General features: G+C 63.0%; 54 protein-coding genes and 1 tRNA gene (2 of these 55 cut by a window edge). 21 read left to right on the plus strand and 34 right to left on the minus strand.

Translation table 11 applies throughout. The features are described 5' to 3' along the window. From NEK97_RS01355 to NEK97_RS01390, 8 genes are all read right to left on the minus strand, one after another. Positions 1-48: the 5' portion of an oligosaccharide flippase family protein gene (locus NEK97_RS01355; protein ID WP_257368090.1), read on the minus strand. The gene continues 2,511 nt to the left of window position 1, outside the view; only the first 48 of its 2,559 coding nucleotides appear in the window; its start codon is at positions 46-48; its stop codon lies off the left edge, out of view. Continuing rightward, positions 45-1,235, minus strand: coding sequence for a glycosyltransferase family 4 protein (locus tag NEK97_RS01360; RefSeq protein ID WP_257368091.1), 1,191 nt, complete (start codon positions 1,233-1,235; stop codon positions 45-47). Before NEK97_RS01360 ends, NEK97_RS01355 begins: the two co-directional genes overlap by 4 nt. Further along, positions 1,232-1,894 carry an acetyltransferase gene (locus tag NEK97_RS01365; RefSeq protein WP_257368092.1) on the minus strand — a complete coding sequence of 221 codons (663 nt, stop codon included), beginning with the start codon at positions 1,892-1,894 and terminating at the stop codon, positions 1,232-1,234. The genes NEK97_RS01360 and NEK97_RS01365 overlap by 4 nt, the downstream gene beginning before the upstream one ends. Further along, a complete protein-coding gene (locus NEK97_RS01370; RefSeq protein ID WP_257368093.1) occupies positions 1,891-3,057 on the minus strand; it encodes a DegT/DnrJ/EryC1/StrS aminotransferase family protein in 1,167 nt (388 codons plus the stop codon). Before NEK97_RS01370 ends, NEK97_RS01365 begins: the two co-directional genes overlap by 4 nt. Beyond that, positions 3,054-4,073 (minus strand): NAD-dependent epimerase/dehydratase family protein, encoded by a 1,020-nt coding sequence (locus tag NEK97_RS01375; protein ID WP_257368094.1) that lies wholly within the window; start codon positions 4,071-4,073, stop codon positions 3,054-3,056. The genes NEK97_RS01370 and NEK97_RS01375 overlap by 4 nt, the downstream gene beginning before the upstream one ends. Beyond that, the gene (locus NEK97_RS01380) at positions 4,070-5,179 is read right to left on the minus strand and encodes a Gfo/Idh/MocA family protein (protein ID WP_257368095.1); all 1,110 of its coding nucleotides are present in this window, start codon (positions 5,177-5,179) and stop codon (positions 4,070-4,072) included. The genes NEK97_RS01375 and NEK97_RS01380 overlap by 4 nt, the downstream gene beginning before the upstream one ends. A 57-nt stretch (positions 5,180-5,236) precedes the next feature. After that, on the minus strand, positions 5,237-6,916 hold the full coding sequence (locus NEK97_RS01385) for a sugar transferase (RefSeq protein WP_257368096.1): 1,680 nt from the start codon (positions 6,914-6,916) through the stop codon (positions 5,237-5,239). 270 nt (positions 6,917-7,186) lie between these two features. Continuing rightward, positions 7,187-7,444, minus strand: a complete 258-nt coding sequence (locus tag NEK97_RS01390) for a hypothetical protein (protein ID WP_235521998.1) — start codon at positions 7,442-7,444, stop codon at positions 7,187-7,189. A 39-nt stretch (positions 7,445-7,483) separates the two neighbouring features. Here NEK97_RS01390 and NEK97_RS01395 point away from each other — a divergent pair, with 39 nt between their 5' ends. Then, the gene (locus tag NEK97_RS01395; RefSeq protein ID WP_017200923.1) at positions 7,484-7,717 is read left to right on the plus strand and encodes a DUF5703 family protein; all 234 of its coding nucleotides are present in this window, start codon (positions 7,484-7,486) and stop codon (positions 7,715-7,717) included. 19 nt (positions 7,718-7,736) lie between these two features. Here the strand turns inward: NEK97_RS01395 and NEK97_RS01400 are convergent, their stop codons facing one another. Together NEK97_RS01400 and NEK97_RS01405 are read right to left on the minus strand one after the other, a co-directional pair. Continuing rightward, a complete protein-coding gene (locus tag NEK97_RS01400) occupies positions 7,737-8,897 on the minus strand; it encodes an acyl-CoA dehydrogenase family protein (protein WP_257368097.1) in 1,161 nt (386 codons plus the stop codon). Positions 8,898-8,924: 27 nt separating this feature from the next. Then, positions 8,925-10,229 (minus strand): M20/M25/M40 family metallo-hydrolase, encoded by a 1,305-nt coding sequence (locus NEK97_RS01405; RefSeq protein ID WP_257368098.1) that lies wholly within the window; start codon positions 10,227-10,229, stop codon positions 8,925-8,927. 264 nt (positions 10,230-10,493) lie between these two features. Between NEK97_RS01405 and NEK97_RS01410 the strand changes: the two genes are divergently transcribed. Beyond that, a tRNA-Leu gene (locus NEK97_RS01410) sits at positions 10,494-10,579 on the plus strand. A gap of 116 nt (positions 10,580-10,695) precedes the next feature. Continuing rightward, positions 10,696-11,667, plus strand: coding sequence for an alpha/beta hydrolase (locus NEK97_RS01415; protein ID WP_257368099.1), 972 nt, complete (start codon positions 10,696-10,698; stop codon positions 11,665-11,667). An 86-nt stretch (positions 11,668-11,753) separates the two neighbouring features. On the opposite strand, the gene NEK97_RS01420 is transcribed toward NEK97_RS01415, so the two are convergent. The 3 genes from NEK97_RS01420 to NEK97_RS01430 are packed head-to-tail and all read right to left on the minus strand — an operon-like array spanning position 11,754 to position 15,378. Then, positions 11,754-12,680, minus strand: coding sequence for a MaoC/PaaZ C-terminal domain-containing protein (locus tag NEK97_RS01420; protein WP_257368100.1), 927 nt, complete (start codon positions 12,678-12,680; stop codon positions 11,754-11,756). Beyond that, complete coding sequence (locus tag NEK97_RS01425; RefSeq protein ID WP_257368101.1) at positions 12,677-14,017, minus strand: 3-oxoacyl-ACP reductase; 1,341 nt, start codon at positions 14,015-14,017, stop codon at positions 12,677-12,679. The genes NEK97_RS01420 and NEK97_RS01425 overlap by 4 nt, the downstream gene beginning before the upstream one ends. Before the next feature lie 8 nt (positions 14,018-14,025). Next, positions 14,026-15,378, minus strand: coding sequence for an acetyl-CoA C-acetyltransferase (locus tag NEK97_RS01430; protein WP_235521992.1), 1,353 nt, complete (start codon positions 15,376-15,378; stop codon positions 14,026-14,028). Here NEK97_RS01430 and NEK97_RS01435 point away from each other — a divergent pair. Then, entirely contained in the window at positions 15,377-16,141 is a 765-nt protein-coding gene (locus tag NEK97_RS01435; RefSeq protein WP_235521991.1) for a TetR/AcrR family transcriptional regulator, read from the plus strand. The two genes, NEK97_RS01430 and NEK97_RS01435, sit on opposite strands and share 2 nt — an antisense overlap. A 46-nt stretch (positions 16,142-16,187) precedes the next feature. After that, a complete protein-coding gene (locus NEK97_RS01440; RefSeq protein WP_257368102.1) occupies positions 16,188-18,290 on the plus strand; it encodes an acyl-CoA dehydrogenase in 2,103 nt (700 codons plus the stop codon). Positions 18,291-18,410: 120 nt separating this feature from the next. On the opposite strand, the gene glgA is transcribed toward NEK97_RS01440, so the two are convergent. Further along, positions 18,411-19,607 carry a glycogen synthase gene (glgA, locus tag NEK97_RS01445; protein WP_257368103.1) on the minus strand — a complete coding sequence of 399 codons (1,197 nt, stop codon included), beginning with the start codon at positions 19,605-19,607 and terminating at the stop codon, positions 18,411-18,413. Positions 19,608-19,700: 93 nt separating this feature from the next. Here glgA and glgC point away from each other — a divergent pair, with 93 nt between their 5' ends. Further along, positions 19,701-21,113, plus strand: coding sequence for a glucose-1-phosphate adenylyltransferase (gene glgC, locus NEK97_RS01450; protein ID WP_257368104.1), 1,413 nt, complete (start codon positions 19,701-19,703; stop codon positions 21,111-21,113). A 63-nt stretch (positions 21,114-21,176) separates the two neighbouring features. Further along, positions 21,177-22,628 (plus strand): SDR family NAD(P)-dependent oxidoreductase, encoded by a 1,452-nt coding sequence (locus tag NEK97_RS01455; RefSeq protein ID WP_257368105.1) that lies wholly within the window; start codon positions 21,177-21,179, stop codon positions 22,626-22,628. Positions 22,629-22,696: 68 nt separating this feature from the next. Here NEK97_RS01455 and NEK97_RS01460 read toward each other — a convergent pair whose 3' ends face one another. Genes NEK97_RS01460 through NEK97_RS01470 form a run of 3 tightly spaced genes read right to left on the minus strand, consistent with a single transcriptional unit; the run spans position 22,697 to position 26,086 of the window. After that, on the minus strand, positions 22,697-23,548 hold the full coding sequence (locus NEK97_RS01460) for a transglutaminase family protein (protein WP_257368106.1): 852 nt from the start codon (positions 23,546-23,548) through the stop codon (positions 22,697-22,699). Then, entirely contained in the window at positions 23,545-24,471 is a 927-nt protein-coding gene (locus NEK97_RS01465; RefSeq protein ID WP_144648266.1) for an alpha-E domain-containing protein, read from the minus strand. Before NEK97_RS01465 ends, NEK97_RS01460 begins: the two co-directional genes overlap by 4 nt. Before the next feature lie 58 nt (positions 24,472-24,529). Further along, complete coding sequence (locus tag NEK97_RS01470) at positions 24,530-26,086, minus strand: circularly permuted type 2 ATP-grasp protein (RefSeq protein ID WP_257368107.1); 1,557 nt, start codon at positions 26,084-26,086, stop codon at positions 24,530-24,532. Positions 26,087-26,198: 112 nt separating this feature from the next. On the opposite strand from NEK97_RS01470, the gene NEK97_RS01475 reads away from it, so the two are divergent. Next, on the plus strand, positions 26,199-27,245 hold the full coding sequence (locus tag NEK97_RS01475) for a YeiH family protein (protein ID WP_257368108.1): 1,047 nt from the start codon (positions 26,199-26,201) through the stop codon (positions 27,243-27,245). Positions 27,246-27,249: 4 nt separating this feature from the next. After that, a complete protein-coding gene (gene pepN, locus NEK97_RS01480; protein ID WP_257368109.1) occupies positions 27,250-29,856 on the plus strand; it encodes an aminopeptidase N in 2,607 nt (868 codons plus the stop codon). 19 nt (positions 29,857-29,875) lie between these two features. Here pepN and NEK97_RS01485 read toward each other — a convergent pair whose 3' ends face one another. From NEK97_RS01485 to NEK97_RS01505, 5 genes are all read right to left on the minus strand, one after another. Further along, positions 29,876-30,985: a lipoate--protein ligase family protein gene (locus tag NEK97_RS01485; RefSeq protein ID WP_374111496.1), complete on the minus strand. Its 1,110-nt coding sequence runs from the start codon at positions 30,983-30,985 to the stop codon at positions 29,876-29,878. Positions 30,986-31,061: 76 nt separating this feature from the next. Then, positions 31,062-31,319, minus strand: a complete 258-nt coding sequence (locus NEK97_RS01490) for a type B 50S ribosomal protein L31 (protein WP_066275740.1) — start codon at positions 31,317-31,319, stop codon at positions 31,062-31,064. A 141-nt stretch (positions 31,320-31,460) separates the two neighbouring features. Then, entirely contained in the window at positions 31,461-32,270 is an 810-nt protein-coding gene (locus tag NEK97_RS01495; protein WP_257368112.1) for an RNA methyltransferase, read from the minus strand. 6 nt (positions 32,271-32,276) lie between these two features. Further along, on the minus strand, positions 32,277-33,062 hold the full coding sequence (locus NEK97_RS01500; protein WP_235521980.1) for a sulfite exporter TauE/SafE family protein: 786 nt from the start codon (positions 33,060-33,062) through the stop codon (positions 32,277-32,279). A 17-nt stretch (positions 33,063-33,079) separates the two neighbouring features. Continuing rightward, the gene (locus NEK97_RS01505) at positions 33,080-33,865 is read right to left on the minus strand and encodes an ABC transporter ATP-binding protein (RefSeq protein ID WP_257368113.1); all 786 of its coding nucleotides are present in this window, start codon (positions 33,863-33,865) and stop codon (positions 33,080-33,082) included. Between the two features lie 111 nt (positions 33,866-33,976). On the opposite strand from NEK97_RS01505, the gene serB reads away from it, so the two are divergent. Next, positions 33,977-34,870 (plus strand): phosphoserine phosphatase SerB, encoded by an 894-nt coding sequence (serB, locus tag NEK97_RS01510; protein WP_257368114.1) that lies wholly within the window; start codon positions 33,977-33,979, stop codon positions 34,868-34,870. Between the two features lie 232 nt (positions 34,871-35,102). After that, positions 35,103-35,732 carry a hypothetical protein gene (locus NEK97_RS01515; protein WP_257368115.1) on the plus strand — a complete coding sequence of 210 codons (630 nt, stop codon included), beginning with the start codon at positions 35,103-35,105 and terminating at the stop codon, positions 35,730-35,732. A gap of 91 nt (positions 35,733-35,823) precedes the next feature. Here NEK97_RS01515 and NEK97_RS01520 read toward each other — a convergent pair whose 3' ends face one another. The 3 genes from NEK97_RS01520 to NEK97_RS01530 form a co-directional block, all read right to left on the minus strand. Next, entirely contained in the window at positions 35,824-37,371 is a 1,548-nt protein-coding gene (locus NEK97_RS01520) for an ATP-binding cassette domain-containing protein (protein WP_257368116.1), read from the minus strand. A gap of 239 nt (positions 37,372-37,610) precedes the next feature. Continuing rightward, positions 37,611-38,363 (minus strand): SDR family oxidoreductase, encoded by a 753-nt coding sequence (locus NEK97_RS01525; RefSeq protein WP_235521760.1) that lies wholly within the window; start codon positions 38,361-38,363, stop codon positions 37,611-37,613. 109 nt (positions 38,364-38,472) lie between these two features. After that, on the minus strand, positions 38,473-39,198 hold the full coding sequence (locus tag NEK97_RS01530) for a beta-ketoacyl-ACP reductase (RefSeq protein ID WP_257368117.1): 726 nt from the start codon (positions 39,196-39,198) through the stop codon (positions 38,473-38,475). A 151-nt stretch (positions 39,199-39,349) separates the two neighbouring features. On the opposite strand from NEK97_RS01530, the gene NEK97_RS01535 reads away from it, so the two are divergent. The 4 genes from NEK97_RS01535 to NEK97_RS01550 are packed head-to-tail and all read left to right on the plus strand — an operon-like array spanning position 39,350 to position 41,457. Further along, positions 39,350-39,850, plus strand: coding sequence for a DUF3099 domain-containing protein (locus NEK97_RS01535; RefSeq protein ID WP_257368118.1), 501 nt, complete (start codon positions 39,350-39,352; stop codon positions 39,848-39,850). After that, positions 39,847-40,122 carry a hypothetical protein gene (locus NEK97_RS01540; RefSeq protein ID WP_257368119.1) on the plus strand — a complete coding sequence of 92 codons (276 nt, stop codon included), beginning with the start codon at positions 39,847-39,849 and terminating at the stop codon, positions 40,120-40,122. The genes NEK97_RS01535 and NEK97_RS01540 overlap by 4 nt, the downstream gene beginning before the upstream one ends. Continuing rightward, positions 40,123-40,989 carry an SURF1 family protein gene (locus NEK97_RS01545; protein ID WP_257368120.1) on the plus strand — a complete coding sequence of 289 codons (867 nt, stop codon included), beginning with the start codon at positions 40,123-40,125 and terminating at the stop codon, positions 40,987-40,989. After that, positions 40,990-41,457, plus strand: a complete 468-nt coding sequence (locus NEK97_RS01550) for a YbaK/EbsC family protein (protein WP_257368121.1) — start codon at positions 40,990-40,992, stop codon at positions 41,455-41,457. 7 nt (positions 41,458-41,464) lie between these two features. Here NEK97_RS01550 and NEK97_RS01555 read toward each other — a convergent pair whose 3' ends face one another. Beyond that, complete coding sequence (locus tag NEK97_RS01555; protein WP_211712652.1) at positions 41,465-43,063, minus strand: ABC-F family ATP-binding cassette domain-containing protein; 1,599 nt, start codon at positions 43,061-43,063, stop codon at positions 41,465-41,467. Between the two features lie 293 nt (positions 43,064-43,356). On the opposite strand from NEK97_RS01555, the gene NEK97_RS01560 reads away from it, so the two are divergent. Genes NEK97_RS01560 through NEK97_RS01570 form a run of 3 tightly spaced genes read left to right on the plus strand, consistent with a single transcriptional unit; the run spans position 43,357 to position 45,377 of the window. Next, positions 43,357-43,977 (plus strand): biotin transporter BioY, encoded by a 621-nt coding sequence (locus tag NEK97_RS01560; protein ID WP_257368122.1) that lies wholly within the window; start codon positions 43,357-43,359, stop codon positions 43,975-43,977. Between the two features lie 18 nt (positions 43,978-43,995). Next, positions 43,996-44,745, plus strand: a complete 750-nt coding sequence (locus NEK97_RS01565) for an energy-coupling factor ABC transporter ATP-binding protein (RefSeq protein WP_257368123.1) — start codon at positions 43,996-43,998, stop codon at positions 44,743-44,745. Beyond that, positions 44,742-45,377: an energy-coupling factor transporter transmembrane protein EcfT gene (locus tag NEK97_RS01570; RefSeq protein WP_257368124.1), complete on the plus strand. Its 636-nt coding sequence runs from the start codon at positions 44,742-44,744 to the stop codon at positions 45,375-45,377. Before NEK97_RS01565 ends, NEK97_RS01570 begins: the two co-directional genes overlap by 4 nt. Here the strand turns inward: NEK97_RS01570 and NEK97_RS01575 are convergent. Together NEK97_RS01575 and NEK97_RS01580 are read right to left on the minus strand one after the other, a co-directional pair. Continuing rightward, positions 45,366-46,550, minus strand: coding sequence for a thiolase family protein (locus NEK97_RS01575; protein ID WP_257368431.1), 1,185 nt, complete (start codon positions 46,548-46,550; stop codon positions 45,366-45,368). The genes NEK97_RS01570 and NEK97_RS01575 overlap by 12 nt on opposite strands. Before the next feature lie 10 nt (positions 46,551-46,560). Then, positions 46,561-47,952, minus strand: a complete 1,392-nt coding sequence (locus tag NEK97_RS01580) for a class I adenylate-forming enzyme family protein (RefSeq protein ID WP_257368125.1) — start codon at positions 47,950-47,952, stop codon at positions 46,561-46,563. A 61-nt stretch (positions 47,953-48,013) separates the two neighbouring features. Between NEK97_RS01580 and NEK97_RS01585 the strand changes: the two genes are divergently transcribed. Then, positions 48,014-48,919 carry a neutral zinc metallopeptidase gene (locus tag NEK97_RS01585; RefSeq protein ID WP_257368126.1) on the plus strand — a complete coding sequence of 302 codons (906 nt, stop codon included), beginning with the start codon at positions 48,014-48,016 and terminating at the stop codon, positions 48,917-48,919. 85 nt (positions 48,920-49,004) lie between these two features. On the opposite strand, the gene NEK97_RS01590 is transcribed toward NEK97_RS01585, so the two are convergent. The 6 genes from NEK97_RS01590 to NEK97_RS01615 are packed head-to-tail and all read right to left on the minus strand — an operon-like array spanning position 49,005 to position 54,158. Beyond that, positions 49,005-49,337: a metal-sulfur cluster assembly factor gene (locus tag NEK97_RS01590; protein ID WP_018777579.1), complete on the minus strand. Its 333-nt coding sequence runs from the start codon at positions 49,335-49,337 to the stop codon at positions 49,005-49,007. A 13-nt stretch (positions 49,338-49,350) separates the two neighbouring features. Then, a complete protein-coding gene (gene sufC / locus NEK97_RS01595) occupies positions 49,351-50,136 on the minus strand; it encodes a Fe-S cluster assembly ATPase SufC (RefSeq protein ID WP_257368127.1) in 786 nt (261 codons plus the stop codon). 43 nt (positions 50,137-50,179) lie between these two features. Then, entirely contained in the window at positions 50,180-50,536 is a 357-nt protein-coding gene (locus NEK97_RS01600; protein ID WP_257368128.1) for a non-heme iron oxygenase ferredoxin subunit, read from the minus strand. 21 nt (positions 50,537-50,557) lie between these two features. Next, positions 50,558-51,871: a Fe-S cluster assembly protein SufD gene (gene sufD, locus NEK97_RS01605; protein WP_257368129.1), complete on the minus strand. Its 1,314-nt coding sequence runs from the start codon at positions 51,869-51,871 to the stop codon at positions 50,558-50,560. A gap of 2 nt (positions 51,872-51,873) precedes the next feature. Beyond that, entirely contained in the window at positions 51,874-53,337 is a 1,464-nt protein-coding gene (gene sufB, locus NEK97_RS01610) for a Fe-S cluster assembly protein SufB (protein ID WP_011774792.1), read from the minus strand. Then, positions 53,337-54,158, minus strand: a complete 822-nt coding sequence (locus NEK97_RS01615; RefSeq protein WP_257368130.1) for a metalloregulator ArsR/SmtB family transcription factor — start codon at positions 54,156-54,158, stop codon at positions 53,337-53,339. Before NEK97_RS01615 ends, sufB begins: the two co-directional genes overlap by 1 nt. Positions 54,159-54,268: 110 nt before the next feature. On the opposite strand from NEK97_RS01615, the gene NEK97_RS01620 reads away from it, so the two are divergent. Next, positions 54,269-55,234 (plus strand): ABC transporter ATP-binding protein, encoded by a 966-nt coding sequence (locus NEK97_RS01620; RefSeq protein WP_257368131.1) that lies wholly within the window; start codon positions 54,269-54,271, stop codon positions 55,232-55,234. After that, on the plus strand, positions 55,231-55,903 hold the 5' portion of the coding sequence (locus tag NEK97_RS01625; RefSeq protein WP_257368132.1) for an ABC transporter permease. It continues 92 nt past the right edge of the window; the window shows 673 of its 765 coding nt (coding positions 1-673); the start codon lies at positions 55,231-55,233; the stop codon falls past the right edge of the window. Before NEK97_RS01620 ends, NEK97_RS01625 begins: the two co-directional genes overlap by 4 nt.

Here is a 55,903-nt window from a genome sequence, read left to right on the forward strand (position 1 = left end):
CAGTCCGTGCCTGACCTGCTGTCCGAGATCCTGTTGCGTCTGCGTCACGTCACGGACCCCGCTGTTACTTTGGTCGGCGAAAAGGCTTGCCGTTTGATGGATGCCCGGAACTTGGCCACCTCGAGGCTTGTGCGCACATAGTCGCCGATGCGCCCGGCCTGCAGCCTGGGACGGCTTGCATGTTCGTAAACGTCAAGCAGCTGACGGGCCGCCATTTCCAAACTGAAGTTTTCCTGTACAAAGGTTCTCCCGAAGGCACCCAGCGAGGTCCGCAGGTCTTCGTCGGTCAAGAGCAAGGAAAGAATGTCCGCGAGCTCTTCCTGGTTCCCGTGTCCGTAAAAGCCGTCCTGCAGGAAACGCGCGGTGTTCCCTGGAGTGAACAGGCTCCAGAATCCGTGGGACCCCTGCACGACTACCGGTTTCCCAAAGGACATTCCACGCAGAGCCGAACTCCCCATGCCGAGGACTACGTCCGCGCCGTCGTAAATCATCCGGGGATCACTGACCAGCCCCTCGACCCGGATGACCCTCTTTCCGTGCCGCACATTGACTGCCGTGGCAGCCGACTGGACACCTTTGAGGCCAGGACCATCGCCGGCGACCAGAAGAACCGCAGGAAGGTCCTCTGCAATCCTGTCCATGACGCTTATGGCCTCAAGGACACCCTGCACTTTGCCAAGGTCAGTGGTGAGGCGGCCTACCACTGCTACCACCCGGATACCTTTCCCGATCCCCAGATGCAGCCGTGCCGGAGGCAATCCACGGGACTTGTTGAAGTCGGTGTCCACCGGCGGTTCCATGAGGTGCACCGAAGGCCTTGCCTTGGACTGCTCTTCGGCCAAGCATTTCGTCCCCACTATCAATGGAACACTCCTGGGCAGGAAGCCGGGTACGTCCATGGAGAGCACACTCATTACCAACGGGGTACCGAGTATCAGAGCCGGACCGAAGAAAGCGTCCAACGACGGAGCCCACTCGTAGCTGTGGACCATATCGATGCCCCGCTGATCCACAGCGCCGATAAGCCTGCGGACAGTACCCGGGTCCACACTCTGCCTCCTGACCGGAGCCTCGATAAAATCGAGTCCCAGTTCCGCCACCCGCTCCAGCAACACTCCAGGGGTCGCGAATACAACTACTTCATGGCCGAGATCACGGACTGCTGCTGCCAGCTCAATGGCGTTGATCTGGCTGCCTCCCATGCCCAACTCGTGGGGGTAAACGAGAACCCTCATTGGGCCCCCTCCAGCGCCGGAGAGTTGCCGCGCCTGATCACCCGGGCCGGGACACCGGCCCACGTCTCGTCATCGGGTACGTCGTTCAGGACCGCCGCGCCCATCCCGATGGTCGCTTTCGCGCCAATGGACCGGCGCTCGCGGACACTGGCGTTCATGCCAATGTAGGCGGCACGGCCGACGCGGACGTTACCCCCCAGTGAGACCCCGGAAGCGAAGGTCGCGAAATCGGCGATGATGTCGTCGTGGGTGAACGTGACCCCTGGCATGGCGACAACATGGTTGCCGATGGTGACGGAGGCCGTCATGCTGACGTGGGCCAGGAGGATGCTGCCGGTGCCGATCACGCACCCTTCGGGGACATTGACTGTGGGATCGATGGCGGTGGCGTAGCGGTTCTCTGCAAGCCCAAGGGCGCGCAACCGCATCACGACGCTCTCCCGGCCCGCCCCTGAACCGATGCAGACCAACAACAAGGCGTGTGGGAAGAGGAGCGCGTCCTTGATGGGACCGAGCACGTGGGCGCCATCGACCACGCGCCCGAGTTTGTCTTCGTCGTCGTCGAGGATGCCGATGACGTCGAACGGGCCGCTGCTGCGGACCATCGCCAGGACTTCGCGGGCGAGTCCGCTGGCTGCGATAAGGAGTAGCTCGGTCATCGTCCTTGTCCTGCCGCGCGGAGTACGGAATCGATGACGCGGACTTGGTCGTGGAGAGCCAATTGGTGGTACACCGGGAGGATCAGGGTGTGATCGGTCAGCCATTCCGTGGCCCGAAGTTCGGCTCCGCCTGTGTCCTTCCCGGCGTAGGCGGGCTGGCGGTGGGCCGCCATGATGCCGCGCCGCGCGGAGATGCCGTCTTCGGCGAGGCGGATCATCAGGGCATCCCTCCCCAACGGAAATGCAGCACCGATTTCCAGCCAGCAGGATTGGAAGTTGCTGGTGCCGTATCCGGGGTCGCTGACCAGCCGGAGGCCTTCGACGCCGGCAAACGCGTTCGCGTAGGTGGCGGCCAGTTCACGGCGCCGCTGGACAGCCTCGTGGAGGCGACCCAGTTGGACGAGTCCGACGGCGGCTTGAAGGTCTGTCATCCGGTAGTTGAAGCCGACTTCGAGGTACTCTTCCGCGGGAGCGAGGATGCTGGCGTGCCGGTCCGTGGCTGAAACGCTCATGGCGTGTTCCCGGAGGCGCCGTGCCCGGTCCGCGAAGTCCTGGCGCGGGGTGGAGAGCATTCCGCCTTCACCGGTGGTGAGGATCTTGCGGGGATGGAAGGACCAGGCGGCCACCTCGGCACCGGCGCCTACCGGACGGCTGCGGTAGCGGGAGCCGATGGCGCAGGCCGCGTCTTCGACCACGATGATGCCGCGGCCATCGCAGAGCGACCTGATGGGGTCCAAGTCAACTGGAACCCCGCCCTGGTCTACGGCGATGACGGCCTTGGTGGCCGGTGTGAGGGCCTGCTCGACCGTCTCTGCGGTCAGGCAGCCCGTCTGGATATCGACGTCGGCGAACACGGGACGCGCCCCCATGTAGGTGGGTGCGTTGGCGGTGGCAATGAAAGAGAAAGACGGGACCACCACATCGTCTCCCGGGCCGACGCCAGCTACGGCGAGCGCCAGGTGAAGGGCCGAGGTGCAGCTGGAGGTTGCCACCGCATGACGGGATTCCTGTTCCACTGCGAACGCTTCTTCGAACTGGCGGACCTTGGGGCCTTGCGCGACCCAACCCGAAGCGATCACTTCGGCCACGGCTTGGGCTTCCTCCTCGCCCAGCCAGGGTTTCATGACGTCGATGCGGCCCAAGCGTGTCCCGGAGATGGTCATCGCGCACCAACTGCCGGGGCTCCGGGCCCATCCACCAGCCTGGCCGCTGCAATCTCGTCGCGGAGGGGAAGCCACCAGGAGACCAACGAGCGCAGCCCGTCTTCCAGGCCGACCGCTGCTTCGAAGCCGAGGTCTTCCCGGGCAGCGGTGACGTCCGCCAGGCGCCGTGCAACCCCATTCACTGCGCGTTCCGGGCCGTGTTCAAGGTGCAGTGAGGATTCCATGACCGTCAGCAGGGTTTGAGCCAGTTCGGCCAGGCTGGTTTCGGTGCCGCTGGCTACGTTGTAGGCCCCTTCGCGCACGTCGCTGACGGCTGCCAGGACGTTGGCCCTGGCCACGTCCGCGGTGTGGATGAAGTCCATTGTTTGCTCTCCGCTGCCGAAGATCATGGGTGGCTTGCCATCGACGATCCGTTCCATCCAGCGCACCAGCACTTCGGTGTAGAGCCCGTGCACGTCCATGCGGGGCCCGTAGACGTTGAAGTAGCGCAGGATGACGTAGTCCAGGCCTGACATGGCGCCGAAGCTCCTGGCCATCCCCTCGTTGAAGGATTTTGCGGCTCCGTAGAAGGTGTCGTTGTTGTGGTGGTGGTGGCTTTCCTTGGTGGGGAATTGCTCGGCCATCCCGTAAACAGAGGCACTGGACGCCGAGATGAGCTTGTCCACTTTGTGTTCTACGGCTGCCTCGTACACGTTGAACGTGCCATCCACCAACACTTCGAGGGCGAGCCGGGGTTCTTCCGCGCATTGGGTGATGCGGATGGCCGCCTGGTGGAAGACCAGGTCCTTGCCGTGGGTGAGGTCGTGGACGAGATCCCTGTCCCGCAGGTCGCCTTCGACGAGTTGGACGCGTTCGGTGGCGAGTGCGCCGTCCAGATTGGCCCGGCGGCCCCGGACCAGGTTGTCCAGGACGTCCACATGCGCCGCACCGGCGTCGAGCAGTTGGTCCACCAGGGTGGATCCGATGGTTCCGGCGCCTCCGGTGACCAGCACGTTGGCGCCCAGTAGCTCCTTCATCGTGCGACCTGGAGATTTACCTCGTTGCCGGCTACCACTGTTGCCTGGCCATCGGTGCCCAGGCTCTGGGTCACGGCCTCAAGGACGGACAGGACCCGCAGCCCGGATTCGCCGCTGGTGCGGGGCCGGGTGTGGTTCCGGATGGAGGTGGCCAGTTCCGCTACTACTTGGCCGAGGGGTTCGCGTTCCTGCAGCGCCGGGGACCACGTGTCGCCCAAGCGGTAGGAGATCGCTGAGGCCTTCTTGTCGGCCGCTGATCTGGGTTGCTGGTCCAGGCTGACTCCGCGGTCGTAGACGCTGAGCCGTTGCTGCGGGTTCAGGTCGTCCCACACAAGGGTCCGCTTTGACCCTCCGATGATCATTTGGCGGATTTTGGTGGGACTGAGCCAGTTCACGTGGATGTGCACGATCGCATCGTTGGGCAGGCCGAAGGTCAGATGTCCCACGCAGTCCCGGCCGGTGCCGAGGGGATCCGCGCCGTGGGCCGAGATTTCCGTGGGATGCAGCCCGCCGGGGAGCACGAAGTCGAGGATTGAGAGGTCGTGGGGTGCCAGATCCCAGAAGACATTGACGTCCGGTTGGACGAGTCCAAGGTTGATGCGGACTGAGTCAACGTACAGGATGTCGCCCAGCACTCCGCTGGAGACCAGTTCCTGGATCTTAAGGACTGCCGGGGTGAAGCAGTAGGTGTGGTCGGCCATCAGGACCAGCCCGCGGGCGTTGGCTTCTTCCACCATCTCCAGTCCCTTCGCACGGCTGTCCGCGAGCGGCTTTTCCACGAGCACGTGCTTTCCTGCGCGCAGGGCCGTCATCACCACGCCGTGATGGGTGTGCGCCGGTGTGGCGATGGCGATCGCGTCCAGGTTGTAGGTGTCCAGCAGTTCGTCCAAAGACTCGACGACGGCCACCCCGCCCACGGTTCCGGCGAGCTTCAGTCCGCGCTCGATGTCCAGGTCGCAGATGGCAACCAGGTCCCAATCGGGGCTTGCTTTGAGGTTCCTTGCGAGGTTTGGACCCCAGTAGCCTGCCCCTACCACCGCCGCGCGAAGCTTCGGCCTGAGGTCATGTCCGTTCAATGGTCCTGCTGGAACAGTGCGTATGCTCATTTCCCACTCAACTTCTGTGCTGGTAGCCCGGTACTCGGTCTGTATTGCAGTTCGTCGCTAATAGGCGCCGGATGGCCGGGTCATCGCCCGGAAAGTTCGCCACATGATCATTAGGTCACCGGCCAGGGACCAGTTCTCCACGTAGTAGAGATCCAGCCGGACCGCTTCATCCCAGGGAAGGTCGGAACGTCCGTTGATTTGCCACAGGCCGGTAATGCCCGGTTTGATCAGCAGCCGCCGGTGCGTGTGTTGTTCGTAGGCGCTGACCTCGCGGGACAACGGTGGGCGGGGGCCAACGAGGCTCATATCGCCCATGAGGACATTCCAGAATTGGGGCAGTTCGTCGAGGGAGTATTTGCGCATCCATCGACCACATCGCGTGATCCGGGGGTCGCCCCGGATCTTGAACAGGACACCCGCACCTTCGTCCTGGCTTCCCAGGGCTTCCACTTGGGTTTCGGCATCTACCACCATGGAGCGGAACTTCAGCATCCTGAAGGTCGTCCCCTGCTTGCCGATCCGCTCTTGCCGGAAAAGGATCGGGCCTGGACTGTCAGCGTGAACTATCGCGGCCAACAGCATCAACACCGGTGCCAGGACGATCAGCGCGGCCGCTGAGATGACGATGTCCATCAGGCGTTTCAGTGTGTGCTTGCCGCCGGAGTAATGCGGGATATCGACATGCATCAGGGGAAGCCCCTCGACCGGCCGCCAGTGGATGCGCGGACCGGCGACGTTGGTGAGGGTTGCCGCGAGGACGAGTTCTGCGGCGTTCTCCTCCAATCGCCATCCGAGTTCCTGGATGAACTGGTTGCCACCGGGAACAGGGCCCGCCACAATGACTGCGTTCGCGCCTGTCTGCCGTACAGTGTGCGCGATCCCGTAGATTGATGCCAGGACCGGGACGCGCTGGTGGTCTACAGCCAGGACCGCTCCCCGCCGGGCACCCGGCAGGCAGGCGCCCACAATCTCGTAGACCGCCCCTGATCTCCTGTTGATTTGTTTGATCACGTACCGGACGTCCTGCGGCTCCCCGACTACCAGGGCGCGCGAGAGGCAGCGCCCCCGCGATTTTTCCTGGCTCAGCCACCGGCGGAACCCCCACCTGCTGCCTGTCAGCGATATCAGGCCAAGCGGCAGGGAAACCAGGACGAAGGAACTGACAGTTTCAAGGCGGAAGACTACAGCCACGATGGCAAGGAAACCGAAGACGCGGATGCTCGCTGAGAAGATCCGCTTGTATTCCTCCGGGCCCACGCCCAGGACTTTGGGATCCCGGGTCCTGTAGACCTCCAGTGCTGCCAGCCAAACGAAGCCCAGTATCCCGCCCAGCACCAGGTGGTTTGCCTGCGCCGGGGGGTTGGCGGTGAACGGCCATCCCGCCGTATCCACCAGGAACCCGACGGTGACGGCCGCCGCTACCAACATGGTGTCAGCCAGTCGGAGGCTGGTGGTCAGCCGGTGCGTCCATGTCAGGCGGTCCTTTGGCGGTGCGGCGACCCGGGAGCGCCGGTGGGTGACTGGCGGCACAAGGTCCAGGGTGACATCCGGCCTCGGCGCCGCCAGTCCCGCCTTTTCAGTCCGTTGTGCAGCAACGGACTTGTCAATCCAGGGAGACGCCGGCGGATTGACATCGGCAGTGGGAGGTTCCGTTGGAAAGACTGATCCCACGGTGGCATGGTTCGGACCCGTGGGTGCCGCTACCTTGCCCAGACGCAAGACTGGAACTTTCACCATGTCAGCCTTCTTCGCAGACCTGCCATTGCCTACATATCAGTGAAGCCTCGGCTGTCAGGGGGCGCACCAGTAGTCTGTACTCAAGTTTGCGCAGCATTACCCAATCCCCCTACGTGCAAGTACCTAGCCGGCACCGCTGGGACTACGTGTCCCGGGCCCTGCACACCGGGTAAAAAAGCCCGGAATCATGGGTCATCAACGGCAATGCCGGGACGGCAATGGGCACAAAAAACCGGCCACCCGAAGGCAGCCGGTGCAAAGCGGAGAGTCTTAGTCCTCTACTATTTCGAGGTCCTCATCGAGTGCCTCGTCGTCGTCCTCATCCTCGTCGTCGAAGACCTGAAGCGGAGTGACCTCGGAGAATGCCTCGTAAAGTGCGTCCTCGTAAACTTCGAAAGCGTCGGCAACCGCGAAGAACGCGGCCTCGACATTGGGGTCCCCCTCGCCCCTTCGGGCGGATGCGGCAACCAGATGCTCTTCCAAGGCGGCGGTCAGTGATTGAAGCGCGACACGCGGATCGATGCTCATGACTTCACGTTAGCCGGAAAAAGACGAAAATGGAGAGGGATGAGAGAACAATTTCCGGGCAGCTCCGTGGAGCGCCAACGAGACTATGCACGTCAGTACGAGTACCTCGTATTGACGGTGGGCCCTGACGATTCACTGCCTGAGGCCCGCCGCCGGCTGGCCGAGCATTCGGAGTATGGCAAATGGGAACTCGAACGCAGCGTCCTGTACCTGGGCGGTGGGCGCCGTTTCTGGTTGCGGCGAAAAGTGTATTCCGTCCAGCGCACCGTCTAGGCGCCACCGCCAGGCCACACTACTTCTCCAAGGGTCCAAGCCATGCGTTGGCGACAGTGTTGTGCGCGGATTCGTCGTTGGAGGGATGGAAGATGCCCGCCAGCACATCCCGGTACAGCCGTTCCATCTCAGAACCCCTGAAGTAGCTCGAACCGCCCGTTACCCGGATTGCCAGGTCCACCACGTGGCGCGCATTCTCGGTGGCCCTGGACTTGATGCCCACCAGCTTGGGGAACCACTGCACGCCGTGATCCACGAGGTTGTCGACGTCCCGGGCAACGGTGGCTATTTGAGGTTGGATCCCGTCCATGGCCAAGGCGGCATCTGCTACCTTCCAACGGATGTCGGGGTCCTGGGCGAGGCTGCGGCCGCCATTCTTGGCCGAAACACGGCGTTTGACGTTCTCCACGCCCAGGAAGAACGCACGCTCTGCCACGCCTGTGTACACGGCGGCGAGAAGCGTTTCAAAACAGGCGAAGATGGCGAAAATCAGCAGGTCCTGGTTAGGGCCCACCGGCAGTTTGCGGAAGATCCGGTCCGGAGGAACCACGGCACCATGCAGCAGGGTGGTGTTCGAGGCACTGGCCCGCATTCCCAACGTGTCCCAGTCGCTCAGCGTTTCGTGCCCGGGTTCGTCGCGGCGGATGAAGCCGAACACCAGCTCCCCTGCCCCGTCCCTGGCGGCGGCGTCCTTACCGAACGTCCCCAGGCGTGTCCAACCGCGGGAAAGGCTGGTGAAGATTTTCCTGCCCGTGAACCGGTAACCACCATCGGGCATCGCTTCGGCTACCGTGCCTGAATCGAAAAGCATGGAGTCGTTGCCCGCCTCCGAAATGCCGAACGCAAAGATCTCCCCCTGGCCGGCCTCCTTCAGCACGAAGTCCAAAGAATTGTCGCCCCTGGCCGCCATGACACGCGCGACGCCGGTCCATACCAGGTGCATGTTGACGGCCAGCGCCGTGGCCGGGGCCGCCGTGGCGAGACGTTGCTGCAAGGCCGCCACCGCTTCAAGACCAAGCCCCAGTCCGCCGTCGGCCTCCGGTACGAAAAGCTTGAGGTACCCGGCGTCGGCCAGCTCTTCAAGGTCCTCGTGGAAGAAGCGGTTATCACGGTCGTACCCTGCGGCACGGCCGCGCAGGCGCTCAAGCAGGACATCCGGCAGGATTTCTTCGGAATTCATCGACGTGCCTTCTTCCGGTGGTGGCGTCTAGTAGTTGCTCAGCAGCCTGTTCAGGACACGGGCGCCGAACTGGAGGGACTCGGCCGGAACCCGCTCATCCACCCCGTGGAACATGCCGGTGAAGTCGAGCTCATCGGGCAGCATCAACGGCGCGAATCCGTAGCCGGTGATGCCGATCTTGCTCAGCGACTTGTTATCGGTGCCGCCGGAAAGTGTGTATGGGAGGACCTTTGCCCCGGGGTCCTCCGAATGCAGGGCGTCGATCATGGAGTCCACCAGATTCCCGGCGAAGGGCACCTCAAGGGACACATCCTTGTTGACGTAACTGATCTCGATGCCGTCCCCCGCGAGCTCCTTGATCGTCTCGAAAACCAGTTCCTGCTGGCCAGGAAGAGTGCGGCAGTCAACGAAAGCTTCCGCCGACTCCGGGATGACGTTGTGCTTGTAGCCGGAACGAAGCAGCGTGGGATTCGAGGTGTTCTGCAGCGTCGCACCCACGAAACGGGCCACTGTGCCGAGCTCCTTCAGGAGGATGTCCGGGTTGTCGGCGTCGAACTCGACGCCGGTCAGTTCCGTCACGCCGTCCAGGAACTGGCGGGTGGTGGGGGTCAGTTCCACTGGCCATTTGTACTGCCCAATCCTCGTTACCGCAGCCGCCAGCCGGGTGACCGCGTTGTCGGTGTTGATTTGGGAGCCGTGGCCCGCACGTCCATGGGCCACCATCCGCAGCCAGGAGAGACCCTTTTCAGCGGTCTGGAGCAGGTAGGTCCGCTGCCCACCGATCGTGGCGGAGAAGCCACCCACCTCGGAGATGGCCTCCGTGGCGCCATCGAAAAGCTCGCGCCGGTGTTCCACGGCGTAGCGGGCACCGTACGTGCCGCCAGCTTCCTCATCGGCAAAAAAGGCGAAGATGATGTCCCGCTTGGGCTTGCGGCCGGTCCGGGCAAAATCGCGCATGACTGAGAGGATCATGGCGTCCATGTCCTTCATGTCCACAGCACCCCGACCCCAGACCAGCCCGTCCTTCAACTCCCCGCTGAAGGGATCAACGCTCCACTGGTCCTTCAGCGCAGGAACCACATCCAAGTGCCCATGCACCACCAAAGCGTCCGCCGAGGGGTCTTCTCCGGCAAGGCGGGTCACCACGTTGGCGCGGCCCGGGGCGGACTCGAAGATTTCAGCCTCAAGGCCCACCTCGGTGATGAGTCCGGCAGTGTATTCGGCCGCCGCGCGCTCCCCCGGGCCGGTGTCGTCGCCGAAGTTCGAGGAGTCAATGCGGATGAGCTCCTGGCAGATCCGGACTACTTCGTCTTCGGGGCGGATGACAGACATGGAAACTCTCCTTGCGTGGCTGGGCTGCAGGTTCCGGCGACGCGCTCTGCGGCTTCCGCAGCCCGTCCCGTGTCCCCTCAGCCTACTCACCAGCAGCGGTACGAGTCAGGAATTCGTTGCGCCATGGGTCGCCGAACAACCAAGGAAGGGGCCCTGGCCAGTCCCGATTTTTCCGTATCCCCAAACCGTGTTAGAGTTTTTCTCGCTGCTTCGGAGGAAAGCAAAGCACCGCAAGGTCCTTAATCACTTCTCTGAACACCACCTGCGCGGGTGGCGGAATGGCAGACGCGCTAGCTTGAGGTGCTAGTCCTCGAAAGGGGGTGGGGGTTCAAGTCCCCCTCCGCGCACCAACACAAGGCCTGGAATCCAAAGGATTCCGGGCCTTGTTTGTATTGTCGGGAGTTCGCCGGCCCATACAATGCGAGTTTGATCACACGTATCACTTCCCAGCTCACATAAGGAAACGATGGACAGCTCAGAAGTCATCCTCGGCGCCGAGTACACGGTACGGACGCTGGCACTCCAGCCCGATGACGAGGGTGAAGTAACATCTACCCTCCTGTCGCGGAAAGCCACGGTGCCGGCCGGGCGGGCGGTGCTGTACGTTCACGGCTTCGTGGACTACTTCTTCCAAGGGCACCTGGCTGATGAGTGGATCAAGGCCGGGTACGACTTCTATGCCCTCGACCTCCGAAAATACGGACGCTCGCTCCTGCCACACCAGACGCCCAACTACATCGAGTCACTCCAAAGCTACGACGAAGAGCTGGACGAGGCCGCGCGGATCATCAAGGACGAGGACGGACACGACGTACTGGTTGTCCTTGGCCACTCGACGGGCGGTTTGGTGACCAGCCTGTGGGCACATCGGAGGCGTTTCGATGGCATCGTGGACGCGTTGGTCCTCAATAGCCCGTGGTTCGACCTGAACAAGCCCTTCTTCCAGCGCACGGTGGGTACCGCCGTCGTCGAACGCCTTGCCAACTACCAGCCGAGACGCCAGGTGGGCGTGCTGGGTCAGCGGTACGGCCAGAGCCTGCACGTAACCACCGGGGGTGCCTGGGATTTCAACCTCGCCTGGAAGCCGCTCGAAGGCTTTCCGGTGCTGGCAGGCTGGCTTCGTGCGATCCGGCGCGGTCACGCCGAACTCGCCAAAGGGCTGGACATCCGCTGCCCGGTCCTGGTGTGCGCGTCGACGGCCAGCGCCGCAGAGACAGCACCGCTGGAGACCATCAGTTCCGCGGACATCGTCCTGGACGTGCGGCACATCGCTGACCGCAGTACACGGCTCGGCCGCCTGGTAACTTTGGCAAGGATCGACGGCGGCATCCACGACCTGGCGCTCTCGGCCGAACCGGCGAGGAGCCGGTTTTTCCAGGAAGTCTTCCGCTGGGCTGGCGCATATGTGCCGGAAAGTGCTGACAGCAAGAAGGACTAACCTAGGCCGCACGGACAGATGCACAACACAGGTACGAAAAAGGCGGCGGTCCCCCGAAGGTGACCGCCGCCGTCGTCCGCGTTGTCTTAGGCCAGCGCGGAGACTGTGCCTGTGAAGTGCCGACGCCCGCTTCGGGGATTCCACGCGACGTAGTCCGAGCGCTCCCAGCCACCGGACTCCGACTGGACCGTGCTGATGTCCAACGCGACCCGTGCCGGAAGGAACACCGGAGCCTCGAACGCCACCTCCCAGGCGAACGAATCCGCCTTCACCGCTCCAACGTCCGCCAACGCGCGGGAGGCCAGGTACATTCCGTGGGCAATGGAACCACGCAAGCCCAGCGCCTTGGCCGACAGGACGCTCAAGTGGATCGGATTGAAATCGCCGGAAACCGTGGCGTAGCTCCGCCCGGTATCGAGGCCAAGTTGCCAGAGCGCCGTAGGGTTGGGCGGAGAGAAATCCCCGGTCCCCGCGGCGCCGTTCGGGGCCCCCGGCTTGTCGATGCCAGGAAGGAAGGTGCCCTTGGCGAGATAGGTGGAGACGCCGCGCCAGAGCAATTCACCGGTTGAATGTGAACGGACCTCGGCCACAATGTCCACCTGGGTCCCTGCCCTGTGCCCGGACAGGTTCTCCGCCCAGGAAAGGATGTCCAGGGACTCGGAGAATTCGATGGGAACCCTTTGATCCACCTTGTTTTTCAGGTGGATCATCCCCAGGAGGGGCAAGGGAAAATCGTCCCGGTTCATGACGCTCATGGAGATGGGAAACGCCAAGGCATGCACGTACCCGGCGGGCAGGGTGTCGCTGGCGGTCTCGCCGACCAGGTGCTGGTAGGCGGTGAGGTTTCCGACGTCGGCATGGACGTTCCGCACCTCATGGCTGACGGCCGGTAATTGCCCTGTCCCGCCCGCCGCACCAAGGACCCGGCGCCGTGCTGCCGTGGCAGCCGCATTCACGTACAGCTTGGACAGCGACGGAAGTTCGCCAAGAAGTACCGGCTGCAGCGTGCTCATGCTCCCACCAGTTGTTGGCCGCACACCCGCAGCACCCCTCCGGTTATTCCGCCGGCAGCGTCGCTGGCCAGGAACGCGATGGCCTCGGCGACGTCCTGGGGCTGGCCGCCCTGCTTGAGGGAGTTGAGCCTGCGGGCCGCCTCGCGGATGGCGAACGGCATCTTGGCTGTCATCTCCGTTTCGATGAAGCCCGGGGCAACCGCGTTGATGGTGCCACCGAATGGTTCCATGTGGTCGGCAGTGGAACGCACCATGCCGATCACCCCGCCCTTTGACGCTCCGTAGTTTGTCTGTCCCCGGTTGCCGGCGATGCCGCTGGTGGAGGCAACCGAAACTATGCGGGGAGAGTCTTTGAAGTGTTCGGAAGCGAGCAAAGCTTCGTTGATCCGCAGCTGGGCCGCGATGTTCACCGCGATGACTGAGCGCCAACGCCCCTCATCCATATTCGCCAGGAGCCTGTCCCGGGTGATGCCGGCGTTGTGGACCACGATGTCGAGGCGTCCGTGGCGTTCCACTGCGTGCTCGATGATGCGGTGCCCGGCGTCGTCGCGGCTGATATCCAACTGCAGGGCGGTCCCGCGGACATCGTTGGCGACCTTCGCCAGATGGTCACCCGCGGCCGGAATGTCGACGACGACTACCGTAGCCCCGTCACGGTGAAGGGTCCGGGCAATAGCTGCCCCGATGCCACGCGCCGCGCCGGTCACCACGGCGACCTTTCCGGCCAGTGGCTTCTCCGGATCGCCCGGCAGGATGCCCTTGGTGGAGCTGACCGTCAGGAACTGTCCGTCAACATAGGCAGAACGTCCCGACAGGAAGAAGCGCAGGGCTCCCAGTGCCGAGGGACTGGTGGTTGCAAGGTCGTCGGCCAGGAGAATGCCATTGGCCGTTGCCCCTGCCCGAAGCTCCTTGGCCAAGGAGCGCAAAAAGCCATCAATGCCCTGCCGCGCGGCGGCGGAGGCCGGAGACTGGGCGGAGTCCGCAGTGCGCGAGATGGTGACTACCCTGGCGTTGACGGCGAGGTCACGCAATGAGGCCCCGGCTGTGAGGACGGGTTTTGCCAGGTCGTCGGGGTGCTGCACGGCATCCAGGACCAGTACGATCGCGCCGAGTTTTTCCTTGGGCAGGGCGTTCCGCCGGACATCCAGGCCCCACCCCAGCAGGGTTGTGGCGATGTCGTCGGCGCCCGGGCTGTCCCCGCTGACGAGGACAGGGCCGGTGACCAGCGGTGCACCGGCGCTGTAACGCCGAAGTTCCACCGGCTGGGGAAGGCCGAGCCTTTTGGCGAGGTCCTTGCCGAGCCCTTGGCTCACCAATTGTGTGTATTTATCTGCCAAGACTCCCCCTAAGCTGCTTCCAGTATGGCGACGACGCCCTGCCCGCCGGCGGCGCACACGGAGATCAGGCCCCGCGCGGGCCGCCCGTTGACGGTGCCCTTCTCATGCAGCATCTTGGCAAGCGATGCCACGATCCTCCCACCCGTTGCGGCGAAAGGGTGTCCTGCCGCGAGCGACGATCCGTTGACGTTGAGCTTTGCGCGGTCCACCTTGCCCAGTGCACCGTCCAGGCCCAGGCGGGTGCGGCCGAATTCCTCGTCTTCCCATGCGGCCAGCGTGCTCAGGACGGTTCCGGCAAAGGCTTCATGGATCTCGAAGAAGTCGATGTCCTCAAAGGTCAGTCCATGGCGGGCCAGCAGGCGCGGGACAGCGAATACGGGAGCCATCAGCAGGCCGTCCTTGCCGTGGACGAAGTCGACGGCGGCCGCCTCACCATCCAGGACCGTGGCCAGCTTCGGCAGGCCGTGGGTATCGGCCCATTCCGTGCTTGCCAGCAGGACGGTGGAGGCGCCGTCAGTCAATGGGGTGGAGTTGCCGGCCGTCATTGTTGCCTCGGCGCCAAGGTTCCTGCCGAAGACCGGCTTCAGTGTGGACAGCTTCTCCAGCGTGGTATCGGGGCGGAGGTTGGAGTCGCGGTTGAGTCCGCGGTAGGGAGTGATGAGGTCATCGAAGAAGCCCCGCTCGTAGGCGGCTGCCAGGTTGCGGTGGCTGTTGAAAGCCAGTTCATCCTGGGCCTCACGGGTGATCTTCCACTGTGCGGTGGTGAGGGCCTGGTGCTCCCCCATGGAGAGGCCTGTCCGCGGTTCGCCGGTGTTCGGGGCATCGGGTGCCAGATCCTTGGGCCTGATGCGGCTGAGGATCTTCACTTTCTGCACCGGGGTCTTGGCGCGGTTCAGGTCCAGGAGTATCTCGCGGAGGCCCTCGCTCACTGCGATGGGCGCATCCGAGGCTGAATCAACGCCGCCGGCGATCGCCGAGTCGATCTGGCCCAGCTTGATCTTGTTGGCCAGCCCCAGGACTGTCTCCAGTCCGGTCGCGCAGGCCTGCTGAAGGTCGTAGGCCGGTGTCTCGGGTGAAAGGGCCGAGCCGAGGACGGCTTCGCGGGTGAGGTTGAAGTCCCTTGAGTGCTTGAGCACCGCTCCGGCCGCGACTTCGCCGATGCGTTCGTCCTGCAGGCCAAACCGGGCAATGAGCCCCTCAAGTGAGGCGGTCAGCATGTCCTGGTTGGAGGATTTGGCGTAGGCGCCGCCGGTCCGGGCGAAGGGGATGCGGTTGCCGCCGACAATAACGGCGGCGCGGTTCGCCGTGGGCCTAGCGGTGTGTTCCCGGGAAGCGTTCGGGTTCAGATCTGATGCAGCCATGCTGGTCTCCTTCGATCAATGCGGGTTACTGATACCCAGCGTACCTGATACGCTGGGTATCGTGAACAACAGCCACGATGAATCCGCCGTCTCAACAGCGACCCCGCAAGCCGGTGCCGTTGGGGTGGTTGACGGCCGGGCCGCCCGCTGGCAGTCGCACCGGGAAGAACGCCGGCGGGAACTCATCAAGGCGGCCCGCAAGGCCGTGCATAAGCTGGGCAGCGACTCCTCCATGGAGGACATCGCAAGCGCAGCGGGCACATCGAAGTCGGTTTTCTACCGCTATTTCGGTGACAAGGCAGGGCTGCAGCAGGCCATGGGTGAGGTAGTCCTCGGACAAATGCAACGCCGCATGCAGGAAGCAGCCCAACAGGCCCAAACGCCCCGGGAAGGTTTGCTGGCCATGGTGTCCGCTTATCTTCAAATGGCCGAATCAAGTCCCAATGTCTACGCCTTTATTACCCGGCTCTCGCCAGGCGAGGCATCCGCCCAGGACGCCATCGCGGCATCCGGTGCGCTGGGCAATTTTTTCGAACAGATCACCGGGATGATCGCCACGCCCATGCGTGAATACCTCGGCGACCACCATGAGTCGGTGATCGTCTATTGGCCCACGGCCGCAATCGGGCTGGTCAGGAATGCCGGCGAGATGTGGTTGGGAAGCCCCGCGGACAGCGCAAAACCCGATCAGGCGACCATGGCAGGGCAGATTACCGATTGGCTGTGCCTGGGCATCGCTCCGGCCCTCAAGACCACCACCTGACACCAGCAATGACTCATCAGTTGTCGGAACCAAAGAAGGAAGCAACATGACTGAAGTAGTGGACAAGGCCTCATCGGCCCAGAAATCCTCCGGCCGCGACGACGCAGCCACCGCTGCCACTGAACCCGTCGTGGATGTGGCTGCGCTCGGGGAGCAACTCCTCGGCAAATGGGCCCACATCCGCCACGAGGCCCGCAAAGTTGCAGGCAACCCGGCCGTGCAAAAGATCGAAGGGTTGCACCACACCGAGCACCGCGCCCGTGTCTTCGAGCAGTTGAAATTCCTGGTGGACAACAACACGGTCCACCGCGCCTTCCCGACCCGCCTGGGCGGTTCCGACGATCACGGCGGCAACATCGCAGGCTTCGAGGAGATCGTCACCGCAGATCCCTCCCTGCAGATCAAAGCCGGTGTGCAGTGGGGCCTATTCGGCTCCGCCGTGATGCACCTGGGCACCGCTGAACACCAGGACAAGTGGCTCCCCGGCATCATGAGCCTGGAGATACCCGGCTGCTTTGCGATGACAGAAACAGGGCATGGCTCAGATGTGGCCAGCATTGCCACCACCGCCACGTATGACGAAGCCAGCCAGGAATTCGTCATCAACACGCCCTTCCGTGCTGCCTGGAAGGACTACATCGGCAACGCTGCCACTGACGGCCTTGCCGCCGTCGTATTCGCGCAGCTGATTACCAAGAATGTCACTCACGGCGTCCACGCCTTCTACGTCGAACTCCGCGACCCCGCCACCAAGGAATTCCTGCCCGGCATCGGCGGCGAGGACGACGGCATCAAGGGTGGCCTGAACGGCATCGACAACGGCCGGCTGCACTTCACCAATGTCCGTATCCCCCGGACCAACCTGCTGAACCGGTATGGCGACGTGGCTGCGGACGGCACCTACACCTCCACCATCGAGAGCCCGGGGCGCCGCTTCTTCACCATGTTGGGAACCCTGGTCCAGGGGCGGGTTTCTCTGGACGGCGCCGCGGTTGCGGCGAGCAAGCTCGCGCTCAAGACGGCCATCCAGTACGCCACCGAACGCCGGCAGTTCAATGCCTCGTCCGCCATGGATGAGGAAGTGCTATTGGATTACCAGCGGCACCAGCGGCGCCTGTTCACCAGGCTGGCCACGACCTACGCAGCCAGCTTCGCGCACGAACAGCTGCTGCAGAAATTCGACGACGTCTTCTCGGGCGCGCACGACACTGACGCCGACCGGCAGGACCTGGAAACGCTCGCTGCCGCGCTCAAGCCGCTCAGCACCTGGCATGCCCTGGATACGCTGCAGGAATGCCGCGAAGCATGCGGCGGTGCCGGCTTCCTGATCGAGAACCGCTTCGCCTCTCTGCGTGCGGACCTGGACGTGTATGTGACGTTCGAGGGCGACAACACCGTCCTGCTGCAGCTGGTGGCAAAGCGATTGCTGGCCGATTACGCCAAGGAATTCCGCAGCGCCGACTTCGGCGTCCTTGCCCGCTACGTCGTGGATCAGGCCGCCGGGGTGGCCTTGCACAGGACGGGCCTGCGGCAGGTTGCACAGTTCGTTGCCGACACCGGCTCGGTCCAAAAAGCGGCTCTCGCGCTGCGGGACGAAGAAGGCCAGCGGACCTTGCTCGCTGACCGGGTCCAGTCCATGGTCGCTGAGGTGGGTGCGGCACTCAAGGGTGCCAACAAGCTTCCCCAGCACCAGGCCGCAGCATTGTTCAACCAGCACCAACACGAACTCATCGAAGCTGCACAGGCCCACGCGGAACTCCTGCAGTGGGAGGCTTTCACCGAGGCACTCCCCCACGTTGCCGATAAGGGAACCAAGCGTGTCCTGACCTGGCTGCGTGATCTGTTCGGCTTGTCGCTGATCGAGAAGCACCTCTCCTGGTACCTCATGAACGGCAGGTTGTCCATGCAGCGTGGCCGGACCGTGGGCACCTACATCAACCGCCTGCTGGTCAAGATCCGGCCGCACGCACTGGACCTCGTCGATGCCTTTGGATACGGCCCGGAACACCTGCGCGCTGCCATCGCGACCGGGGCTGAAGCCACCCGGCAGGACCAGGCCCGCGAACATTTCCGTGGGCAGCGCGCCAGTGGCACCGCTCCTGCCGACGAGAAAGCCCTGCTTGCCTTGAAGGCCGCCAAGTCCCGTTAGCAGTACTCCGCTGACAGGCGGTGAACAGTTGCGGAACCTTTGTTAACGCCCGACGGCGCCGTCCCCACCGAAGTGGGGCGGCGCCGTCGTACTTTGTTTTTGCTTGTCGGAAGCTGCGCGTCAGCGCAGGACCGAGCGGTACACCTCAAGGGTCGTTTCGGTGATGGACTCCCAGGAGAAGTGCTCCTCCGCCCTGCGCCGTCCCGCAATACCCATTTCACGGGCACGGGCCGGGTCAGCGACCACCTGGTTCAAGGCTGCAGCGAAATCGCTGACGAACTTTTCCGGATCCAGCGGAGTGCCGGTGCCGTCGGTGACCTGTTCCAGCTGGACCAGCAGGCCGGTTTCCCCGTGCTGGACCACCTCGGGGATGCCGCCGGTTGCGCTGGCCACCACGGCTGCGCCGCAGGCCATGGCCTCAAGGTTCACGATGCCCAGGGGCTCGTAGATCGACGGGCATGCGAAGGCGGTGGCATGGCTGAGGACCTGGATCAGTTCCCGCCGCGGGAGCATCCGCTCAATCAGGACCACGCCTTCGCGTTTGGTCTGCAGTTCCTCGATGAGGCGGGCAGTTTCCGCAGCCAGCTCCGGGGTGTCCGCGGCGCCGAGGCACAGCACCAGCTGGACATCGTCCGGCAAGCTCGAAGCCGCGCGAAGCAGGTAGGGAACGCCCTTCTGGCGCGTGTTGCGCCCCACGAACACCACGCTCGGCTTGGCGGGATCGATCCCCAACGCCCGGATCGCGTCGTCCTCTTCATCACGCTCCCACAGCGAGACGTCGATGCCGTTGTGGACCACGCGGACCTTGTCCGGATCCACGCTGGGGTAGCTGCGGAGGATGTCCTGGCGCATGCCGTCGGATACGGCGATGATGGCAGCGGCAGCCTCATAAGCGGTCTTTTCCACCCAAGAGGACAGGGCATAGCCGCCTCCAAGCTGTTCAGCCTTCCATGGGCGCAGGGGCTCAAGGCTGTGGGCGCTGAGGACATGCGGAATGCCGTGCAGCAGCGAAGCGAGGTGGCCGGCCATGTTGGCGTACCAGGTGTGCGAGTGGACGAGGTCCGCTCCCGCAATGTCCGGAACGATCCTCAGGTCCACGCCCAGCGTTTGGATTGCGGCGTTGGCATCGCCGAGGTCTTCGGGCGTGGCGTATGACGCCACAGTAGCCCCGTGGTAGTCGGCATCACGGGGCGCACCGAACGCCCGGACGTGAAGGTCGACGTGCTTTGCCAGCACCCGGCTGAGCTCGGCAACGTGGACACCGGCACCGCCATAAATTTCCGGAGGGAATTCTTTAGTCACAATGTCTATTCGCACGCTAACCAACGTAGTCGTTCCGGCGTATGTGTTCTAGTGTGAAAGAGTCCGGAAAATCGGACTTTTGGGGGCTACGAAGACGTACGGGGAGCAGTGACCATGGCGTTGAAGAAAGTTTTGGCAATTGTATTGGCTGGCGGCGAGGGTAACCGACTCATGCCGCTGACGGCGGACCGGGCCAAGCCCGCGGTTCCGTTTGCCGGCGGCTACCGGCTCATCGACTTTGCATTATCCAATCTCGTTAACTCGGGATACTTGAAAATAGTTGTGCTGACGCAATACAAGTCGCATAGCCTTGACCGCCACATCTCTGAAACCTGGCGCATGTCCACGCAGTTGGGCCGTTACGTGGCGTCGGTTCCGGCGCAGCAGCGCGTGGGCAAGAGCTGGTTCCTTGGCAGTGCAAACGCCATCTACCAATCGCTGAACCTCATCCATGACGACGCCCCGGACATCGTGGTAGTGGTCGGCGCCGATCACGTGTACCGCATGGACTTCTCGCAGATGGTGGAGCAGCACATCGCCAGCGGTGCCAAGGCCACCGTGGCCGCAGTCCGCCAGCCGCTGAACATGGCCAACCAGTTCGGCGTGATCGAGGTAGACCAGAACGATCCCCAGAAGATTGCCGCCTTTGTGGAGAAGCCTGCCAGCACCCCCGGGCTCGCAGCCGACCCCACGCAGTTCCTTGCCTCCATGGGCAACTACGTCTTCGACGCCGATGCGTTGGTTGAGGCACTGCACGTTGACGCGGAACGGCTCGACACCAAGCACGACATGGGTGGCGACATCATCCCCTATTTCGTCGACCAAGGCGAAGCCGGCGTGTACGACTTCACGCTCAATGACATCCCCGGCGCTACGGACCGGGATCGTACTTACTGGCGGGACGTGGGGACCATCGACTCGTTCTACGACGCACACATGGACCTCATCTCCCCCGTCCCTGTCTTCAACCTCTACAACTCCGAATGGCCCATCTACACCCGCCAAAGCATTTCCCCGCCGGCAAAGTTTGTTCGCGGCGAAAACAACACGGTGGGCACTGCCCTCGATTCCATCGTGGCCAGCGGCGTGGTGATTTCCGGAGGCATCGTTGAAGGATCCGTCCTTTCCAACGATGCGTACGTGGCGGCTGGGAGCCGTGTCCAGGACTCCGTCCTCATGGACAAGGTCCGTGTGGGTGAAGGCGCCGTGATCAAGCGCGCCATCCTGGATAAAAACGTCAAGGTCCCCGCGGGGGCTGCCATCGGCTTGGACCCGGAGCTGGACAGGGCACGTGGATACAAGGTCACGGAGTCCGGAATCACTGTCCTCGCGAAGGGCCAGGTGGTCCCGGAGCCAGGCGAAGCCGAGCTCGCTCTGTCAGCCCAGCATCGCCGCAGCCTTCCGGAAGCGGTCAAGGCAGCCACACACCACGATCCCGACATCCGTGACTCCGCCGAAAAGGTAGCCGCTGGAATCCAGGCCCGCGTGGCGGACGCCGCATCCCAGGGCGCCGCGCACTAACCCGCAGTCCACTGACAGAACCCGAGGCAGGCCGGAGGCTCCCAAGGCTGTAAAATCAGGTCAATGAGCTCCACCGATCTGACGCCTGAAGAGATCCAGGCCTGCCTCAAGGTTCTGACAACGATCCACGTCTATGACGAAGAGCACCCGGACTATGTTGCCGTCCGGCGTGCCACCGGCAAGATGTTCAAGGCCGTCAAGCGCCACCGCCGCGTCACCAAACGCGACTCCATCGCCGAGGCCGACCGTGCTGTTATTGCCCTGACAGCAACAGCAGCCCCGGACCGGATTGATGACGAGACCCGCGGCAACAAGCTTGCCCCGTCGGCCACAGGCGAGATCGCCGGGCACCTGATCCGTTCCCGCCCCTGCTACATCTGCAAAACGCATTACACCCAGGTGGATGCTTTCTACCACCAGTTGTGTCCGGAATGCGCGGCCTTCAGCCACAGCAAGCGTGATGCCCGCACCGACCTCACTGGCCGGAGGGCGTTGTTGACCGGCGGACGCGCCAAGATTGGCATGTACATTGCCCTGCGCCTGCTCCGGGACGGCGCCCACACCACCATCACCACCCGTTTCCCCAAGGACGCCGCCCGTCGTTTTGCCGCGATGGAAGACAGCTCGGAATGGCTGCACCGCCTAAGTATCGTTGGCATCGACCTTCGCGACCCGGCCCAGGTCATGGCGCTCACGGATTCGCTCAACGAGGCCGGACCGTTGGACATCATCATCAACAATGCAGCCCAGACTGTGCGGCGCTCAGGCAATGCCTACAAACCGCTGGTGGATGCCGAAGACGAACCGTTGCCTGCCGCCCTGGAAGCGGCCAACGGCGGACCCGAGCTGGTGACGTTCGGCCATGCGCATGACAAGCACCCCTTGGCTCTGGCCAGCAGCGTCACCGAACACCCGGTGCTGGCTGGTGATGCGATCACGTCCTTGGCGCTCTCGACGGGTTCTGCGTCCCTGGAGCGTATCGAATCGGGGACAGCCATTGATGCCGGCGGACTGGTCCCGGACCTGGCCTCGATCAACAGCTGGACCCAGGTGGTGGACGAAGTGGATCCCCTGGAGATGCTCGAGGTCCAGCTGTGCAATGTCACCGCACCCTTCCTGCTGGTCAGCCGGCTGCGTGGGGCGATGAAGCGTTCCACGGCACATCGCAAGTACATCGTGAACGTCTCAGCGATGGAAGGGCAGTTCTCGCGCGCCTACAAGGGCCCCGGGCACCCCCACACCAACATGGCCAAGGCTGCGTTGAATATGATGACCCGGACCAGCGCCCAGGAGATGCTGGACTCCGACGGCATCCTCATGACCGCCGTGGACACGGGCTGGATCACCGATGAACGTCCGCACTACACCAAGGTCAGGCTGATGGAAGAAGGTTTCCATGCTCCCTTGGACTTGGTGGACGGTGCCGCGCGCGTCTACGACCCCATCGTGATGGGCGAGAAGGGCGAGGACCAGTACGGCGTGTTTCTCAAGGACTACAAGCCGTCCCCCTGGTAGAAAATTATATTGAGTACAGCCAAGGCCCTTAAGAGTTCTTCTTAAGGGCCTTGGCTATATAGGGGCTTCTACGCGAGACGGGTGATCTCCACCGAAACGGAGAGCCCAGAGCCTCCGCCGCCGGAAAGGATTCCCTTCAGCGGAGGAACGTCTCGGTAGTCGCGGCCCCTCGCGACAGTGACGTGATAGTCGCCGGCCGGTTTGTGGTTGGTGGGGTCCCAGCTGCGCCATTCGCCGTCCCACCATTCCAACCAGGCGTGCGACTGTCCGGCTACTGTTTCCCCGATGTCAGCCGATGACCGCGGGTGGATGTAACCGGACACGTAGCGGGCCGGGATGCCGCTGCAGCGCAGGGCTCCAATGGCAAGGTGGGCCAGGTCCTGGCACACACCCTGACGCTGCGACCACGCCTGCTCGGCATTCGTCGTCACGCCGGTGGTGCCCTTCATGTAGGTCATCTCGCCGGCCATCCACTCGAACACCGCCAACGCCGCCTCATGGGGGTTCTTTCCTTCGACAATGCCGGGAACAATGTCGAGTACCTCTTCACCGGGGCCGCTCAACCGCGACTGGGGCAGCCAGTCGCTGAATTCGTCCTGGATCTTGTCCGAGGCGATGACGTCCCAACCAACAATGTCGTCTTCCGTTGCCACGCGCTCACTGCGGTGGACCTCCACCGTGGCCGTTGCAAGCACTTCCAGGCTTTCGTGCGGCATCTGCATATCGAAGGCCGTGACCCGGGTGCCCCAATAGTCGCGGTAGGTGCTCACGGAAGCCTGGTTCGGTGAGACCTTCAGGGACGCTTCCAGGACCACCTGCTGTCCGTCCGTCAACGGGGTCATCCGGGCCTCGTTGTAGGACAGGGTCACGCGGCGGTTGTACTTGTAGGCCGTCTTGTGGACGATGCTCAGCCGGGTCATGAAACTTCTCCCACCCAGGCGTGTTCATCAGCCTGATTGAAGTACTTACGGGAAATGGCATCAGAAGCCTGTGTCACGGCCTTCTGCACACGTTCCATGTGCTCGGGCAGTTCAGACATGAGGTCATCGGTGCGGTGGAACTCAAGGAAGGTCCGGGCCTGGCCCACGATCCGCCGGGCGTCGTTGATGAAACCAACGCGCTGCGCCGAGGGGTCCAGCTTGGCAAGGCACTCATCGGCGTCGCGCAACGCGTACACGATCGAGCGGGGAAACAAGCGGTCCAGGAGCAGGAATTCGGCTGCATGCTGGTCGCCGAAGGCTGCCCGGCGGGTGCGGATGAAGGATTCGTAGGCACCGGCACAGCGCAGCATGTTGACCCAGGACATACCAGCCGACTGGACATCACGGGTGGACAGCATGCGGGCGGTCATGTCGGCCCGCTCAAGGGAGCGCCCCAGGACCATGAACAGCCAGCTTTCGTCGTGGCTGACGGTCGTATCAGCCAGTCCTCGTACCATCGCGGTCCGTTCAAGCACCCAGTTGCAGAAACGGTATGTCCCAACGACGTCCTTGCGGTGCTGGTTGAGGCCGTAGTACGTCGTGTTGAGGCTTTCCCACAGGGATTGCGAGACGGTCTCCCGGGCACGCCGCGCGTTTTCCCGGGCTGCCCCGAGGGAACCGGCGATCGAGGAGGCGCTCTGCTTGTCGTAGGCCAGGGCATGGAGCAGTTCAGGCAGGCCGAAGTCCTCGCTCTGGGGTTTGGCGCCCATGACGGCGAGCAGTTCCCGCGCCACGCTGCGCTGCTCCTCGAGGGGAAGGTGGTTCAGGCGCTCCAGGTGCACGTCAAGGATCCGGGCAGTACCGTCGGCGCGTTCTACGTAGCGTCCGATCCAAAAGAGTGACTCAGCAATACGGCTCAGCATGGAACTGTGCCTCCTTCACGTGGTGCCTGTCGTAGTTCAAGTAGTTGGTGGAGGGGTTTCACTGCTGTTGCTCCGTCTGCCGGTCGCGCCAGTTGCTTTCGACAGGCCACACAGAAACCTGCTCACGCACGGTCACGGACTGGCGCGGGATGAACTCGGCAGGCAACTCCGGTGAATTGGCCAGCACCCAGGTGTCCTTGGAACCACCGCCTTGGCTGGAGTTCACAATCAGGGACCCTTCCTTCAGCGCAACCCGGGTCAGGCCACCGGGCAGGACCCAGACGTCGTCGCCGTCGTTCACGGCAAACGGACGCAGGTCCACGTGGCGGGGACCGAACTTGTCGCCCGAAAGGGTCGGCACCGTGGAGAGCTGCAGGACAGGCTGGGCGATCCACCCGCGGGGATCGGCGATCACGCGCTTGCGCAAGGCATCCAGTTCGTCCTTGGAGGCGTCCGGGCCAATAACAAGTCCCTTGCCGCCCGAGCCGTCAACCGGCTTGACCACCAGTTCATCGAGGCGGTCCAGAACATGCTCCCTGGCTTCCTTTTCCTCGAGTCGGAAAGTGTCGACGTTGGCGATGATCGGCTCTTCGTGGAGGTAGTACCGGATCAGGTCAGGCACGTAACTGTACACGAGCTTGTCATCGGCTACGCCGTTGCCTACTGCGTTGGCGATGGTGACTCCGCCCGCACGGGCAGCGTTGACCAAACCGGGGCAACCCAGCATGGAATCGGAGCGGAACTGGAGGGGATCGAGGAAGTCGTCATCAATGCGCTTGTAGATCACGTCCACACGCTGTTCACCCGCGGTGGTCCGCATGTAGACACGGTTGCCACGGCAGATGAGGTCGCGCCCTTCCACCAGTTCCACGCCCATCAGGCCGGCGAGGAGGGTGTGCTCAAAGTAGGCGCTGTTGAAGACACCCGGAGTCAGGACAACAACCGTCGGATCGTCGACACCGGCCGGTGCTGTTTTGCGCAGGGCCGAAAGCAGCCGCCGGGGGTATTCCTCCACGGGCCTGATGTGCTGCTGGCCGAACGCTTCAGGTAGGCCCTTTGCCATGGCCCGGCGGTTTTCCAGGACGTAGCTTACGCCCGACGGGACACGGACGTTGTCCTCCAGCACGCGGAAAGTTCCGGCAGCATCGCGGACGACGTCGATACCCGAGACGTGCACACGGACCCCGCCGGACGGTTCAAAGCCGTGGACCGCCCGGTGGAAGTGCGCGCTGGTGGTGACGAGCTGCCGTGGGATCACGCCATCGGCCACCACCGCCATGCGTCCATAAACGTCGTTGAGGAACGCTTCGAGGGCCTTGACGCGCTGGGCGACACCGCGCTCCAGGACGTCCCATTCGTCGGCCGGGATGACGCGGGGAACAATGTCGAGCGGGAAGGGCCGCTCCTCCCCCGCATAGTCGAAGGTCACTCCGCGGTCCAGGAAGGTGCGGGCCATGGAGTCCGCCCTGGCGGTGACATCCGCCAGGGAAAGCTCGCGCAAGGCACCGGAAACCTGACCGTAGGATTTTCTGGCTACGTGGCCCGGGGCAAACATCTCGTCGTAGGCGCCACTGCGGGCGGCGGCCTCGGAGTAATCCTGGAATAGGTCAGACATGGGAATTAGACAATCACCTTTTCGAGTCGAGCGCATTTCGCGTTGATTGTGTCGCTGTTTCCGGGAACCCCCCGGTTCGCCTTTCCGTGCCCCCATCCGGCAGGGTTGAGGCATGCCCTTCAAGAGTCCCGCTTCCCAGCTGTCCCGGTTGGGGCCGGGATTGGTCCTGTGCTTCGCCGCAACGGGCCTTGCCTTCACCATCCACGCGGTCTTGCCAGCTGTTCCAGCAATGACTCTCGCTGTTGCCTTGGGCTTGCTCTCAGCAAATATACCGGGCACCTCTGTCCTCACTGCAGGGCGCGCCCGCCCGGGCCTGGACTTCGCCGGAAAGCACCTCATGCGGGCCGGAATCGTGCTGCTGGGCCTCAAGGTCAGCATTCAGGATGTGCTGGGACTGGGCTGGTTGTCCCTGGTCCTCATAGCCGGTGTGGTGCTGGTCAGCTTTGTGGGCACCTATGGGTTGGCCCGCTTACTGCGGCTGCCTGGCGAGACCGCCCTGCTGATCGCCACGGGTTTCTCCATCTGCGGCGCCTCGGCTATCGGCGCGATGGCTGCTGTGCGGCGCATCAGGCATCAGGACACTGTGCTCCCGGTGGCGCTCGTAACGCTATGCGGCACCCTTGCCATTGGCGTGTTGCCCCTCCTCATGCACCCCCTGAACCTGAACCCGGAACAGTTTGGGGCATGGACCGGCGCTTCCGTGCACGATGTGGGCCAGGTGGTGGCCACGGCGCAAACTGCGGGGACGGCGGCCCTGGCGATCGCCGTCGTCGTGAAATTGACACGGGTAGTCCTGCTGGCTCCGGTAGTGGCGGCGGCGGGACTGCATCAGCGCGTCGACCATGTGCGGAAGCGGGTCAATGGTGCCGGCCAGGATGACGGGACCGACGGCAAGTTCCCGCCTATCGTTCCGCTTTTTGTGCTCGGCTTCCTTGCCATGGTCGCTGTGCGATCCGTGGGCTGGGCTACCCCGGCGGTCCTGGAAGGAGCCGCCCTGGTCCAGGACATCCTGCTCGCATCGGCGCTTTTCGGACTGGGATCCGCCGTGCGTGTCCGCACGCTGATCCACACGGGTGGACGCGCGGTGATGGTGGCCCTGGGCTCTTGGCTGCTCATCGCATCGCTGGGCCTGGTTGCTGCCTGGATCATGATTAGATAGCCGTGTGTCGAATCACAATCTGTCGCGCGACGAAGCCGCAACCCGCTCAGCCCTGATCACCACCCACAGCTACGACGTCATCCTCGATGTCCGCGACGCGGCAGATCCCGCAGTCGCCGGCTATCCGAGCACCAGCACCATCACGTTCTCCGCCGAGCCCGGCTCTGCGACGTTCCTGGACTTCATCAGCGGCGGCGTGCAGTCGGTGGTGCTGAACGGCCAGGCCCTGGACGTCGATGCGGTGGTGGACCGGGACCGGGTCATCCTCGAAAACCTCGCTGCGGACAACCAGGTGACGGTGGCCGGAACGGCACTCTACAGCCGATCCGGGGAAGGCATGCACCGCTTCGTTGATCCCGCCGACGGGCAGTGCTACCTCTACACCCAGTACGAACCGGCAGACAGTCGACGCGTCTTCGCCAACTTCGAACAGCCCGACCTCAAAGCCGAGTTCACCTTCCACGTGATCGCACCTGCTGGCTGGGAGGTCGCGTCCAACGGCGTTGAAGCCGCGCGCACAACCTTGGCGGATGACCCCAAAGCGGCCCAATGGGACTTCGAAACCACCAAGCGGATGTCCACATACATCACCACGGTGCTGGCCGGGCCGTACTTCAAAGCGACGGACCACTGGGGAGCAACGCTCGACGGCGACACCCGGCTTGAGGTGCCGCTGGCACTTTACTGCCGCGCCTCATTGGCAGACGCTTTCGACGCCGACGAGCTGTTCCGCTTGACCAAGAACGGGCTGGAGTTCTTCAACGCCCTCTTCGACTATCCCTACCCCTGGGGCAAGTACGATCAGGCATTCGTGCCCGAATACAACCTCGGGGCCATGGAAAATCCCGGACTGGTCACCTTCACGGAAAAGTATGTCTACGCCTCGCGGGCCACCGACGCCCAGTACCAGGGACGCGCCAACACCCTGATGCACGAGATGGCCCACATGTGGTTCGGTGACCTCGTCACCATGAACTGGTGGGACGACCTCTGGCTCAAGGAGTCGTTCGCTGACTACATGGGAACCCTTGGCGTGGATCGTGCCACTGACTGGGAATCCGCATGGGTGAACTTCGCCAGCAAACGCAAGGCTTGGGCGTATCTGCAGGACCAGCTGCCCACCACCCATCCGATCGTCGCCGACATTCCGGACCTTGAGGCGGCCAAGCAGAACTTCGACGGCATCACCTACGCCAAGGGCGCTTCGGTCCTGAAACAGTTGGTTGCCTACGTCGGTTTTGACGCCTTCATCGCCGGATCACGCCAGTATTTCCGCGACCACGCCTACGGCAACACCTCCCTGAAGGACCTGCTGGAAGCGCTAAGTGCCTCCTCTGGCCGGGACCTGTCCGGTTGGGCGCGCCAATGGCTGCAGACTTCCGGAATCTCCACCATTTCAGCCGGGATTGTCGAAGACGACGGGACGCTGGGCGCGGTGACGCTCCAACAGGACGCCATCGACCCCATCACAGGGCACCAGGAACTCCGCCCCCACCGCATGCGGCTTGGCTTGTATGACCCCAACGCAGACGGTGCCCTTGTTAGGACCGAAAGTATCGAAATTGATGTGGACGGTCCCAGCACCCTGGTGGCCGAGCTGAACGGCAAGCCCCGGCCTGCCCTGCTGTTGGTCAACGATGACGACCTGAGCTATGCAAAGATCAGGCTCGATCCCGGATCCGAACACACGGTGAGGTCTTCGCTGGACAAGATCCAGGACCCCATGGCCCGGGCACTGTGCTGGACGGCGCTTTGGGATTCGGCCCGCGACGGCGTCACCCCTGCAGCCCGGTATGTCGCCGCGGTGGAACAGTTCGCTCCGGCCGAAACCGGCATTGGAGTCCTGCTCAATGTCCTGGGCAACGCCTCCACCGCCATTGAGCGATTCGTGCCTGCTAAGACGCGGGACGGTGTCCGCAAGGACTTCCTGGCCGTTGCTGCCGCACAGTTGAAGGCTGCCCCAGCGGGGTCGGACCAGCAACTCGCCTGGGCCAGGACACTCGCGGATGTCTCGCGGCATGGCGACTCTGAGCTCTCCCTGCTGCGCAGCATCCTTGACGGCAGCGTTGTCATTGACGGACTCGCAGTCGACGCAGAACTGCGCTGGAGCCTGTGGCAGGCCCTGGCAGCCCACGGACAGGCGTCGCAAGCTGAGCTCGACCGGGAACTGGAAGCGGACAAGACGGCCTCAGGACGTGAGGGCCACGCTCTTGCCTCGGCGGCCCGCCCAGACCCTTCGGTGAAGGCCGCGGCATGGGATTCGGCGGTCCTGGGTACCGGACTCTCCAATGAAATCCTGAGCGCGACCATTGCAGGCTTCGCCACGGCCCCGGCTGCCCTGTTGCAACCCTACGTGGAACCGTATTTCGATTGCCTTGAAAAGGTGTGGGCAGAGCGAAGCATTGAAATTGCCGGAAGGATTGTCCGCGGACTGTTCCCGGCCGCCCAGGACCTTGGCGACGGCATGGAACCTGCCCGGCACCCGGTGGTGCTCCGCACCGACGAATGGCTGGCCGAACATGGTGACGCTCCGCGTGCGTTGCGGCGCATCATTATCGAGCAGCGCAGCCACCTGTTGCGTGCCCTGACTGCGCAGGCCGCCAAGGGCTAGGACGGCGGAATAGAACCCGTCAGGGAACCCGGTTCAGCCATACGTCCGTGCCGAACTTCGCGTCAACCCGTTTTCGGGCTTCATCGAGCTCCGCTTCACTGAGCCGGGACTCGACTGCGCCATAGCGCTCGGTAAAGACTTCCTGCATGGCCTTGAGGATGGCGGACCGGGCCAGGCCGGTCTGCCGACGCAAGGGATCCACGCGCTTCTTGGCACTCCGGGTTCCCTTGTCGGACAACTTCTCCTTGCCGATGCGCAGAACCTCCACCATCTTGTCGGCGTCGATGTCGTAGCTCATGGTGACGTGATGGAGCATGCCCCCGTTGGCAAGCCGCTTCTGTGCTGCTCCGCCGATTTTGCCCTGCTCCGTTGCAATGTCGTTGAGCGGGACATAGAAAGCGTTGATGCCGAGCTTCTCCAACGCGGCCATGACCCAGGAGTCAAGGAAGGCATAGGAGTCCGCGAAACTGATGCCGTCCACCAGTGTCTGCGGCAGGTACAGCGAATACGTGATGCAGTTTCCTGCCTCCATGAACATCGCTCCCCCGCCGCTGATCCTGCGCACCACGGTGATGCCGTGCCGGGACACGCCGTCGGGGTCCACTTCGTTACGCACTGACTGAAAGCTGCCAATCACCACGGAGGGCTCTTCCCAGTCCCAGAACCGCAGCGTCGGGTTCCGCAGCCCGGCACCGACCTCCTCAGTGAGGACTTCGTCCAGGGCCACGTTGACCTCGGTTGGCAGGACCGTCGGTGGGATGACTTCCCATTGGTGGTCTGACCAGCCGGTGGCCTTGGACAAGGCCCGCCGGACTGTTATGGCCACGGCTTCTGCGGAGAAGCCGAACAGTACGGCACCTTCAGGCAAGCCCGCGGTTACGGCCGCGGCAATGTCCGCTGCCGTTGACGTGCCCGGCAGTCCTGTCAGTGCTTTGTTGATGTCCTGCAGGGCCTCGTCGGGCTCCAAAAAGAAGTCTCCGCTCAGGGAGACATTGGCGAAGTGGCCGTTCGCCACCTCAAGGTCAACCACCACCAGTTTTCCGCCGGGAACCTTATATTCGCCGTGAAGGCGGGTGTCGTCGTCGTGGTTCAGAGTTTCAGGCGTGGGCTGGGAAGTCATGCTGTCCATCTTGCCGGAAAACGCAAAAGCCCGCATTGCCGGAATTCCGGCAGTGCGGGCTTTTGAAAAGACTCGGGGGAAGTGGTTACTTCTTGCCGCCGAAGCCCTTGAAGCGAGCGTTGAAGCGCTCGACGCGGCCAGCGGAGTCCATGATGCGCTGCTTGCCCGTGTAGAACGGGTGGGACTCCGAAGAGATTTCGACGTCGATAACCGGGTAGGTGTTTCCGTCTTCCCACTCGATGGTCTTCGAGGAAGACACGGTGGACTTGGTCAGGAACTTGGTACCGGAGGCCAGGTCGTTGAAGACAACAGCTTCGTACTTCGGGTGGATATCAGACTTCATAATGGGACCTTTTGTTCACGCAGCTGGATTTTGCCAGCTGCCAGGTATGAATGGAGGTGGTCCGTTACTGGACAGTGAATATTCCAGCGGCCGGGCCAACAACCAATCATAGCGGAAACGGCCTTGCCATACGAACCGGCGTCAGTCCCGCGGCCGGAGTTCCCAGAACGCCACCGCCGAGGCAGCGGCTACGTTAAGTGAATCCACGCCGGCGCGCATCGGGATTTTGACGGCGAGGTCGACGGCGGCCAGCGTGTCCTCGCTCATGCCTGCGCCTTCAGTGCCCAAGACCAAGGCGAGCTTCGGAATCTGCCGTGCGGCCAGGTCGTCCAGGTCAACCGCATTGTCCGTCAGCTCCATGGCGGCCACCGTGAAGCCCTGCTCCTTCAGCCGGGACAGGTCATCCGGCCAGCTTTCCAGGCGCGCCCACGGGACCTGGAAGACCGTGCCCATGCTCACGCGGACGCTGCGCCTGTACAGCGGGTCACCGCAACGTGGCGAGACCAGGACTGCGTCGACGCCCAGCGCTGCCGCCGACCGGAAGATTGCGCCCACGTTGGTGTGGTCCACTATGTCCTCCAGCACGGCCACCCGCTGGGCTTTCGCGAGGAGTTCTTCCAAGGGAACAGGCGCTGGCCGGTGCATGGCTGCCATCGCTCCGCGGTGGAGGTGGAACCCGGTGATCTGTTCCAGCAGGTCGGCCTTGCCAATGAAAACCGGAACGTCGGGGTATTGCCGGAAAACGTCGTCGAGGTCCGCCAGCCACTTTTCGGCGAGGAAGAAAGAACGGGGCTGGTGTCCCGCAGCCAGCGCCCGGCGGAGAACCCGGGAGGATTCGGCGATGTACATGCCCTCCTCCGGCTCGCGGAGTTTGCGAAGGTGGACGTCGGTGAGGGTGGTGTAGTCCGTGACGCGTGGATCATCGGCGGACTCGAGGTAGTGAAAGGTCACAGGGGATTATTTCAGCAGGTTGGCGATCATGAAGCCCAGTGCAACGAGGCCGAGCGCGAAAATGACGGCCCGAAGGACTTTCGGCGAGAGCTTCCGCCCCACTTTCGAACCGATGAGGCCACCGATGGTGGAACTCACGGCGATGATCAGGACAAAGAACCATTCGATCCGGTCGAAGGCGAAAATCAGGTAGGAAACGGCGGCAACCATGTTGACGCCGAGCACCAGGATGTTCTTCATGGCATTCGCGTTCTGCATGGTTCCCGAGAGGAAGACCCCCAGGATTCCCACCAGGAGAATCCCCTGGGCTGCGACGAAGTAGCCACCATAAACACCGGCAAGATACACGAGGACCACCAGCAGGATGCCGTGGCTTCGATCGCGGATCGCATGCTCGGGGTTTTGTTCCCTGCTGCGCACCCAGGCCTGCAGCTTGGGCTGGAAGACCACCATCAGCAGGGCCACCACCAGCAGCACCGGGGCAACATAGTGGAACACCTTCTCCGGCAGGTGCAGGAGCAGCCAGGCCCCGGTGATACCGCCCAGCAACGAGGCCGGCAACAGTTTCATCAACTGCCTGCCGCGACCGGCAAGCTCGCGCCGGTAGCCCCATGCACCGGCGGCGTTGCCCGCTACCAGGCCCATGGCATTGCTCATGGAGGCAACCACCGGCGTCACACCAATGGCAATAAGTACAGGGAAGGTCACCAGCGTGCCGGAGCCGACCACCGCATTGATGGTTCCGGCCCACAGGCCCGCGAAAAAGACCAGGATGTCGTTAAGGATTTCCATTGTGGTTTCGGGGCTGCCTATCGGCGGGCGACGGCCGTGTAGCGGCCGGCGTTTTCGGTAACGTTCAGGGGCAGGCCGAAGGTATTGCTCAGGTGTTCGTCGGTCAGCACTTCCTTGATGGGACCCGCGGCCACGACACCGCCTTCGCGCAGGAGCATGGCGTGGGTGAAGCCCGGGGGCACTTCTTCAAGGTGGTGGGTCACCAGGACCATGGCAGGGGCGTCCTCGTCGCTGGCGAGCTCGCCTAGCTTGTGGACGAGTTCTTCGCGGCCCCCCACATCCAGGCCGGCTGCAGGTTCGTCGAGGAGAAGCAGTTCAGGATCGGTCATGAGTGCCCGGGCAATCTGGACGCGCTTGCGCTCCCCTTCGGACAGGGTGGCAAAGGTGCGGTTAAGCAGCGGGCCCATTCCCCAGTCGTTGAGCAGGCGGAAAGCACGACGTTCGTCGTCGCGTTCGTAGCCTTCCCGCCAGCGGCCGGTTACGCCATAGGCTGCCGTGACCACCACATTGAGCACGTTCTCGTGTTCCGGGATTTGGGTCGCAAGTGCTGCCGACGACAGTCCGATCCTGGGACGCAGTTCAAAGACGTCGACGCGTCCAAGAACTTCGTCGAGAATCCCTGCCTGGCCGCTGCTGGGGTGCAGTCGCGCTGCGGCAATCTGGAGGAGGGTCGTCTTGCCGGCGCCGTTGGGGCCCAGGATGACCCAGCGTTCGCCTTCGTTGACCTGCCAGTCAACCTTGTCCAGCAGGGTCTTTTTGCCTCGGACAACGCTGACGGAAGCCAATTCCAGAACATCACTCATAGCAGTAGACACTAGGACAAAAATCCACATGACTGATAACCGGTTGCGGCGCATGCCCGGTGACATGAAATGAATTCGGGCGGGTGCGGCGCCCTCAGTAGGATTGGGGCCATGACTTCGAACTTGGCTGCGGTCAGCTATGGCGTGAACTTGACCGCCGAATCCCTGGAAAATATCCGCCTTGCCCTGGCTGGCGCCGGCGTCACAGTGTCGTCCGAATCACACTCCGCAGATGAGCGCTTCGCCGTTCACACAGTGGAACTCACGCCTCTGGAGGATGCGGCCTCGGACCTCGCCGGCGTGCGACGCAAGGTAGCTGAGGTGGCAGGCCCTGGAGTTGATACGGCCATTGTTCCCCAGGGGCTGCGGCAGGCAGCGCGGAAGCTGCTCATCATGGATGTCGACTCAACTTTGATCCAACAGGAAGTCATCGAGCTTTTGGCCGCCCATGCAGGTAAACGGGAGGAAGTCGCTGCTGTCACAGAGGCAGCCATGCGGGGCGAGCTCGACTTCGCACAGAGCCTCCACGCGCGGGTTGCAGTGCTCGCCGGGCTGCCTGCCGCCGTCGTCGATTCCGTCCGGGAAGAAGTTCGCCTCAGCCTCGGTGCGGCTGAACTGGTTGCGGCGTTCAAGGCCGCCGGCCACACCGTGGCCGTTGTGTCAGGTGGGTTCAACCAGATCCTTGAACCGATTGCGGGCGGGCTGGGCCTGGATTACTGGATCGCCAACGAGCTGGAAATTGTCGACGGCGCGTTGACCGGCAAGGTACTCGGCGCGGTTATTGACCGCGCTGCCAAGGAGAAATACCTGCGCGAATGGGCCGCTGCGGAGGGCATCAGCCTGGAGCACACCATTGCGGTGGGTGATGGCGCCAACGACCTGGACATGCTGGGTGCAGCCGGGATCGGCATTGCCTTCAATGCCAAACCGGCCGTTCGCGCCGTGGCGGACGCCGCCATCAACATGCCGTATCTGGACGCAGTCCGGCACATCGCCAACGTCTAGGTCGCCGGAGTCTTCCCTGGCTACTGCCCTATTTGCCATGAGATTGAAAGCGCATAAGTGTAGACGCCTTGCATTTCATGACGGTGAATTCGCACTAATTTATTCGATTGTCACCCGATCGCATTAAATGTCCAAGGGAATATGCTGTGCCCAATTCCGTGTGTGAGGATGGAAACTTCAAAAGGACATCCGTTATGCAATAACGGTCCGGGATGAAGGAAGTGCAGGGCAGGTGGTGGACCGTTCGGGACGCACATGGAAGTGGTGGAAGCGTAATGACGGTCTGGACGCCAGCGAATTGACGTCCTTTGCCGCAGAAGAAAGTCCGACACCACTTCATGAATTCCTCGGGGTCGAACCTCAAGGGGACGAACTGCCGGCAGCGGAGGTGTTCGAGCCTGGATCTTCCAGCGGAACGCCTCTATACCAGGAGACCCGAACCATGTACTTCACGGATTCCGGCCATGACGAAACAGAACAGGAAGAATCCATTATGAGCTCACTTGATGACGCCATGAAGCAACTGCTGTCCATAGAGGGCGCTACAGGGGCAGCCATCGTTGACTACTCCAGCGGGATGGCCCTGGCGCAGGGCGGAAACCCCGGCTTCGACCTCGGGGTGGCCGCGGCCGGCAACTCCAACGTGGTCAGTTCAAAACTGCGAACCATGGCGGATCTGAAGCTGGACAGCAACATCGAAGACATCCTCATCACCCTGGGCACCCAGTACCACCTGATCAACGTCCTGAACTCTGAAGGCTCCAAAGGCCTTTTCGTGTATTTGGTGCTTGATCGCACGTACGCGAACCTGGCCCTGGCACGCCACAAACTCAGCAGCATCTCCAAGGGCGTCAGTATCTAGCGCCTGCGTTTTGAACGGGAGAGGACGGCCGCGTACACCGCGACCGTCCTTTTTCGCCATCAGTAACCTATTCCGGATAACCGGCTGCGGATCAGGTCATGACCCGCCGCGCGTCTCTGGTCCCCGACTCGAACTTCACGCCCAGCATGTGGTGGACCAGGACGTCCTCGTTCGTGTTGGCATTGGCCTCAATGGTGACCAGCTCGCCATCGCGCATCACCCCGATCCGGTGGCACCAGCCAACCAACTCCGACAAATCCGACGACAACAGAATGATCGCGACCCCGAGCTCGCTGAGTTCGCTCAGCATCTCGTAGACGACTTCCTTGGCGCCAATGTCGATGCCGCGGCTGGGGTGGCTGAGAATCAGCACATCGCAGCCGGCACTCATCCATTTGGCCAGCTGCACCTTTTGCCGGTCACCTCCGGAAAGAGTGTCCAAGGCACCGTGGATGTTGGTGGTGTTGATGCGCATGCGTCGAACCACCTCAACCACGCTCCTCAACGTGGCGATCTCCTCCTCCAGGTCCCCGCTCGGGCTGCCGCTGCTCTGAAGGCCTTCCGTTATGCTGGCATCGGTCGGCGCCGATTCGGCCGTATCTGAGAGGTAACCGATCTTTAGCCTCGCTGCGTCGTGGATCCCGCGGATCTCCACGCGCTCACCCCGGATGCGGATCTCGCCGGAGGTGCTTGGATGTACGCCTGCCAATGCCTCGACCAGCTGATAGACGCCGGAGCGATGTGTTCCCACAAGGCCGAAAAACTCTCCCTTGGAGACTTCAAAGGAGACTCCCCGCACGGCGTCATCGACGCTAAGGTCGACCACGCGCAAGGCCTCCCCCGTGTCTGATCGCCCGGTGGGCCTGACGTTGCCCTCCAACTCGTGATTGAGGAGCAGGAACGCCAGTTCGTCTACGTTGGTCTGGCTGGCTTCCAGGACTTTATGGACCCTGCCATCCCTGAGCACGGCGATGCGGTGGGCGATGGAACGGACCTCATCCAGGCGATGGGTGATGTAGATAATTGCGCGGCCTTGCCTGGTCAGCATGCGCAGGACCTGATGAAGGACGGCAACATCGTGGTCCGGAAGTGACGCGGCAACCTCGTCCATGATGACCAACTGGGCTTCTTCGGCAACCATCCTGAGAACTTCCACAAGAGCCTGCTCGGCGCGGATCAGGGTGCCCACCTTGGCGTCCGGATCCATCGTGACGCCGATGTCCCGGATGAGTTCGGCGGCCCGGCCACGGAGTTCTTCATGGCGCTTGCCGGCCTGGAATGTTCCTCGAAAGATTGCCTTGGCGATGGTCAATTCAGGGTCCAGCCGGAAGTTCTGCGGGATGAGCCCGACGCCGCACGCTCGCGCTTCCTCTGCGGACTCGGGCCGATACTTCTCGCCCGCCAGCATGATGTGGCCGGCCTGGTGTTGATGGGTCCCTGCGAGGACGCCCATGAGCGTTGTTTTTCCGGCACCGTTGGTTCCGATCATGCCGAGAATTTCGCCGCGATTCAGCGAAAGGCTGACCCCTCTGAGGATTTGGCGCTGTTCATAGGACGCATGAATATCATCCGCATGCAGTAGTAAGTCCAAAGAAACTCCTGTATGAGCCGCACCGTGTGAGTCCAGCGGCTTTGGCATGGGTACCGCTAATGAGTGACGAGCCTCGAAGGAGGCGCTTTTCAGAGTCAATCAGACGCCCGGAACAAATGCAAAAGGAAAAGTGCGAAACAGATTTTTGAAATTCGTGACGCGGTTATTGGTGATATTTATCTAATTGTCATCGAGCATTGTTCCACCCCGAAATGCAGCCGGAGACTTAAAGCGGAACGGCCCGGGACGCTGTCCCGGGCCGTTCCGTATGAGGCGATCTACTGCTGCTACTCGCCTGACTTGTTGAAGTAGTCAGAGCCGCCAACGTATTCGGTGTGTCCCGATTCCACGTCTGCGGTAACCATTTTGGCAACCTCCGCTGCAAACTCCTGAACGGAGTAGAGCTTTCCGGCTTCGGCGCGGCGGGCTTCAATGGCACCTGGATTTGAACGGTCCAGGAGGGTGGCAGTCACTGTTCCTTCGATCATGTCACCAGAAACGACCACCAAGGAGATCCCCTTGTCGGCCAGATTCGGCAGGAGGGCGCGCAGTGCGTCCTCGCCGGCACGCTTGCTCTTGGCAACGGGCTCGTATTCGGGCATCGTGGGCACGGTTTCCACGAAGTGGGCCTGGTGGCTGGTTACGAAGACAACCCGCGAGCCCTCCGGCATCAGCGGCACAGCGGCATTGAGCATGTTGACCTGGGCGTCGCGGTTCAACTTGAGCGCGTAGCCTTCCTCCATGCCCGACTCCATGCCGCCCGAAGCATTGAGCACCAGGATATCCAAGGAGCCGAATTCCTCCATCGCGGTGCTGGCCAGGGCGTGTACGCCTTCGTCCGTGGTGAGGTCCGCTCCCACAGCCGCAGCCCGGCCGCCTGCCGCCTGGATGTCAGCTACAACCTTGTTGGCGCGGGGCGCCTTTTGGCGGTAGTTGACGACGACGGCGGCACCCTCGCCAGCGAGGATCTTGGCAACTTCCGCTCCGATTCCACGGGAAGACCCCGTGACGATCGCGGTCTTGTTATCCAGCATTCCCATTCGTGCTCCTTTTGTTCACTTCATCCAAAATCCGTGGGCTCGGTTTCCATCTTGCCAGTGGCACGGACCAAACCCTTTGTCGCCCCCGGACAAAAAACTGCCGTCGTGGCTAGTGGCCCATTCCCAGTCCGCCGTCCACCGGGATGACAGCACCTGAGATGTAGGCGGCTTCGTCGCTGGCTACCCAGCGAACGACGTCGGCTACTTCGGATGCCTCCGCGAAGCGACCGGCCGGAACGTTGGCCAGATACGATTTCTGTGTTTCTTCGGGCAGTTCGGCAGTCATGTCCGTGTTGATGAAGCCCGGAGCCACTACGTTCGCCGTGATCCCGCGGCTGCCGAGTTCACGGGTCAGCGACCGCGCGATGCCCACCATGCCGGCTTTGGAGGCGGAGTAGTTGATCTGGCCAGGTGCACCGTAGAGCCCGGACACCGACGAAATAAGGACCACGCGGCCTTTCCGCAGCCGGATCATGCCCTTGGACGCCCTCTTGATGACGCGGAATGCGCCAGTGAGGTTTGTGTCCAGGACCGACGTGAAGTCCTCCTCGCTCATGCGGAGCAGAAGGGTGTCCTTGGTGATCCCGGCATTCGCCACCAGGACCTCCACGGGACCGTGGGCTTCCTCGACGATCTTGAATGCAGCATCGATCGACGCCTCATCGGTCACATCGGCTTTGACGCCCAGGATTCCCTCAGGCAGTTCTGTTTCACTGCGGTAGGTGACGGCGACCTTGTCACCGTTGGCGAGGAACGATTCCGCGATGGCCAGGCCGATGCCGCGGTTGCCGCCGGTGATGAGGACGCTGCGGGGGGCCGATACTGCTTCAGACATACATGTGCTCCAGGTTCCGCGGCATTCGGTGCCGCTGCGACAGGGATTTTCCTTTGTTGATCTTATCCGCCGTACGCAGCAACCGGCGGGCAACAAGGGCCGTCCGCGGTTTGGGTGGCTACCGGCTTGGTGAGAGAATTGGAAGAGGCCTTTGGAGCGTGATGATTCAACTGTGACCCCAGGAAGCAGTCCCCTGCAGCAAGTGCCCGGAGATCCGGACGCTGTTTCCGGCGACCCCGAAGTCCACAGCATCACCGATGCGGCAGCTGCCCATTCCGAGGACATGCGCCAGCGCATGGCCAAGTATGCGATCGCCATGGGAATCCGCATGGTCTGCATCATCCTGATCTTTGTGGTGGACGGCTGGTTTAAGATCATCGCCATTGCAGGTGCTGTCTTCCTTCCTTGGATTGCCGTCGTCATCGCCAATGGCAGCGACAAGGCCGAGGTCCACAGCGAGTCCCTCCTGGATTACGTGGCGGTGCCGGAAATCGAAAGGCCATACCAAGCTGCGGACGATGGATCCGCAGACACGCCAACGGTGCTCCAAGGCGAGCTGGTGGATGATGATCCGCCGTCCCGCAGTGCCGAACACACCAGTGGCGAAGCAAGCGAGGCCGGGAAACCCGGCGATGAACAGGCGACTTCATGAATATCTTTAGCCTCGGCGGACCTGGTCTGTCTGACCAGGAATCCCGACAGGCCCAGGGACCGGCGACATGCTCGAGGAAGGGATGCCGTGCCGGTGCTGAGTGGCAGCTTCTGTGGAACAACCCACGCATCCATACTCCGGAGCGGCGGAAAGTGTGGCTCTCCTGCGGGGAACACCGGGAGTGGCTGGAAGACTACCTTCAGACCCGCGGCCTGTGGAAGGAAACCGTGCCCTTCGTGGCCCACCAGGACCCTGCGAACGAGGCCGGCTGAATGTACCGTTTCCTTTTCTCCAGCAAATGGCTGGGGTATTTTGTCCTGGCCGTGATTTTTGCCACCGCATGCGTCTTCCTGGGGCGTTGGCAGATGGACCGCCGGGCCGAGACCCTTGCCGAAATCAACCGCGTGGTCAGCAATTACTCAGCGACCCCCATCCCTTTCTCTGAGATCAGTGACCAGTTCCGTGCCCTGGACCCCGAACGCGAGTGGACACAGGTCCAGCTACGGGGCAGCTACGACCTCGACGGGCAGCGCGTTGTCCGTAACCGTCCGCTGAATGGCCAGCCGGGCTACGACGTCGTGGTTCCCTTCCGGCTTACCACCGGCGAGACCGTGGTGATTGACCGTGGCTGGTTGCCGATCGGCAACAATACGCCCGGCCGACCCGACGTCGTGCCGGCTCCTCCGGCGGGCGAAGTCACCGTAGTCGCCCGGCTGAAACCTGCCGAGCCGAAGCTTGACCGCGGCGCCGTGGATGGGCAGCTCGCTTCAATCGACCTTGCCGGCTTCGCCAAAGAACTCCCGTACCCCATCGCCACGGGAGCCTACGGGCAGTTGGCCAGTGAGGACCCTGCGGTGCAACCGATGCCCACGCCGTTCCCGAAGCCGGCCACGGAAGAGGGTACGCACCTTTCCTACTCCTTGCAGTGGTTCGCTTTCGGTGTTCTGATGTTCATCGGTTTCGGCTATGCCGCACGCCAGCAGGCCCGCAACGCGGCAATCGACGCCGAAGAGGAAGAGGACGACGGGATCATTGCCGCCGGCGGGACACCCAAGCCCCGCACCCCGGCGGCGCGAAAGAACAAGAGGCCCACGTCCGAAGAAGAGGAAGACGCCATCCTTGATGCCCAAGGTTACTGAATGATTCCGGATCCTGTACTGAACGTAAAGGCGGCGTTGACCGCGGCGGGGGCCCAGGACACTATCCGCATCTTTGCGGACAAGGTTCCGACGGCGGCCGCCGCTGCTTCCGTGTTGGGCTGCGACGTCGGCGCCATCACCAACAGCCTGATCTTTGAGCTCGACGGCGCTCCCCTGCTGATCCTTGCCAGCGGCGCCGCCAAGGTTGATACAGCATTGGTTGCAGCACAGTTGGGTACGGGTAAGATCCGCCGCGCCACACCGGAATTCGTGCTGGAGCACACCGGCCAGGAAGTAGGAGGTGTAGCCCCAGTGGGCCACCCTAAGAAACTCCGAACCATCCTGGACAGTTCGCTGCGGGAATACCCACTGCTCTGGGCAGGAGCCGGAGACCACAACTCCATGTTCTCCATCAGCTACCAAGAGCTGGCGCGCGTCACCGACGCCGAACCCTTGCAGGTCCGCTAGGCGACGCTTACGCCAGCGTGATCAAGTCCAGGTAGTCCTCGTTCCAGTGGTCCTCAACGCCGTCCGGAAGCAGCACTACGCGTTCCGGGTTCAGCGCCGATACGGCACCTTCGTCGTGGCTGACCATGACGACGGCGCCGCTGTAGTTCTTGAGCGCGCCCAGGATTTCGGCGCGGCTGGCGGGGTCGAGGTTGTTGGTGGGTTCGTCCAGCAGCAGAACGTTGGCGCTGGAGGCAACGATGGTGGCCAGGGCCAGGCGCGTCTTTTCTCCACCCGAGAGCACACCGGCGGGCTTGTCGACGTCGTCGCCCGAGAAGAGGAATGAACCCAGGATGCCGCGGACTTCGGCGTCCTTCATGTCCGGCGCCGATGAGCGCATGTTCTCGAGAACGGTGCGATCAACGTCCAGGGTTTCGTGCTCCTGGGCGTAGTAGCCCACCTTGAGGCCGTGCCCGGGAATGATGTCACCTGTGTCCGGCTTGTCGACTCCGGCCAGCATGCGCAGCAGGGTGGTCTTGCCGGCACCGTTGAGGCCCAGGATAACCACCTTGGAGCCACGGTCGATGGCCAGGTCCACATCAGTGAAGATTTCCAGCGAGCCGTAGGACTTGCTGAGTCCTTCGGCCGTGAGCGGGGTCTTGCCGCACGGTGAAGGATCCGGGAAGCGCAGTGCTGCTACGCGATCGTTCTCACGGACAGCTTCCAGGCCGCTGAGGAGCCGCTCGGCACGCTTGGCCATGTTCTGGGCTGCTACTGCCTTGGTGGCCTTGGCCCGCATCTTGTTTGCCTGGTCGATCAGGACCTGGGCCTTCTTTTCGGCGTTGGCGCGTTCGCGCTTGCGGGCGCGTTCATCCGTTTCACGCTGGAGCAGGTAGCGCTTCCAGTCCATGTTGTAGTAGTCGATCTGGGCGCGGTTGGCATCAAGGAGGTAGACCTTGTTGACGGTGGCCTCGAGCAGGTCCGTGTCGTGGCTGATCACGATCAGGCCGCCCTGGTGGTTCTTCAGGAAGTCCCGGAGCCAGGTGATGGAGTCGGCATCCAAGTGGTTGGTGGGTTCGTCCAGGAGCAGGGTTTCTGCGTCGGAGTATAGGATTCGTGCCAGTTCCACGCGGCGGCGCTGTCCACCGGAGAGGGTTTTCAACGGTTGGTTCAGGAGGCGGTCCGGCAACGCCAGGTTAGAGGAGATCGCCGCGGCTTCGGCTTCGGCAGCGTAACCTCCGCCTGCCAGGAATTCTGCTTCGAGACGGTCGTAACGGCCCATGGCTTTACGCTGGACGGCGGCGTCCTCGCTGGCCATGTCCTCGTGTGCCTTCTTGAGTTTGCCCACCACGACATCCAAGCCACGGGCGGAGAGGATGCGGTCGCGGGCGAGCTGCTCCATGTCAGGCGTCCGCGGATCCTGCGGCAGGTAGCCGATCTCGCCGCTGCGGGTTACCTTGCCGCCAGCAGGGAGCCCTTCGCCTGCGAGGACGCGGGTCAGAGTGGTTTTGCCGGCACCGTTGCGCCCAACGAGGCCAATCTTGTCCCCTTTGTCCACCCGGAAGTTAACCTGGTCCATGAGCAGGCGTGCGCCGGCGCGGAGTTCGAGGTCCTGGACGGTAATCAATTCGGGTGATGCCTTTCAATGGGGAACGCCTGCGGGGACCGGTGGGCCCGGTCAGGTGCGGAGCCTGACAGCTGCGGCGGGGTGTGCTGTGAGAACAGCCTGTTCAAGTCTACCGGTACCCCGGCCGGGGACTGGCATTTGCCCGCCCAGCGAAATTTTGCGGCACCCTTCAAAGAATCCGCGGCGTGCGTTGTGGGAAGGCTCCAAAATGAGGGTCCCGTGGCGTCCGTACCCTCGAAGGCAGGGGGAAGTTCCGCACACACCGCATCGCATCACACCTGATTGGACCCTTCATGAGCCAGACCGACTCTGCCACAGCGCAGCTCACTACTGCACCCGCCCGTCGGCGATGGACCGCTACTGACATCGGCCTTATCGCTGTCTTCGCAGCGCTCGTCGCAGCCTCCTCGATCGTCCCCGGAATCCCGGTAGGAGCATTGGGAGTCCCGATCACCTTGGTGACCCTCACCGTGATGCTTAGCGGACTGGTGTTGGGTGCTGGACGCGGGTTCGCCGCCGTCGGGCTTTATGTCCTGCTCGGCCTGGCAGGGTTGCCCATCTTCAGTGGTGGACGCAGCGGCTTGGGGATCCTGGCGACGCCTTCCGCAGGCTACATTGTGGCCTTCCCCTTGGCCGCTGCCGCTACCGGCTACCTGGCCGCCGTCGTGATCCGCCGGACGGTGAAGTACCGGGGGCTGTGGCTTTTCGCCGCCGCCATGGTCAGCAGCGTCGTCATCATCCACGGTCTCGGTGTACTGGGCATGATGGTGAACGGCAAACTCGACTTTGGCAAGGCTTTCGTTGCCGACCTTGCCTTCTACCCGGGAGACATCCTCAAGAACGTGCTGGCCGTGGTCATTGCACTTGCTATCCACAAGGCCTTTCCTGATGTCCTGGTCCGTCGGGTCAAGTAGGCCAGGAACTATCACCGCATGAATTCCATCCATTTCGACGGCGTCTCGGTCCGCGTTTCGGTCGACGGCAGCGACACTGCCAAGACCCTGCTGCATGACGTTTCGCTGGGGCTCACTGAGCGGCGCATTGGCGTCATAGGGGCCAACGGTTCCGGCAAGTCCACGCTGCTGCGCCTGCTCAATGGCTTGGTTGCACCCAGCGAGGGCAGGATCGTAGTCCACGGCGATGACACCGTGGCGAACTTTCGAGGGGTTCGGCGAAACGTGGGTTTCGTGTTTACCGATCCCCTGTCGCAGCTGGTCATGCCGACGGGCCGTGAAGACGTAGAGCTTTCACTCCGCCGTTCCGTCAAGAACTCCAAAGAACGCGCTGCCCGGGCCGAAACAGTCCTTACCCGTTTCGGCCTCCTGGGCCTGGCCGACCAGAGCATTTACGAACTTTCCGGCGGAGAACGGCAGTTGTTGGCGTTGGCGGCCGTGCTGGCGGTTGACCCCAAGGTGCTGGTCCTCGACGAACCATCCACGCTGCTGGACCTGCGCAACCGGGAGCTCCTTCGCCGCACCATCGCAGGCCTGGACCAGCAGGTCATCATGTCCACCCACGATTTGGACCTGGCGACGGATATGGACCGTGTCCTGGTTGTCGAGTCGGGCCGGATAGTGTTCGACGGCGATGCGGAAGAAGGCGTCGCACGGTACCGGATGCTTTGCGCGGCGGCGTTGGACGAGCTTCCGACCGGAAGCAGGACAGGCGACGTGCCGAGGTGAGGGGCCATGGTTTCCTGATCGCCAACTACGTTCCCGGGAAGTCCGTGATCCATCGCGCACCCCTGTTGCTGAAATTCCTGGTGGTGGCCGCCTGCGGGGCAGCATCCTTCCTGGTGGTCGACTGGGCCGTTTCACTGGTGGTCTTCTGCATCATGTGTGGCCTGTTCCTGCTCAGCGGAGCAGGCCTGCGGCGACTTGCCGGAGCCATCCGGATGGTGGCGCCCGTCGTGCTGGTCATTGGATTGTTCCAGTGGTGGCAACTCGGAGGATCCACGGCGGCCCGGATCGTCCTCAATATCCTGGTGTGCGTGGTGGCAGCATCCGTGCTCACGGCCACCACTCCGGTGCAGGACCTCCTGGATGGCGTGGTCTCACTGGCCAAGCCGTTCCGGCGCTTTGGAGCCGACCCCGAACGCTTTGCCCTGACCATCGCCGTGATGCTTCGGAGCATTCCGTTCATCGCCGGAGCTTTCGCCGATGTGCGCGACTCAGCCCGGGCCCGTGGCCTGGAGCGCAATCCCCGGGCCTTGGTGCTCCCTGTCTTCATCACTACCGTGGCGTACGCCCGGCAGACGGGCGATGCGTTGGCTGCCCGCGGCCTGGGTGAGCCGGAAGACCCGCTAGAGCCTTGAGTACCGCATAAGTGCCGCTGTTCCCATGCCGCCGGCGATGCTGATCATTGCCAGCCCCAAGGGCGACTCCCTCGACTGAAGGTACCGGCGGCGCGCCTGGGCCAGGAGGCGGGTCACCAGGACCGCCCCCGACGCACCGTAGGCGTGGCCCAGCGCCAAGGCTCCACCGTCCAGGTTCGCCCGTTGCGGCGCGATCCCCAGGTGGTCCAGGCAAGCAATAGTCTGGGCGGCAAACGCTTCATTGAATTCGATGAGGTCGACGTCGTCCGGTGCCACTCTGAGTTCCGACAGGAGCTTTTCGGCCGCGTAGGCAGCACCGACGCCCAGCAGTTCCGGATCTACACCGCTGGTATCGCAGCCCAAAACCAGCAAGCCGTCCTTCGCGCCCATGGCCCGTGCGCGCTTGAGGGAGGTAACGACGACGGCGGAGGCACCGTCCGCGTCGAAACACGAATTCCCTGCGGTGACTGTTCCTCCGGGCACGAAGGCTGCAGGGAACCGCGCCATCATCGGCGCGCGAAGCGAGGGGCGGGGACCATCATCGCGGGTCACCGACGTTTCCTGGCCCGCCAGGGAGACCATCTCGCTCACGAACCTGCCGTCTTCGGCGGCGCTGACCGCCCTCCGATGGCTGCGGAGTGCGTAGTCGTCCTGCCGTTCCCGTGACACGCCGCATTCCCGTGCCACGTTTTCGGCGGCCACCCCCATATCAGGGTCGCCGTACTGCATTGGCACAAAGGTGGCGCGCGAGTAGAAGTCCAGGCCGCCGTCGTCGTTCCTGTTGGCCCGGGCGGGAGCGGTACTGATGCTTTCGACGCCACCGGCTATATAGAGGGGGTCGCCGCCGGCTGCCACCAGCCGGGACGCCAGTGCAATAGCGTCCAGTCCCGAGCCGCACTGCCGGTCCACCGTGAGTCCAGGAACCGAGATTGGCAAACCGGCCTGCAGCGCGGCGAACCGCGCCACATTTCCCCCGCCGCCCACCGCGTTTCCGATGATGACGTCGTCAACCGCGGCGGCATCCACGCCCGCCGATTCAACCAACGAACGGATCACCGGTGCCAGGAGGTCCGGCGCGCGGAAGTGCTTCACTTGGCCATTGGCGCGGCAAATGGGGGTACGGAGCGCCGCTATGATCACCGGTTGGAGGGACTCGTCCGCGTGCACGTTCATGGGTGCTGCGTCAGCCAAGGGGCTGCGCCCGCGAGTCGTGGTTCTTGATCCAGTCCAAAAGGACACCCCTGCTGATTTTGCCCCGGTCCGTCATGGGCAGCTCCGCGAGCACGAAGAACTGCAGCGGCCATTTGTCCCTTGCAAGCAGTCCGTCCAATCCGGTACGCAGCTGCGTCGCGGTGACGGCGCCGTAGGCAGGTACGACGCCGGCAATCACCTTTTGCCCGCGGATATCGTCAGGCGCCCCGGCAGCAACAGCCACTTCTATCCCCGGAACCGAGGCGAGGGCAAGCTCCACCTCGTGGGGGTAGACGTTCTTGCCGGCAGTAAGGATCATGTCTGAGCGCCGCCCCAGAATGTGGAGGATCCCGTCCTCCACATAGCCTTGGTCACCCACGGTGTACCAACCGTCCAGGCATCGCAGGGCCTGCCCGTCATCACCCCACAGGTAGCCGTTGCTGACCATTGCACTGCGCACGCTGATATTTCCGTGCCGGCCGTCGGGAAGGGACCGGCCCTTGTCATCCAGGATGCGCAGTTCCACGCCTGGAAACGGCTTGCCAATGCCGGTGCCGCCAGCGTCGAGCCGTTCGCCCGCAGGGAGCCGGGTACCGGACACGAAACTCAACTCCGAGGCGCCGTAGTACTCGTAAATTGCGGCATGCGGGGCCCATCGCCGGGCAGCTTCCAAGGTGCGGGCGTCCAACTTTGAACCAGCGCAAATGATGCTTCGAAGGCCCGAAGCGTCAACATCCCCCGCAAGGCCACGTTCGCTGAGCAGCCGCAGCATGGTGGGTGCAAGGACCAGGCGCGTGATGCCGTCATGGCTGATTGCGGAGTGTGCTTCACCCACGTCGAAGGATTCAAGCGTGTGGAAGGCCGCTCCCGCGTACAGGCACTCCGAGAGGGCGTACAGGTTAAGGCTGGCTGACAACGGTCCCGGGGCCAATGTCCGGTCCGATGTTGTGAGGCCAAAGAACTCTATGGATGCTTCGAAGGACGCCTGCCACGAGCTGCGCGAACGCGTGAAGGCCTTGGGGATGGACGTGGTTCCGGAGGTGAGGCCGATGAGGAATGTGCTGGACGGATCACCGTCTTCCAACCCCGTACCTTCCGCGGAGCCCGAATCCAGGATGCGCGCCGAGACTTCCTCGACCATGTGGGCCGGCCATTGCGGATCCAGGACAGCACACCGCCGTTCCCCGGCCACGGCCGCCGCATAACGTTCCACGAACCGCAATGAGTTGGGTTCGGCAAGAACAGTGGTGGCGCCCGCAGAGCCGAGCAGCGCTGCTGCGGCATCGCGGAGTCCGGCCCAGGTGAGCCCGGCATTTCCCACGACGACGGCGGTGTCGTGTGGGCGCTCATCGGCCCAGAGGTGAAGTTTGTCCAGGAATGGCATCCAGCCAATTTTACGGCAGTGTCCAACGCCGAGCACCAAAAGTGACGTCTATTCTGACTGTATGAGTTTCAATGACGGCGCACAGCTTGACCCTTCCCAGGTGGAAGACCGACGTGGCAGCGGGATGGGCCGCGGAACCAAGATCGGTGGTGGAATCGGTGGCGGCATTGTGGTGCTGCTCCTGGCCCTTTTTGGGATCAACCCCAGCATCCTGGGCGACCTGACGGGCGGCGGTACCCAGCCGCCTGCCATCGAAAGCGGTACCGCGGGCGCGGGCGGCCTCCAGGAGTGCCAAACAGGCGCCGACGCAGACAAGCGACTGGATTGCCGGATCACGGGCACGGTGAACAGCCTCAACGCGTTCTGGCCGACGTATCTGGCCCAGTACAACGTGAAGTATTCCCGCCCCGGGACTGTCATTTTCAGCCAGGCAACCAACACCGGCTGCGGCCCGGCCACAACGGATGTGGGCCCTTTCTACTGCCCCACGGACGTGAAAGCCTATTTCGATCCCGGCTTCTTCGATGAACTGGTAACTCGCTTCGGCTCCTCGGGCGGCCCCCTGGCGCAGGAATATGTGGTGGCCCACGAATTTGGACACCATGTGCAGAACATCCTGGGCAACCTCGACAAGGCCCAGCAGGACCCGCAGGGTCCCCAGTCCGGTGGTGTCAGGGTGGAACTGCAAGCCGACTGCTACGCAGGATTGTGGGTCCGGCACGCCACAACGCAAACCGATGCAAGCGGCAAGCCGTTCCTGGATCCCCTGACCGAGCAGGACCTGCAGGACGCCCTGTCGGCCGCCTCCGCCGTCGGCGATGACCGTATTCAAAAAGCGGCCACCGGGCGGGTATCCCCGGAATCGTGGACGCACGGTTCCAGTGCACAACGCCAGAAGTGGTTCTATCAGGGGTACACCACGGGTGACATCAACAAGTGCGACACCTTCGGAGTTGCCGCTCCCTAGGACTTTCGCTGTTAACAAAAGAATGGTTCCGGGCACATTGCCCGGAACCATTCTTTTCCCGCTGCGAGCGGGTGAAACATGCTGATCAGATGTTGAAGCCGAGGGCCCGCATCTGGTCCTTGCCGTCGTCGGTGATCCGCTCGGGACCCCATGGCGGCATCCATACCCAGTTCAGGCGCCAGTCATCAACGACGCCGTCGAGCGACTTGCCTACCTGTTCTTCAAGCACGTCCGTCAGCGGGCATGCCGCCGTTGTCAGTGTCATGTCGATCAGGAGCGCGCCGTCTTCGTCTGAATACTTGAGCCCGTACAGAAGCCCCAGGTCCACTACATTGACGCCAAGTTCCGGGTCAATGACGTCCTTGAGCGCTTCCTCGACGTCCTCGAGGCTGGTGCGCGCCGCGTTGATTTCGGTCATGGAATGATCCTAACTAGGCCTGCACGGCAGGGGCAACGGCTACGCCGGCGCCGGGAGCGTAGCGGTCGTAGCCCTCTTCTTCGAGACGGTCGGCGAGCTCGGGGCCGCCTTCCTCAACAACCTTGCCGTCTACGAAAACGTGGACGAATTCAGGCTTGATGTAGCGCAGGATACGCGTGTAGTGGGTGATGAGCAGCGTGCCCATGTTGCCCTCTTCGTGCGCGCGGTTAACGCCCTCGGACACTACCTTGAGGGCGTCGACGTCAAGGCCGGAGTCGGTCTCGTCGAGGATGGCGAACTTCGGCTTGAAGAGTTCCAACTGGAGGATCTCGACGCGCTTCTTCTCGCCACCGGAGAAGCCTTCGTTGACGTTGCGCTGGGCAAAGTCAGCGTCGATGCGCAGCTGCTGCATCGCTGCCTTGACGTCCTTGGTCCAGGTGCGAAGGGCCGGCGCTTCGCCGTCGATGGCTGTCTTGGCGGTGCGCAGGAAGTTGGTCATGGTCACACCGGGAACCTCTACCGGGTACTGCATGGCCAGGAAAACGCCTGCACGTGCACGCTCGTCGACGCTCATCTCCAGGACGTCTTCGCCGTCCAGGGTGATGGTGCCGCTCGTGACCGTGTAACGCGGGTGGCCGGCGATGGTGGAGGCGAGGGTTGACTTGCCCGAACCGTTGGGACCCATGATGGCGTGGGTTTCACCGGTCTTGATGGTCAGGCTGACGCCCTTCAGGATCTCCTTGGTGCCCTGCTCCGTCTCAATGCTGACGTGCAGGTCCTTGATCTCAAGAGTTGACATGCTCTTCTTTCTTTTCGTTCGTAAGTCTGGCGGTACTGGGTGCTCAGTAGTTATCTACCGAGGCACCGTTCACAACGTTGGTCACGTCCACATAGACGTCGTCGCCATCGATGGTGACGGCGAAAACCGGGACGGGGTCATAGGCAGGCAGCTGGAGGGGCTGGCCGCTGCGCAGGTCGAACTGGGAACCATGTCCCCAGCACTCGATTGCACAGCCTTCAACCTCCCCCTCGGACAGTGAGATGTCTGCGTGCGAGCAGGTATCGCCGATGGCGTGGATTTCGCCCATCGAGTCCCTCACGATGGCTACGGGGTAGTCACCGATCAGGACGCGCAGCGCCTGCTTGACCTGGATGTCATTGGCGTTGCATACCAGTTCGCCCTTGGTTTCTTCACTCATGGTTGTCCTGCCTGGCCTGTCTTAGTTGTCGGTCGCGGCGAGTTCGCGCTCAACAGCCGCGGTCAGGCGCTCTTCGATTGCCGGGACCTTGATCTGCTGGATGATCTCGTTGAGGAAGCCCCGGACCACCAGGCGGCGGGCAACCTTTTCGGGAATGCCACGGGCCATCAGGTAGAACAAGTGCTCGTCATCGAAACGGCCGGTGGCGCTGGCGTGGCCGGCCCCCTCGATCAAACCGGTTTCGATTTCCAGGTTTGGCACGGAGTCTGCGCGGGCGCCATCGGTGAGGACCAGGTTGCGGTTGGCCTCGTAGGTGTCAGTGCCTTCTGCTTCCTTGCGGATGAGGACGTCGCCGACCCACACGCTGTGGGCATTCCGACCCTGCAGCGCGCCCTTGTAGAGGACCCTCGACTTGCAGTTGGCCACGGCGTGGTCAACGAACAGGCGCTGCTCCAGGTGCTGCCCGGCATCGGCGAAGTAGAGACCGAACATCTCGACGTCGGCGCCAGGTGCGGTGAAGCGGGTGGACGGCGTGACACGCACGAGGTCGCCGCCAAGGCTGACCACGATGTGCTTGAACTTGGCATCGCGGCCGATTTTCGCCTGCTGCGATGACGCGTGGACAGCGGTGTCAGCCCATTCCTGGAGTGAGATCACTGTCAGTTCAGCACCGTCTTCGACGATGATCTCGACGTTCTCGGACACCACGGCAGTGCCCTGGTGGTCAAGGACAACGACAGCCTTGGAGAAGCGCTCCGCCACAATCACGATGTGCTGGGCTGACGGTGCCTCTCCGGCGCCTGTGACCAGGACCGAAACTTCGCTTTCGGCCTGCAGTTCGGCGGGGACAGTGACAACCGTTGCTTCGGCAAAGTTTTCCCACGCATTGGCGGACACGAGGTCCTCCGGGATGGCTGCCTGGCCAATGCGCTTGTCATCGCGGCCCACGGTCTCAACAACGACGCCGGCAGGCGCCGTGACGCTGACAGTGGGAGCTGCACCGTTGAGCACCTCGGTGTGGAGGCCGCGCAGGCGCTTCAGCGGGGTGAAGCGCCAGTCTTCCTCAAGGCCGTTCAACGGCTTGAAGTCAGCCAGCTTGTATGAGGTGAGACGGCCTGCACGGGAGCTGTCGGGGATGCCCACGCCGCCACCATGCGAGTGGCTCTTGGCCGAAGCGCCGCCGAGCGGACCAGCGGAAGGCTGCTCCGACGTCGTGCTGGTGTTCGTTCCGGTGTTGACGGGCGAAAGGTTCTCGCCTTCCTCGGTGAAGCCGTTGATAAACGGCTGGGCCGAGGGCGCGCCGATGCGCGCCTTTTCTGTTGTGATATCAGTCATTGTTAACCGACGGACCCTTCCATCTGCAGTTCAATCAAGCGGTTCAGCTCAAGGGCGTACTCCATGGGGAGTTCACGGGCGATCGGCTCAATAAAGCCGCGCACGATCATGGCCATGGCCTCGTCTTCGGGCATGCCGCGGGACATCAGATAGAAGAGCTGCTCTTCGCTGACGCGGGAAACGGTGGCCTCGTGGCCCATGACAACGTCATCCTCGCGGATGTCGATGTACGGGTACGTATCCGAGCGGGAAATCGTGTCCACCAGGAGGGCATCGCAACGGACCGTGTTGGCCGAGTGCTTGGCGCCCTCGCGGACCTGGACCAGGCCGCGGTAAGCTGCACGGCCGCCACCGCGGGCCACGGACTTGGAAATGATGGAGCTCTTGGTGTTCGGAGCGATGTGAACCATCTTGGACCCGGTGTCCTGGTGCTGGCCCTCGCCTGCGAAGGCGATCGACAGCGTCTCACCCTTGGCGTGCTCGCCAACGAGGTAGACGGCCGGGTACTTCATGGTCACCTTGGAACCGATGTTGCCATCGATCCACTCCATGGTGGCGCCCTCTTCGCAGATGGCGCGCTTGGTGACCAGGTTGTACACGTTGGTGGACCAGTTCTGGATGGTCGTGTAGCGGACGCGGGCGCCCTTCTTCACGATGATCTCCACGACAGCCGAGTGCAGGGAATCCGAGGTGTAGATCGGCGCCGTGCAACCTTCGATGTAGTGAACGTAGGAGTCTTCATCGGCGATGATGAGCGTGCGCTCGAACTGGCCCATGTTTTCCGTGTTGATGCGGAAGTAGGCCTGCAGCGGGATGTCCACGTGAACGCCCTTGGGCACGTACACGAAGGAACCGCCGGACCACACGGCCGTGTTCAGCGAAGCGAACTTGTTGTCGCCCACGGGGATGATGGTTCCGAAGTACTCCTGGAAGATCTCCGGGTGCTCGCGCAGCGCGGTGTCGGTGTCCAGGAAGATGACGCCCTGGGCTTCCAGGTCCTCACGGATCTGGTGGTACACGACCTCGGATTCGTACTGTGCCGCGACACCGGATACCAAGCGGCTGCGCTCAGCTTCGGGGATGCCGAGCTTCTCGTAGGTGTTCCGGATGTCTTCCGGAAGGTCTTCCCACGTTGCCGCCTGCTTCTCGGTGGAACGCACAAAGTACTTGATGTTGTCGAAGTCGATGCCGGAGAGGTCTGCACCCCAGGTGGGCATGGGCTTACGGTCGAAGTACTTCAGGCCTTTAAGGCGCAGATCGAGCATCCATTCGGGCTCGTTCTTCTTCGAGGAGATGTCGCGGACGACCTCCTCGTTGAGGCCACGACGGGCGTTGGCGCCTACGTCGTTCTTGTCGGCCCAGCCGTACTCGTAGTTTCCGATACCGTGCAGTTCGGGATTCTTCTCCAGAATCTCCGAGATCACAGTGCCGTCGGCTACCGCTTTCTCTGCTATTTGGTCCGTCATCACGGCCTTTCTTGCTGGTTGTTTGATTCCTGGTACGGACTCACGGACTGCTCTTCGGCACCTGTAGGCACCGTGGCAGCCAAGCGCCCGGTAGGTATGTGGGTAGTGCAAACATGTCCGCCCTGCGCGAGCGTAGACAGCCGCCGGACGTCGACGCCGACCAGACGGGAAAAGACCTTGGTTTCGGTGTCGCAAAAAACGGGGAATTCAGCAGCGAGGCGCTGGATGGGGCAATGTCCCTGGCAGAGTTGCACGCTGGACAATGCCGCCGGCAGGGGTGCCTTGGCTTCGATGGAATGTGCTGAGGCAACAAATCCGTCGCGGCTCAGGGCCGTTGACAAAGCCAGGGCCCGGGCTGTGATGTCGTCCCCTGCTGCTTCCACTTCCGGGGCGTACCGGCGTTCCATATCCGAGAAGCGCTCTTCTGCGTACTCGCGGACCGCGTCTTCACCGGCCAGCTCCTGGAGGCGCCGGAGCGCGGAACTGGCGATGTTCAGGTAGTCGTCGCCGAGCTTGGACTGTCCTTGGGAGCTGAGCACGTACCGGCGTGCGGGGCGGCCGGCGCCTGACCCGGCCTTCGCTACCCGCTTGACCTCGATGACGCCGGAGCGTTCCAAGTGGTCAAGGTGCCTGCGAACAGCGGCGGGGGTAAAACCGAGGAGGTCGCCGAGCTCGGCGGCACTCACGGGTCCGTTCTCAAGCACGGCGCTGAGGACACGGTCACGGGTGCGGTCATCCGCGTCCGGCAACGCAGGCGCGGCAACGGGTGCCCCTGCTGCTGCAGCATGCCGCTTTAGGGGCATGGAAACTGGACTGCTCATGGAATACACAACACAATCATGTCGTAATTTGTTTCATGCATCCAGTAAGGCAAGACTGACCTACGCCTGCCCGCCAAGTGTGACCGTACTACTTCCCGTAGAATACTCTGGTGCGATCACCCGATTCCCCTGTCCTCACCATAGACGGACTAATTAAGGATGTAGGCCCCCTGGCCTCCCTTGACGGCAAGATGCTCCGGGTAGTCAGCGGGCTGTCCCTGTCGGCTGAGCGCGGTCAGGTGACTGCCCTGCTTGGGGCCAATGGTGCCGGCAAGACCACCACGCTTGAGTGTGCCCAGGGCCTGCAGAGGCGGACCGGTGGCAGTATTTCCCTGCTCGGTGAGGACCCGGATACAGCGGGGGCCCAGCTGAGGTCCCGCGTAGGCGTGATGCTCCAGGATGGTGGCCTGCCGCCGTCGGCCCGTCCCATCGCGTTGCTGCGGCACATTGCCGGCATGTACCAAAACCCCATGGACATCGACGCACTGGTGCAGCGCCTCGGAATCGACCAGTTCAGCCGCACCACCGTGCGTCGGCTCTCCGGCGGCCAAAAGCAGCGACTGGCGTTGGCAGCGGCTTTGGTGGGAAATCCGGAGATCCTGTTCCTGGATGAGCCAAGCGCGGGTCTGGATCCGCAGTCGCGGCAGGTGGTCTTCGACCTGATTGCGGAACTTCGCGACGCCGGTATGGGGATCGTCCTGACGACGCACCTCATGGACGACGCCGAACGCCTTGCGGATTATGTCTACATCATCGACGGCGGCCATAACGTCGTGGAGGGTACTGTTGCCGATCTCCTCCGGCACGACCACGGCACTGAGGCCAGCATTGCTGAGCGGACCCTGTACTTCGACGCTCCCGCCGGCCTGGACTTCACAGGCGTCCTTGGCGGGGCGTTGCGGGTCAGCGAGAGCCGGTCGGGCAGTTACTCGGTAACCGGGGAACTCACTCCCAAGGACCTCGCTGCCTTGACGGCCTGGTGGGCAGAGCGGAACATCATGCCTGCCTCGCTGCGCTTGGAAGCCCGCAGCCTGGAAGACGTGTTCCTTGACATCTCCGGAAGGGACGTCCGATGAGCAAACTGCTTACACCCAACGCCGGGCCGGCGTCGTTGCCCCGCAGGATCATGCAGCAAGGGCGCTACGAAACCATCACCATGCTCCGCAACGGGGAGCAACTCATCCTCGCGATCGTCCTGCCGCTAATGGCGCTGGTGGGACTGGTTGTTACCCCCTTGCTCGACGGCCTTGGCGGTTCCCGGGTAGATGTTGCCACTCCAGGAATCCTGGCCCTATGCGCCATGTCCACGGCCTTCACCGGCCAGGGCATCGCAACGGGCTTTGACCGCCGATACGGCGTCCTCCGTTTCCTGTCCACCACTCCCCTCGGCCGAACCGGGTTGATTGCCGGAAAGGTCCTGGCAGTCCTGGTGGTCCTGGTACTCCAGGTCCTGGTGGTGGGGGCCGTTGCGGGCTTCCTGGGGTGGCAGCCCAGGCCCGAAGCCTGGCTTCCTGGACTTGGCTTGCTGGTACTTGGCGCTGCGTCCTTCACTGCATTGGGTCTGCTGGTGGCCGGCACAGTTCGCCCGGAGGCTACCCTGGCCATCACCAACCTGGTGTGGATACTCTTCGGCGCCCTGGGTGGAATCGTCGTACCGGCCCAACGCCTCCCCGCCCTGGTGCAAAGCATTGTGCATTACCTTCCATCCGGAGCGTTGGGAGAGGCCATGCGGGAAGCGTTCCTGC

This window comes from Paenarthrobacter sp. UW852, from assembly GCF_024608385.1.
Classification (GTDB): Bacteria; Actinomycetota; Actinomycetes; order Actinomycetales; family Micrococcaceae; genus Arthrobacter.

Coding starts and splice junctions, on each gene's coding strand:
- NEK97_RS01460 (WP_257368106.1), bottom strand. CDS start 23,548: ATGACCCGGCTGAGCATCGTCCACAAGACGGCCTACAAGTACAACCGC.
- NEK97_RS01435 (WP_235521991.1), top strand. CDS start 15,377: ATGCTGGTCTCCTTCGATCAATGCGGGTTACTGATACCCAGCGTACCT.
- NEK97_RS01490 (WP_066275740.1), bottom strand. CDS start 31,319: ATGAAGTCTGATATCCACCCGAAGTACGAAGCTGTTGTCTTCAACGAC.
- NEK97_RS01525 (WP_235521760.1), bottom strand. CDS start 38,363: ATGGGAATGCTGGATAACAAGACCGCGATCGTCACGGGGTCTTCCCGT.
- NEK97_RS01380 (WP_257368095.1), bottom strand. CDS start 5,179: ATGAGCATACGCACTGTTCCAGCAGGACCATTGAACGGACATGACCTC.
- NEK97_RS01565 (WP_257368123.1), top strand. CDS start 43,996: ATGAATTCCATCCATTTCGACGGCGTCTCGGTCCGCGTTTCGGTCGAC.
- sufC (WP_257368127.1), bottom strand. CDS start 50,136: ATGTCAACTCTTGAGATCAAGGACCTGCACGTCAGCATTGAGACGGAG.
- NEK97_RS01560 (WP_257368122.1), top strand. CDS start 43,357: ATGAGCCAGACCGACTCTGCCACAGCGCAGCTCACTACTGCACCCGCC.
- serB (WP_257368114.1), top strand. CDS start 33,977: ATGACTTCGAACTTGGCTGCGGTCAGCTATGGCGTGAACTTGACCGCC.
- NEK97_RS01430 (WP_235521992.1), bottom strand. CDS start 15,378: ATGGCTGCATCAGATCTGAACCCGAACGCTTCCCGGGAACACACCGCT.
- NEK97_RS01465 (WP_144648266.1), bottom strand. CDS start 24,471: ATGCTGAGCCGTATTGCTGAGTCACTCTTTTGGATCGGACGCTACGTA.
- NEK97_RS01530 (WP_257368117.1), bottom strand. CDS start 39,198: ATGTCTGAAGCAGTATCGGCCCCCCGCAGCGTCCTCATCACCGGCGGC.
- NEK97_RS01550 (WP_257368121.1), top strand. CDS start 40,990: ATGATTCCGGATCCTGTACTGAACGTAAAGGCGGCGTTGACCGCGGCG.
- sufB (WP_011774792.1), bottom strand. CDS start 53,337: ATGACGGACCAAATAGCAGAGAAAGCGGTAGCCGACGGCACTGTGATC.
- NEK97_RS01365 (WP_257368092.1), bottom strand. CDS start 1,894: ATGACCGAGCTACTCCTTATCGCAGCCAGCGGACTCGCCCGCGAAGTC.
- NEK97_RS01390 (WP_235521998.1), bottom strand. CDS start 7,444: ATGAGCATCGATCCGCGTGTCGCGCTTCAATCACTGACCGCCGCCTTG.
- NEK97_RS01405 (WP_257368098.1), bottom strand. CDS start 10,229: ATGTCTGTCATCCGCCCCGAAGACGAAGTAGTCCGGATCTGCCAGGAG.
- NEK97_RS01615 (WP_257368130.1), bottom strand. CDS start 54,158: ATGAGCAGTCCAGTTTCCATGCCCCTAAAGCGGCATGCTGCAGCAGCA.
- NEK97_RS01600 (WP_257368128.1), bottom strand. CDS start 50,536: ATGAGTGAAGAAACCAAGGGCGAACTGGTATGCAACGCCAATGACATC.
- NEK97_RS01475 (WP_257368108.1), top strand. CDS start 26,199: ATGCCCTTCAAGAGTCCCGCTTCCCAGCTGTCCCGGTTGGGGCCGGGA.
- NEK97_RS01575 (WP_257368431.1), bottom strand. CDS start 46,550: ATGAACGTGCACGCGGACGAGTCCCTCCAACCGGTGATCATAGCGGCG.
- NEK97_RS01470 (WP_257368107.1), bottom strand. CDS start 26,086: ATGTCTGACCTATTCCAGGATTACTCCGAGGCCGCCGCCCGCAGTGGC.
- NEK97_RS01400 (WP_257368097.1), bottom strand. CDS start 8,897: ATGAATTCCGAAGAAATCCTGCCGGATGTCCTGCTTGAGCGCCTGCGC.
- NEK97_RS01420 (WP_257368100.1), bottom strand. CDS start 12,680: ATGAGCACGCTGCAGCCGGTACTTCTTGGCGAACTTCCGTCGCTGTCC.
- NEK97_RS01455 (WP_257368105.1), top strand. CDS start 21,177: ATGAGCTCCACCGATCTGACGCCTGAAGAGATCCAGGCCTGCCTCAAG.
- NEK97_RS01370 (WP_257368093.1), bottom strand. CDS start 3,057: ATGACCATCTCCGGGACACGCTTGGGCCGCATCGACGTCATGAAACCC.
- NEK97_RS01580 (WP_257368125.1), bottom strand. CDS start 47,952: ATGCCATTCCTGGACAAACTTCACCTCTGGGCCGATGAGCGCCCACAC.
- NEK97_RS01505 (WP_257368113.1), bottom strand. CDS start 33,865: ATGAGTGATGTTCTGGAATTGGCTTCCGTCAGCGTTGTCCGAGGCAAA.
- NEK97_RS01545 (WP_257368120.1), top strand. CDS start 40,123: ATGTACCGTTTCCTTTTCTCCAGCAAATGGCTGGGGTATTTTGTCCTG.
- NEK97_RS01590 (WP_018777579.1), bottom strand. CDS start 49,337: ATGACCGAAATCAACGCGGCGCGCACCAGCCTCGAGGACGTCGAGGAA.
- NEK97_RS01585 (WP_257368126.1), top strand. CDS start 48,014: ATGAGTTTCAATGACGGCGCACAGCTTGACCCTTCCCAGGTGGAAGAC.
- NEK97_RS01500 (WP_235521980.1), bottom strand. CDS start 33,062: ATGGAAATCCTTAACGACATCCTGGTCTTTTTCGCGGGCCTGTGGGCC.
- NEK97_RS01375 (WP_257368094.1), bottom strand. CDS start 4,073: ATGAAGGAGCTACTGGGCGCCAACGTGCTGGTCACCGGAGGCGCCGGA.
- NEK97_RS01415 (WP_257368099.1), top strand. CDS start 10,696: ATGGACAGCTCAGAAGTCATCCTCGGCGCCGAGTACACGGTACGGACG.
- NEK97_RS01360 (WP_257368091.1), bottom strand. CDS start 1,235: ATGAGGGTTCTCGTTTACCCCCACGAGTTGGGCATGGGAGGCAGCCAG.
- NEK97_RS01395 (WP_017200923.1), top strand. CDS start 7,484: ATGAGAGAACAATTTCCGGGCAGCTCCGTGGAGCGCCAACGAGACTAT.
- NEK97_RS01385 (WP_257368096.1), bottom strand. CDS start 6,916: ATGGTGAAAGTTCCAGTCTTGCGTCTGGGCAAGGTAGCGGCACCCACG.
- NEK97_RS01440 (WP_257368102.1), top strand. CDS start 16,188: ATGACTGAAGTAGTGGACAAGGCCTCATCGGCCCAGAAATCCTCCGGC.
- NEK97_RS01540 (WP_257368119.1), top strand. CDS start 39,847: ATGAATATCTTTAGCCTCGGCGGACCTGGTCTGTCTGACCAGGAATCC.
- NEK97_RS01485 (WP_374111496.1), bottom strand. CDS start 30,985: ATGGACAGCATGACTTCCCAGCCCACGCCTGAAACTCTGAACCACGAC.
- sufD (WP_257368129.1), bottom strand. CDS start 51,871: ATGACTGATATCACAACAGAAAAGGCGCGCATCGGCGCGCCCTCGGCC.
- NEK97_RS01520 (WP_257368116.1), bottom strand. CDS start 37,371: ATGCCAAAGCCGCTGGACTCACACGGTGCGGCTCATACAGGAGTTTCT.